Consider the following 57,671-nt stretch of genomic DNA (forward strand, 5'->3'; position numbering starts at 1 on the left):
TTTATCAGCGCTTGATTCGATTGTTGGTGCAACCAGGGCCACGATCGAAAAACGCTATCGGAATCGGATTTTTATCTCGGGATTAATTGGCAACACTGTGTTGGCGGTTGTGCTGGCGTTTCTTGGCGAACGCTTAGGCATTGACCTCTATTTGGCGGCAGTGGTGGCCTTTGGTGTCCGTTTGTTTGAAAATGCCAGTCGCATTCGCCAACATCTGGTTGGCTAGGCGCAAAGAGCGAAAACCAAGGCGAAGCTACGCTTGATGGATGCATTTTTTTGCAATGTCGCGCTCTCATCATTCGTTATTTCGAGCAACCCGACATTGATCATTGTTCCAGCCTTGATGAACCAGCTTCTTCTGCGACCTAGTGTAGGTTGTTGACGCAATGCAGCGTGGTTGCAAAGCGATCTGCTATCTCGTATAATCGCCAGCAACCCTGCTTGACAGGCAACATTTTAGCCTAACACAAGGGGTTTTCCATGAATCGCACCATTGTCGGTATTGATGTCGGTACAACCAAAATCTGTACTTTGGTTGCTGAAGTTCACGATACAGGCAAAGTCAATATTTTAGGAGTTGGCCTCACGCCTTCCAAAGGGCTTGATCGCGGGGTTGTCGTCAATATCGATGAAGCTGTGAGCGCGATTGCGACCTCGGTCGAAAAGGCCGAGCGGCTTTCTGGCTACCGCATTGGCACAGCCTTTGTGGGGATTGCAGGGCGCCATATTTCCTCGGTCAACAGTCGCGGTGTTGTGGCGATTTCACGACCTGACCATGAAATTTCGCGCACCGATGTGGCGCGGGCAGTCGAAGCAGCCCAAGCAATTGCTATCCCCACCCAACGCGAAGTTATTCACGTTATTCCACGGGCCTATATTGTCGATGGCCACGAAGGTATTCGCGATCCAGTTGGGATGGCTGGCTATCGGCTTGAAGTTGAAACGCATATTGTCACTGGCGAAGTGATGGCGATTCAAAACTTAATCAAGAGCGTTGAACGAGCTGGGGTTGGCATCGACGACCTTGTGTTGCAACCCTTGGCTTCTGGCGAGGCCGTGCTCAGCGAAGAAGATAAAAGCCGTGGGGTTGTGCTGGTCGATATTGGCGGCGGCACGACCGACATTGCAATATTTATCGGTGGTGGCATCTGGCACACCGTTGTGTTGCCAATTGGTGGCGCGCATTTCACCAACGATTTGGTGTATGTCTTACACACCCCGCATAACACCGCTGAATATCTTAAACTGCGCTATGGTAAAGTGAGCGATATTGAAAGCCATGATCCTGAAGAGGATTTGATTGATACTGATGGCTTCTCACCAGGTGAACATCAACAAGTTTCGCGGCTTGAACTTAACGAAATTCTGCAAGCACGCGCCGAACAACTGATCGACATGATTGGCAATGAAATCCGTCGTTCTGGCTATGAAGGCCTGCTGCCTGCGGGAATTGTTCTGACAGGTGGCTCGGCTCAATTGCCTGGCTTAGATGAGATGGCACGCCAACTTTTAGGAATGCCAGTGCGAATTGGCGTACCAACGAATTTGACTGGATTAGCTGAAGCAATTGATGCACCACCCTATGCCACGGCTGTGGGGCTTGTCCGTTGGGGCTTGCGTCATGGAATGGGCAGCGTTGGCGGCCACACTGCAAGCCAACCAGCAACAACCAACTGGAAACAAACCTACGACCGCTTCAAAATGTGGTTACGGGAGTTTTTACCCTAAACCGGCATCTGGCTACAGTCGATCCACGCCATTGCTGAGCTTTGGTGCTGATCTGGAGGCAACTTAACTATGGATTTCAATAACAACTTAATTGAAAATTTCGCCCAAATCAAAGTGATTGGGGTTGGTGGCGGCGGCTCGAATGCAGTTGATCGCATGGTCGAATCGGGCCTGCAAGGGGTTGAATTTATTACGGTCAACACCGATGCGCAAGCCTTGATCCACTCGCCGGCGACGATTCGGGTGCGGATTGGCGATAAGCTGACCCGTGGACTTGGCTCTGGCGGCAACCCAGTGATTGGCCAAAAAGCTGCTGAAGAAACCCACGACGAATTGCACGATGTGTTGCGTGGCTCGGATATGGTGTTCATTACCGCTGGCATGGGCGGCGGCACTGGCACTGGCGCTTCGCCAGTGATTGCAGCAATTGCCCAAGAAATTGGGGCCTTGACGGTTGGGGTTGTAACCCGACCCTTCTTGTTTGAAGGCAACCATCGCCGTAAAGTCGCCGAATCGGGGATTGACCAACTAAAGCCGACCGTTGATGCCTTGATTGTGGTGCCAAACGATCGCTTGCTGCAAATTGCTTCGAAAAACACCAAAATGAACGAAGCCTTCCGTATGGCCGACGATGTGCTGCGCCAAGGTATTCAAGGGATCTCCGATTTGATTACCAGCCGTGGTTTGATTAACCTCGACTTTGCCGACGTAAAAACGATTATGTCGCAACAAGGCACCGCCTTGATGGCAATTGGTCATGGCATTGGCGATAATCGCATGGTCGATGCAGCGAATATGGCGATCTCATCACCGTTGCTCGAAATTTCGATCGACGGGGCCAAGGGCGTGTTGTTCAATGTGACTGGTGGCGAAGATTTGGGCTTGTTAGAAGTCAACGAAGCTGCTGAGATTATTTCTAAAGCTGCTGATCCTGATGCCAACATCATCTTCGGAGCGCGGATTGACCCCAACTTGCCAGCTGATGAAGTGAAAATTACGATTATTGCGACCGGCTTTGACCAAACACGGCCTCAAGGCAACAATCGTTCGCGCTCATATCCATCGGCTCAAAGCCAACCAAGCAGCCAACCACAATCAAACTATCAGCCAGCACCCCAACAACAGCCGGCACGGCCAGCGGCGCAACCGCAACAACCACAACGGCCAACGCCGCCAACCTCGTTTGGTAGCAACGACGATTTAGATATTCCACCATTCTTGCGCAACCGCGAACGCCGCAAGTAACCAAGCTTGCTCGCTCCAGCGCGGTGGTACTACCCCGTGTGGAGCGAGCAAACTGCCCAAATTGAGCGTAAATATTTTTAGCTAACTACTTAGGTCGTTGGGCAAACTGCCCAAAGCTTAGGCAAAAAGTACTACAAATTTTGACATCAGCTTTTTAATCGTTATAATGAAGCTCTGAATACCGATCACATCCGTGTTACCTAGAGGATACCCCAAAATCCATAGATGGATGTGATTGTGTACCAACCTTGTTGGCCCTGTGTCCCTCTGATGCAGGAATGTTCGATTCTACGAATCGGGTTTTTAACTCATTTAGGAGGCAAGAATGATTCGATCAAAGCGCCAATTGATGAGCTTTGCGCTCATGTTGGTCCTTGTTGTTCCGATCTTGGCTGCTTGTGGTGGCGATGCAACTCCAACCACAGCTCCAGCAACGACAGTCCCTGCAACCGCAACTACAGATAGCGCAGCAGCAGCTACGGCTGAACCAACCGCTGCCGCAACCGAAACGGATGCAACTGTTGAACCAACTGCTGAAGCTGAAGCAACCGCAGAACCAACCGCTGGTACCACCACGGGCGAAGGCCCTGGCACCGACCCAGAAAAAACCATCATCATTGGTATGACCCAATCGCCAGACACCTTGTTCGGCATTGAATCACAATCAAGCGCCACCACCCAAGTGTTGTCAGCGATTCAACCAGCCTGTTTCACCACCTTGGACTATGAATACCAACCAGTTTGTTTCACCAAATTGCCAAGCTTCGAAGATGGCGATGCAGTGACCCAAACCGTTTCGGTTGATAGCAGCTACGAAGGCAACATCGTCATCAACGACGAGTTGATCACCGATACTGCTAGCTTGACCGAAGCTATGGACATGGAACAAGTTGTTGTAACTTGGACCTTGATCGATGGCTTGACCTGGGAAGATGGTACCCCAATTACCGCTGCTGACTTCGTGTTTGCTGCTGAATTGTACCAAGATCCAGGTATCAAGAACGCTAGCCGCTTTGTACTTGATCGTACCCAAAAATACGAAGCCAAGGACGAAAAGACCTTGGTATGGTACGCAGCTCCTGGTTACACCGATGCAACCTACTTCTTGAACACCTTTGGTCCTGAACCAAAGCACGTTTTGGAAGGTGAAGACCCAGCAACCATTGGTGGTAGCGACTACGCTAGCAAGCCATTGGCATATGGCCCATACAAGATTGCTGAAAACACCCCTCAAGAAAGCACCAAGTTGGTTGCTAACGAAACCTACTGGAAAAAAGGCTACCCAATCATTGGTAATGTTACCTTCAAGTATCTGACCAGTGAAGATCAAGTCTTGCAACAATTGGAAAGCGGCGAAATTGACGTCGTTGGTTCAATTGGTTTGACCTTGGCTAACGCTCCTAAGCTCGACGAACTCGAAGCTGCTGGCACGCTCAAAGGTCAATATGTTCCAGCAACCGTGTGGGAACACATGGACTTCGGTGTCGAACGCAATGATGGTCAACCATCAATCTTCGCCGATGTTAAATTGCGCCAAGCTGTTGCTTATGCAGTCAACCGCAAGCAAATCATCGATAACGTCTTGTTCGGCAAGACCGTTGTGATGAACACCTTCTTGCCAGCCGATCACTGGGCTTATCCACCAAACGGCGAAGGCTTGGAAGCATACGAATACGATGTTGAAAAAGCTAAGGCGCTCTTGGCCGAAGCTGGTTGGACTGCTGGTGCTGATGGCATCCTTGAAAAAGATGGTTCTAAGCTCACGATCCAATTCTTCACCACCGAAAACAACCAAACCCGCGAAGCCGTTGCTCAATTGATCCAAGAAGACTTGAAAGCTGTCGGTATCGATGTTCAATTGAACTTCGTGCCAGCAACCGATGTCTTGTTCAAGAACGGCGCAGAAGGTATCTTGGCTGGCCGCCGCTTCGACTTGGGCTTGTACGCTTGGGTCAGTGGCCCAGAGCCATCGACCGCTCTGTACCTCTGTGATCAAATTCCAACCGAAGAAAACAGCTACGGCGGCCAGAACAACACTGGCTGGTGTAACCCTGAATACGATGCAGCTGCGTTGGCTTCACAAGCTGAAACCGACCGCGCCAAGCGTATTCCTTTGGTCATCGAAGCTCAAAAAGTATTCAATGCCGAATTGCCAACCTTCCCATTGTACCAACGCGTCAATGTTGGTGCTTACAACGTCAAGGTTAGCGGCTTGGACTTGAACCCAACCAGCCAAGTTGACTTCTGGAACATCGAAACCTGGGATGTTACCAAGTAATTGGTAAGCTCCTCTCTACGGAGCTGCGTGCTTGCACGTAGCTCCGTAGTTGTATCCCTCGCCTTCCCACAGCTTTTTGTGAGCACCATAAATAGTTAAATCAAGACAATGTTGTCACGCCCGGATATTAACCACCAGACAGTGATTGTCGTGCTTGTGTGGTTTTTTTTGTAATGCGAGATAAATGGTACAATAGGCCAGTTTTCCAAACCGATAAAATTCAATGCTCTTTTTTTGAACGTAATTTGCCGTAACCGAGTGTACTAGTTAAGAACCATTTATCTTATCGGCAATTAACCATTTCAAGCATCTTTAGAGGTACCGCATGACTGTATATCTCATTCGGCGCTTGTTTCAAGCGATTCTCGTTCTCCTGTTCTCATCGGCAGTGATCTACTCGCTGTTTGCTTTGGCTCCTGGTGGCCCCCTTGATGAGTTACGCCAAAATACTGACCCTAAGAGCCGTCCGAGTGAGGCGGATATTCAGCGTCAAGCAAAATTGCTGGGGGCTGATAAACCGTGGTACTTGTGGTATCCCACGTGGCTTGCTGGTGATACCTGGCTCGATAAAGTTGGGCTTGAACAATATGTTGGCGAACGTAAAGGGATTTTACGCTGGGATTGGGGTACCTCATGGAAGTTCCAGCGCAATGCTCCGGTCTTAGACATTATTAAAGATAAGCTGCCTGATACACTGTGGCTGATGATCAGCTCAACGATTATTTCGTTGGTCTTGGGGATTCCGCTCGGCGTCTTTTCAGCAGTGCGCCAATATTCGTTCTTCGATTATATTTTGACCACATTTAGTTTTATCGGCTTATCATTGCCCTCCTTCTGGTTTGGGCTTTTGATTATTGCGGTATCGCTGTGGTTTAAACGCAACGGCTGGTTCTATTTCCCTGCTGGCGATATTTTGGCCCTGCGCAATTACGAAGTGCCAGTCCTCGGTACGGTTGTCGCTGGCTCGTTCCTCGATCGGGTGATGCACTTGGTGATGCCAGTTACCGTACTTTCGATGCTCAACTTGGCCAACTGGAGCCGCTTTATGCGCGCTAGTATGCTCGAAGTGCTCAGCCAAGATTATGTGCGGACTGCCCGCGCTAAAGGGGTCAAGGAACGGGTCGTGATCTACAAGCACGCCTTCCGCAATGCGTTGATTCCCTTGATTACGATCATCGTATTTGCGATTCCTGGGGTTTTTGGTGGTGCGTTGTTTACCGAAACGGTGTTCAACTACAAGGCGCTTGGTTTTACCTTTATTAGCGCCCTTAACCTCAAAGATTATCCCTTGGCAATGGCCTTCTTGCTGATCTCATCGATCTTGCTGGTGTTTGCTACCTTGCTGGCTGATGTGCTCTATACCATTGTTGACCCACGAATTCGACTTGACTAGTTGAGGCTCGTAGTTTTCGATTGGTTTAGCGACCCGTGTGAAAGGAAAATCCATGGCTGTTTCAACAACTCAAGTCGAGGCCCGTGAGGCGAAAAAAGAAGAATATGAGCGCCCTTGGCTTGAGATTCTCAAACGCTTTTCGCGTCACCGCTTTGCGGTTGCAAGCGTAGTGGTTTTGTTTGTGATGATTGTGGCAGTTACCTTTGGGCCATTATTTATGCCCTTTGGTGAAACTGATACCGCTGTTACCAAAAAAGATCAACCACCAGGCACCGAATATGTAGTGCCAAAAAATCTTTACTATAACAGTATTGGTGGCGATGTGCGGACTGCCGCAGGCACGACTCTGACCTTCTGGCTTGGCTCAGATGGAATTGGCCGCGATTTGCTGACCCGTTTGCTGTATGCAGGCCGCGTGTCGCTGTATATTGCGGTTGCAGTTACCTTGCTCAGTGAATTAATCGGGATTATCATTGGTGTGATCAGTGGCTACTTTGGCGGGATTGTCGATGCCTTTGCAATGCGCTTTGTCGACTTCCTCAACACCTTGCCGTTGCTGCCAATTCTGCTGATTATCTCGACAATTCTTGAGCCAACGGTCAATCTGCTAATTTTGATCTTGGTGTTCTTTAGTTGGACTGGCGGCGCCCGCTTGATGCGTGGCCAAATCTTGAGCTTACGCGAGCAAGAATACGTTTCTGCTTCGCGGGCCTTGGGTGCTTCCAACTTGCGGATTATGTTCCGCCACCTGGTGCCAAACGCCTTGGCTCCCAACATCGTTAATGCCTCATTGGCCTTGAGCGGTGTGATGATTACCGAAGCAGCCTTGAGCTTCTTGGGCTTCGGGGTCAAGTTGCCAGCTGCTTCGTGGGGCAATATGCTCAAAGGTGTCAACACCACGATTCTAGAAAAATATACGTGGCAAGCCTTCTTCCCGGGGCTGGCAATCTTTATTTGTTCATTGTGCTTCAATTTTATTGGCGATGGCTTGCGCGACGCTCTTGACCCACGCGCCAAACGCTAACCTGTAATTCTTGCTAGATAGGGGCATGCTTGTGGCTCAATCCGATGTTTTGTTGAAACTCAAGGGTGTCAAAACCTACTTTTTCACCGATGAAGGCACTGTTCATGCCGTCGATGGCCTCGATTTTCAGGTGCGTCGTGGCGAAACCTTAGGGATTGTCGGTGAATCAGGCTGTGGCAAAAGCGTAACGTCCATGTCGATTCTACGCTTGCTGGGCAAAACTGGTAAAGTCATCGAAGGCGAAATCATGTTCGATGGCGAAAATTTGCTCGACTTGAGTGAAGAAGAAATGCGCAAAATCCGTGGTAATCGGATTTCAATGATTTTTCAACAGCCAACGACCTGTCTGAATCCTGTTTTCCGGATTGGCGAACAGATTATCGAGGCCTTGCAAATTCACCAAGGGCTTTCGGGCGAGGAAGCCAATAAACGCACGATTGAGCTTTTGACCTTAGTCGGTTTGCCCGACCCCGTGCGTCGGATGCGCTCGTTCCCTCACGAAATTTCCGGCGGTCAGGCCCAACGGGTGATGATCGCAATGGCGTTGGCATGTAACCCAGAATTGTTGATTGCTGACGAACCAACGACTGCACTTGACGTAACGATTCAAGCCCAAATCTTGGATCTGATGCGCGAGTTGCGCGAAAAAGTTAATACTGCAATTATTTTGATTACCCACGACTTAGGGGTTGTGGCCGAAATGGCCGAAAATGTGATGGTTATGTATGCAGGCAGGGCGGTCGAATATGCCCCTGTCCATGCGCTGTTTGAGGCACCCAAACACCCCTATACCCAAGGCTTGATCGCTTCAACTCCGGTTTTGGGCAATGTGCGTGATGAACTAGAAACAATTCCTGGTCAGGTTCCAAGCTTGTTGAACCCGCCTGCTGGTTGTCGTTTTGCTTCACGCTGCGCCCATCGGATGGATCAATGTACCCAAGAAGAACCCCCGTTGATCAAGCTCGAAGGTGATCGACTGGTACGTTGCTGGTTGTACTAGAAGAGGTTTTACATGACTGTTTCCAACAGTACCAGTGAGCATTTGCTTGAGGTACGCAATCTCAAGAAATATTTCCCAATTAAAGGTGGCTTGATGCGCCGCACTGTCGCCGAGGTTAAGGCACTTGATGGCGTTAGTTTTAGCATCAAGAAGGGCGAAACGCTTGGTTTAGTCGGTGAATCTGGCTGTGGCAAAACGACCACTGGCCGCACAGTTCTGCGCTTGATTCCACCTTCTGGTGGTCAAGTGCTGTTTGAAGGCCAAGATGTGCTCAAGGCAAGCGCTGGCCAGATGCGCGTCCTGCGGCGCAATATGCAAATTGTGTTTCAAGACCCTTATGCCTCGCTCAACCCACGGATTCCCGTAGGCCAAAGTATTGCCGAGGGCTTGAAAATTCACAATATTGGTACGCCCAGGGAGCGGCTTGACCAGGTTGCCCAGGTGCTGGAACGGGTCGGCTTGAATTCAAGCCACATGCGCCGCTTCCCGCACGAGTTTTCTGGCGGCCAACGCCAACGGATCGGGATTGCCCGCGCCTTGGTGATGCAACCAAAATTGATTGTCTGCGATGAGCCAGTTTCGGCCTTGGACGTGTCGATTCAAGCCCAAGTGCTTAACTTGTTGAATGACTTGCAAAAAGATTTGGGCCTGACTTATCTGTTTATTGCCCATAACTTAAGCGTTGTTGAGCATATTAGCAATCGGGTGGGTGTGATGTATTTGGGGCGTATGGTCGAGCTTTCAAGCCGCGACCAATTGTTCCGCAAGCCAATGCACCCGTATACCAAAGCCTTGATGTCGGCAATTCCCTTGCCCGACCCAACCATCAAGCGCGACCGGATTATCTTGGAAGGCGATGTGCCAAGCCCGGTTAATCCACCAAGCGGCTGTCGCTTCCACCCACGCTGCTGGCTGGCGCAAGATATTTGTAAACACGACGACCCCGCCTTTGAGGAAAAAGAGCCAGGCCACTTTGTTGCTTGTCACTTTGCTCAGGGGTAAACAGCGTGTTGGGATAACGCATCAGAACCGAGGCGGCTTTGCTACCTCGGTTCGTTGTTTAACCAGCTAAAGATCTGATGAGAAACCCCATTTGTGGCCTAAATATGGCTTGGCTGCATTCGACAAAAATGCGGGGCTGCGCTACACTACCTGTTGCTTAAAAGTGATCGAACGTTGCGGTTTGAATAAATTAGAGCGTCAACGATCGGCAAGTTTTTTGGCTTGCACGATGGTTGGCCTTGGATTGATGCTGATGAAATTGCGTTTTAGCCTTGCGCTTCTGCTGTGTTTGAGTTTGGTTGGGTGTAGTGTTGAGGGTGGTGCGCCAGTTGGTCAGCCAACGGTGCAAGTTCAAACTCCACTGCCAACAACCAATCCCGCCACAAGCAATCTATGGACATTGGGTCTGACTGAAGAACCAGTCGATCTGTATCCCTATAGTTATGCGTTTCGGGGCGCTGCACCTTTGATTGAATTACTCTACCCAGCTCCGTTGACGGTGGTGAACGAAGCCTATACCACAACGGGCGTTTTGGAGCGCGTGCCATCGTTTGAAAATGGCGATGTGCAATATATTACAACTACCGTTAATCTTGATTCCAATGGCGTGATTACCACGACCCAAACCGAGACGATTACCAGCGTGCGCCAGTTGACGGTTACTTATCGCTGGAATAAAAATCTGCAATGGGAGGACGGCCAGCCATTAACCGCTGCTGATTCGGTTTTTGCCTACAAGTTGCTGCGTGGCAGTGCCTCGACCGCCCAATTGGCAACCCAAAGCGACCTAACCGCTGATTATGTGGCGCTTGATGAATATACGACGCGGGCTTATTTGCCACCAGAGCGCGATGATCCAAACTATTTGATTACGGTTTGGACGCCGTTGCCAGCTCATCTGTTTGAAGGCGAGCCAAGTGCCAAACAAGTGAGCGATCGTTTAGGTCAATCGCCGCTTAGCTATGGCCCGTATAAGCTCAAAGCTTGGACTGCTGGCACGCAATTGGAGTTTGTGCGCCGCGAAGGCCAAGCTGAACAATTGCCAAGCACGATTGTTGCCCGCCTCTACCCTGATATTGCCATGATGCGCGATGACGTGCTGAGTGGGCGGGTTGATGTAGCCTGGACTGAAGGCTCGTTGGAACAATTAGCACCTGAGCTTAAAACCGACGTGCAATCCAAAACCTTGCAACTCTTGCAAGCGCCCAACCCAATTTGGGAACATATTGATATGAACTTGGCAGTTGTGGCTTTGCAAGATATTCGGATGCGCCAAGCGATTGCCCATGGCTTTGATCGTGAAGCAATTAGCACCAGTTTGTATGGCTCGCCCAAGGCCGTTTTGCATAGCTGGTTGGCTGCCGAATCGTGGGCCTTTGATCCGACTACAGCGGTCAGCTATACCTTTGATCCTGATTACTCGCGCGAATTGCTTGATCAGATGAATTATCTTGATACCAATAGCGATGGTTTGCGCGAGCGTCCTGATGGCTCGCCGTTCCAATTAACCTTGACGACGTCGGCTCAAACCCCAATTCGCCAACGGCTTAGCGAACAATTTGTGAGCGATATGCGAGTGATTGGGATTGATATTAAAATTGAGGCCTTGTCAACGACCGATCTCTATAGCCAGCAAGGGCCATTGTTTGGTCGGCGCTTTGAGTTGGCTTTGTTTGGCTGGTTGCGCAGCGTTGACCCCGATGGGGCAGTGCTGTGGAGTTGCGCCGCGATTCCCAACCAAATTAATGGCTACTCTGGTGATAACTTTACTGGCTGGTGTATGGATACTGCTGATCGGGCTATTCGCACCGCCACCAGTTCGCTTGATCCTGAAGTGCGCAAAGCAGCCTATAGCCAACAGCAGGAAATTTTTACCCGCGAGTTGCCAGTCTTGCCAGTGATTACGCGCCAAACCACAGTGCTGCTTGCGCCACGTATTCGCGGCGTTCAGCCCCAACCGTTGGCGCCAATTACTTGGAACTTGAGTGCTTGGCAACGCTAACGGCCTGAATTATGCTTAATCAAGCGAACTGAACAACTGACAATCAACGTGGATTAAGCTAAATCTATGCGCTTATTAATTGGCATTGTGCTGTTAAACTTAGTCTGGTGTAGCTTCCGCCCCCAAGAACGCCAAATTCTCTGGGGGTGGTTTTTGCGTATTTGGCCCCGTTTGCGGCCAATTTTGGGCTGGTTTTTTATTTTGATTGGCATTTTGGGTGTCATTTTGCCCATTCTGCAAGGCTTGATTTTCTTGGTGCTTGGTTCGGCGCTAATTGGCCCACGCCATCGGCTGATTCGGCTGACGCGGGTGCTGTATAAACGCTTTTTACGCTGGCTGGCAACGCGGCCCAATCGGCTGCTGGCTTGGCTCGGACGCTTTGGCATCAGTTCGTTGCGCACCCTGAATCAGCAAATTCAACGCCTGAAGGATTATCGTGCGCGCTATTATCGCAAGCATCGATTAATTCGCTTGGCGATTGTGCCACCAGCAGCGGTTATTAGCGAGCTTAATCACTATCGGCTACGCTATGATCCAAGTTATCGCCATGGCTTGCCGCCACATATTGTGTTGGTGCCAAGTAGCCTACCGCTTGATCGCGATGCATTTGAAGCGCAGATTGTGACAGCACTTCAGGAGTATCCCGCGTTTGAATTGACGCTGGATCAGGTGCAAATTGCGCCAATGCAGCATCGCTTGGTGGTTACGCCGAGCCAAGGCCAAGCAGCAATTGAACAGCTTCACGCCATGTTGCCCACAACCAGGCCAATTAAACGCCGCCCATGGCCAGCGCTGACGCTTGGCAAATTATTGCAATATAGTAGTTTGGAAAGTGCCCAAGCATGGGTAGCTGAAAGCTGGCAACCCCAAAGCTGGCAGGTTACTGAGGTGGTGTTGTTTGAAGAACGTTTTGGCCATATGTGGCACGAAGTGCGGCGTTTTCGCTTAGCCCAAGCGCCCATGAAGCAGACGGAGTATGTTAAGATAGATGATATTAACTATTCTGGCTAAAGCAATGCTGCTTACACTCACTGCCGAGGAGTTTTACGATGATTGAAACCACAATGGCAACCGCCCAGCGTCAATTTGATATTGCCGCTGAATTGCTGGACTTGGAACCGGAAGTTCGGGATTTGTTGCGCTCGCCGCGGCGTGAGTTGATCGTCCATTTTCCGGTTAAATTGGATAATGGTCGGGTGCGCAATTTGACTGGCTATCGTGTGCACCACAATATTACTCGTGGCCCAACCCTTGGTGGTTTGCGCTTGCAATCGGCAGCCACGCTCGAAGAAATGCAAGCCCTCGCCATGTGGATGACCTGGAGCTGTGCAATTGTCCAAATTCCCTATGGTGGCGCCAAAGGGGCGATTGTCTGTGACCATCGCGAGCTAAGCAACGGCGAATTAGAACGGATTATTCGGCGCTATGTGACCGAAATTACCCCCTTGATCGGTGCTGAACGCGATGTGATGATGCCTGATCTCAACACCAACGAGCAAACCATGGCTTGGGTGATGGATACCTATTCGATGCATCATGGCTATACCATGCCCTCGGTGGCAACGGGCAAACCAGTGCAAGTTGGCGGCTCGCAGGGCCATGGCCAAGGAACTGCGCGTGGTTTGTGCTATAGCGTGCGCCAAGCGGCCAGCAAGATTGGCCTCGATTTGGCGGGAGCGCGGGTTGTGATGCAAGGTTCTGGCACAACTGGGCGCTTGGTTTTGCAATTTTTGGCCGAAATGGGCTGCCAGATTATCGCTGCTAGCGACGATAACACCGGCGTGGTTGCTGAAACTGAGGCTGGAATTGATGTCGCTTCGTTGATTGAGCATCGAATCACAACCGACGGCGTTGCCAATTTGGCGGGCACAAAGCCAATTAGCCACAACGAATTGCTCGAATTGCCATGCGATATTTTGGTCTTAGCAGCAGGCCAAAATGATATTAGCGGAGCCAATGCAGGGCGGGTGCAAGCCAAAATTGTGGTCGAGCTGGCCAATGGCCCAATCACGCCAACAGGCGACTCGATTCTGGCCAACAAAAATATTATGGTTGTGCCCGATATTCTAGCCAACGCTGGCGGGATTGTCGTCTCCTACTTCGAATGGGTCCAAGGCTTGCAAGAGTTTTTCTGGACTGAGCGCGAGGTGCATGGCGAATTATCGACAACCATGGAACGAGCCTTTAACGAGGTCTACACGGTCGCCCAAGAGCGCTTTGTGCCCTTGCGCACTGCTGCCTACTTGCTCGCCGTTGATCGAGTGGTTCGGGCGATGGCGATGCGCGGGATTTATCCATAATTTTTAGGGGTCAGGAGTTAGGGGTCAGGGGCTAGAATCATGGGGCATATAAAGATTGGTTTGATATCGATGTGGGTGATTATTTGCCGATATCGATTGACTGAATCCTAGTCCCTGAAACCTGGCCCCTCTATTCAATATTTTCTATCATGAGCGATACGTAATGAATTCATCCTTCATCCCTCATCGCTCATCCTTACAACGATGCCATTAGCAAGCCACCATCCTTATACATTGCAACTACCCGAATTTGCTGGTCCGTTGGATCTATTGTTGCGCCTGATTGAGCGCGAAGAATTGGCGATCACAGCGATTTCGTTGGCGACGGTAGCCGACCAATATTTGGCTCATGTGCGGGCAATGAGCGACCCCGACCCGCTAACGGTTGCCGATTTTTTGGCCTTGGCTGCCCAATTATTGTTGATTAAATCGCGGGCTTTGTTGCCCCGGCGTGAGCCACCGCCAGCCCCACCAGAAGAAGATGTAGCTGAACAATTGGCCCAACGCTTGCGCGAATATCAGCAATTTAAGCAAGCTGCAAGCAAATTGCGCGAGTGGGAAAGCGCTGGTTTGCGGGTCTGGGAACGAGTAGCTCTCCCGCCTCAGCCCGATTTGCCAGCGCCCCAGCTGGCAGCACATAAATTAAGTGCCTTGGTCAATGCTTTATCGCGACGTTTAAGCTTGATCGAGCGCGAAACGCCACCAATTCCCATTCCCAAGGCCAAAGTTATTACAATTGCCGAAATGGCCGAATTGATTGGCGAGCGTTTGCAACGCCAACAATATGTAGCGTTTGATGATTTGCTGAGCCTGGCAACCACCCGCAGCGAAGTGATTGTTGCCCTGTGGACTGTTTTGGAGCTTGCCAAGCGCGAAATTATCAATGTTGAACAAGATGAACTGTTCGATTTGATCAATCTCTCGCGCGGTGAACGCTTTGGCGAACGCTTAACCGAAAGTATGCAGGACGAAACCGAAAGTATGAAGGATGAGGGATGAAATGCAAAAGTCAGAAATCAGAAGTCAAAAACCAAAAACAGAACAGAGCATTTGGGGATTAGGGGTCGGGGGCTGGGGATCAGGGTATGGGCTATGGGACGATAATCAAAAAAATCTGTGCCAATCTGTGGTAAAAAAACAATCATTCGGGCAATTCGGGCAATTCGTGGCGCAAATGATATTTGCGATCTTCGTGCGCTTCGCGGTTTCGTTTTTTAACGCAGCGGCGCAGAGAAACTATGGCTCTTGGTTGAGAGTTATGGTCTATGGAAATAATTAATCTGAGCAAATATGTGTGAATCTGTGGCTAAAAAACTTGACCTTCGTGTCCCTTCGTGGCCTTCGCGGTTTCAGCGCTCGGTGATCAATTCCTGATCCCTACATTAATGATCATTCGTGCAATTCGTGGAATTCGTGGCTAAAAAACTTGATCTTCGTGTCCCTCCGTGGCCTTCGCGGTTTCAGCGCTCGGTGATCAATTCCTGATCCCTACATTCTGACAACTGACCCCTCGCAATACCGCCTGCTTGCAAGCATCGTGTATAATAGGCCGCAGTACTTGTTAATGGTTTTTTGAGCCTTGCTGCTGGCTTGCGGCTTAACTGCATGGGAGGCCAACGATGAGCCGGTTATCGCCCTCTGTCCTCGTGATTATCCTGCTAGTAAGCTGTTTATTTATTTATATCGGGCCAGCTCAATCGCAAGCAAATCAAGGTCTGGTTGGGATTATTCTGCTTTTGATTGTCCTAATTGGGCTTTTTTTGGCGTTTAGTCGTGGCTCGGTCGCCCAACGCGAATCGGCGCGCAATATGCTAGGTACATTAACTGGCATTACGGCGGTTTCGTGTGCTGCCTTGCTTGGCCAACAAGCCTTAAATGGCAATTTGTTGGGTTTGATGTGTGCTCCGGTGCTGCTTGCTGGCGTGTATATGATCTTTTTGGCCATGACTGCGCGGATTGGCCAGCATGTTGAAGAAGGCGAAGTGCTGCTAATTCAACGCCGGATGGATCATCAACATATTATTCGCCCGCCTGGCTTGCATTCGCCAATTGTGCCCGCCCTCGAAGTTGGGGTTGCGGTGATGCCAACCTACAATATTCAGACTGATGTTGAAGTTGATATGGTTGATACTGCGTCGCTGCATAAAGTCGATAAAATTATCGTCGATACCCAATCGCGCATTATTCAGCGCTTTCCCGATGAGGGCGAAACGATGCCCGTGGAAATGCGCTATGAAGGCTTTTTGAAACTGCCTTACAACTATCCCAATCGTGACCATATTTTTAAAGAAATTGCCGACCGCCGTAATATTGATGTGATGCAAGTGCGTATGAGTGCCGATTTTTGGATCGAAGCAATTCAATCGCAATTGCGCCGCGACGTTGAGGAAGATTTACGAGCAATTATTCACGATAACACCTTTTATAACCCAGAAAAACGCAGTTATGGCAAACTTGGGCCTGCTGATATTTCTGCGCGGCGAGCTGAAATCGCTGCCCAATTAAAAAATCGCTTGCAAGAAAAAGTGCAGCAATGGGGCATCGAAGTGCTCGATATTGGGATTACCCAAGTTATCTTGAATGCTGATCGAATTAAGGCCTTTTATCGCACTATTACCGCTGATCTCGAAATTCAAGCTGCTAATCGTTTGGCTGAACAAGAAATTAAGCGCACCATGGCCTTGGCTGATGCAGAAGCCTATCAACGCAAGAAAATGGCCGAAACCGAGCTGGAAATTCAACGCCAACGCAACGAAATTGAAAATGCCGCCAGCTTGCAAATGCTGCAAGATTGGATGAATACAATCATCGCCGATAACCCAGATATGAAGCCAGATGATTTGAAACATTTGCTCACCTTGGCGCTCGATGAGCACGAAAAACGCAAGGTCTACCGCGAACACAATCTGATTGACCAAGAATAATGCTATAACAGGGAGTTGGCTGGCATGGAACATTTTGATGCAGATTGGCGCGTGGTAGTTATTGGCGGGGCAGGGCTGGATATTAAAGGGCGCTTGCTTGAGCCAATGCTCGAAAAAACTTCAAATCCAGGGCGGTTGACGATTAGTGTTGGGGGTGTGGCCCGCAATATTGCCGAAAATATTGCTCGGTTAGGGGCGCACAGTACGCTAATCGCCGCTGTGGGCAACGATGAATTTGGGCGCTTGATCATTCAGCAAACTGAAGATGCTGGGGTCGATACCGATGCCATGATGATTTTGGAAGATCAGCATTCGGCGGCCTATTTGGCGCTACTTGATCGCAATGGCTTGTTGTATACGGCCCTTGATGACAGTCATTGCGCGCGCGCGCTTACGCCAGAGTATATTCAAGATAATATTCAGCTTTTGCGTTCTGCCGATGCAGTCTTTATTGATGCCAATTTGTCACGGGCTACCGCCGATGTGATTCTGCAAATCTGTGCTGAGGAAGATATTCCAGTTTGCTTCGAGCCAGTTGCTTATGGCTTGGCGGGCCGCTACCGCGATCGCTTGCGCGGGATGTATCTGATTACGCCCAACGAGCGTGAGGCCGAAGCCTTAACTGGCTTGCCAGTAACCTCGCCAGCAGAGGCGACTGCGGCGGCCAAAGAGTTGGTGCGGCTTGGCGTGGAAATTGCGATCATCACCTTGGCGCGGGAAGGCTTAGTCTATGCAACTGTCGATGGCCATGGGCATATTCCGACCTTGGTGCGCGATGTGGTCGATGCAACCGGAGCAGGCGATGCCTTGGCGGCAGCGGTATTGTTTGGCCTAATGAATGAATTGCCCTTGGATGAGGCTGTGCGCTTGGGAGCAAGCGCCGCAGCGCTGACCGTTGCCTCGCCCGATACCGTGCGCCGCGACCTGAGCCTAGAGAGCTTGTACGCCCAGTTGTTAATCTGAGCCTAGCATTTTTGCTAGGTGCTGCCTTGGGAACAGTATGCCTGAACGTATTCTCGTTGCTGACGATAATGAAGCGCTAAGCCAATTGCTCGAACTTATTTTAGTTGAGCATGGCTATGAGGTTACTCTGGCCAACGATGGTAGCGACCTGTTAGCCAAGGCCCAACTGCATATTCCCGATTTGATGATCGTTGATATTTTGATGCCCCGGATCGATGGCTACGAGGCGATTCGCCAATTGCGCAACGATACGCGGCTGGCGCATATTCCGATTATTGTCTTGACGGCGCGCACGGCAATTGAGGATGTAGTGACGGGCTTTGAATTGGGCGCTGATGATTATATCGTCAAGCCGTTTCAAATGCCCGAATTGCTGGCGCGGGTGCGTGCCCAATTGTTGCGGGCTACGCGGCGGCCAGTGCTCAATCCACTGACAGGCTTGCCAGGCAATATTTTAATCGAAGAAGAAGTTAATCATCGTTTGCGCCAAGGCCAAGCTTTTGCCCTGTTGTACCTCGATTTGGATAATTTCAAGGCCTATAACGATAGCTATGGCTTTGCCCGTGGCGATTTGGTGATTAAACTGCTGGCCACTCTTTTGAGCGAAATCAAGGCCGAACACAACGATGAAGGCTTGTTTATTGGCCATATTGGTGGCGATGATTTTGCAATTATCACCCTTGCAGAGAAGGTTAATGCCCTCTGCGAAGATGTAATTCGGCGCTTTGATCAACGGATTTTGACCTTGTACGACCCGAGTAATAGCAATAAACCGGTGCCAATTCAGACCCTTTCAGTTGGGGTAGTTTTGCATCGTGGCGATGTCCAACAAAGCTATCACGATCTGAGTCGGATTGCTGCCGAAATGAAACGGGTCGCCAAACAACAAACTGGCAGCGTGTATGTGGTTGATCGGCGCTCAAACTCACAAAGCATCGAGCAAGATCGGCGTAAACGCGGCCCAACAATTGGCTTACTTGTGCAAGATGCGAGCTTGATTGCTATGCTGAGCGATCTGCTTCAGCAACAATCGTTATTTGTGGTTACCGCCGAAAGCGAGCTTAAGCCCGATGCAATCGTCCTTGGCTATCGTGATCGTTTGCCGAAAGTTCCCAAACAATGGCAAGGCTTACCACAAATTAGCCTCAAAATAGATCAATCACATGATGAGCAACGCTTTGCCCAGCTTCAAATTCAGACCAATTTGAAGCCGACCATTCCTATTCACGAGTATCTTTCGTTGGCTTTGCACTTGGTGCGGCTGGAGGCTCGATGATCGGATGGATTTTTGTTCTGTTGTTATGCGGGCTTCTTGGCTATAACCTCTATCGAACTGGCCATGTGCAGCGCTTGATTGCGATTCGCCAACGCCGCCAAACGCCGCGGCCTAGTGCTGCCATGGCGTCAACTCTGCGCGCCCGCGATTTGCGCACCCAACGCTCGTGGGCGGTGCGCGTTCGCGATGAAGTCCAAGCTCGTGGCAGTATGGGCGTTGTTATTTTCTTCCTGATTCTTTTAGTTGCTTTTTTTGTTAGCTTAAATCTGTTGGGCTTTTTTGGTAGCCAGCCAGTGGCGAGCAGTCGCGCACGGGTGATTCTCTCGCCATTTACCAATAATACTGGCCAGCCCGCCCAAGAAGGCTTTGCAGCCGCAACCACGATGGCCCAAGCATGGCAGGCGCGTTCAGCCAATTTGCAATTTGCGGTGCTCAAAACGCCAATTGCCGATGCTCAAAGCGCTTGGAGTTTGCCCGATCGTCCACAATACGATGTGGTGATTTGGGGATCGATTGTGGCTGGTGGCGATGCCAATAGTGCCAGCATCGAGCCGCAATTGCTCTGGACTCCGCGCCAACCCTTGCCTCACGATCGTGCCTTGGGCCTACGCGAACGCTTGGTTTTGCCACTCGTTTATAGTTTGGCTGATCAGCCGTTTAATGCCCAAGCCCTGCTTGGCGAAATTTTGGTGGTGCTCGATCTCTATCAAGTTGGCGATTACGATCAAACGCTGCAAGCGATTAACAGTTTGCTCGATCGCTATGCTGTCGATGGGCCGCTGCGGCCTGATTTGCTTTTAGGTATTCGTGGCTCGATTGCCGCCTTGCAAGAGCAATGGAGCCTTGCTGAGGGCGATTTTCGCCGCGCCTTGGAAACCGCCGATAAAGCAGAATACTGGAATAATCTTGGGGTTACGCTGCTTGAGCAAGGCCGTTTTTCCGAGGCTACCCAAGCCTTCAATACTGCGCAAGATCGGCTCAAAGGTACCAATAGCGACCTTAGCGCGCTGCATCTTAATCGTGGTCTTTTGGCCTTGCGTGGCGTTGATCCAGCGGTGGCGGTAGGCGAATTGGCTTTGGCAGTCAAGCTTAATCCCAATGGCATTAGTAATAAATTGGCCTTAGTTGAGGCCCAATTGCAAGCCAATCAACTGGCCGAGGCGATCGAAACCATCAATAATCTGAATGGCTATGCTAGCGAAGATCCGTTGGTGCAATTGATGACCGCACGCGTTCAGCTGGCCCAATTGGTCAACAATGGCGATCAGCCCTTGTGGGAATTGGAGATTGTGCCGCCTTTAGCGCGCGATACCTTAACGATTTTGCGCCAACGGCTCGATGCTGCGGTGGTTACGCTTGAAACGATTTCGACCCAACAACGCCAAATTGCTGCCCGCGATGATGCTGCTGGCTTGCCTGAATCGGGGCGGGTGCATGAGGCCCATTCGCGCCAAGCCTTTGAATTACTCAACCAAGTGCGCTATTGGCAGGCAGTGGCCATGACCGAGGAAGGCATTTCGGCTTCGGTTGAGCCAAAAGGCCGTTTGCGTGGCATGTGGGATGGCATGTTTGGCGATGATCCGCCACTTGAGCTAGCCCAAGCAGTGATTGATCCGCTCGCTAAAACCCAAGACCAGAATTATGCAATTTTGATTCAAGCAGGTCGAGTGCATCGGATTCTGGGCGAGCCGAAAACCGCCATGGATTATTACACCAAAGCCACGACCTTGAATGCCAATCTGCCTGAAGGTTGGTATGGCCTGGCGATTACACGTTTCAACACCGAAGGCCCAAGCCCTGAGCGCAATCAGGCGGTACGCGATTATTTGCAAAAAACCTTGGCTGCCGCGCCAAACTTTACGCCAGGCTATATTTTGGCTGCACGCTTGGAAACACGCGATAAACAGTGGGCCGCAGCCTTGCCCTATCTGCAATGGATTGTGGCTAATCGCCCAGATAATCTTGGCGCACGAATTACGCTTGGCTCAACCCAACGCGAGCTTGGGGCTTTGGCAGAAGCCGAAGTTACTTTATTGCCCTTGGCCAATGCTAACAATAGCACAGCCTTGGTTGAGTTAGGCAAGGTCTACGCCCAAGCTGGACAAGATCAAGCTGCCGAAGATATTTTTCTGCGGGCGCTCAATGTTGATGCCAGCAATGCCAGCGCTGCCTATGAGATTGGGCGGTTGCGCCAAAATCGTGGTGATTACCCTGGCGCCGAAAAAGCCTATAACGTTGCGATCGAAATTAATTCAGGCTATGTTGAAGCGCATTTGGCCTTGGGCCAGCTTTATGCTCGCTACCTCGACCAGCCAGACAATGCGGTCGCTGCTTATCAACGGGCGATTGACGCTGGCGGAGAAGATCCGCGTAACTTTGAAGATATGGGCCGCGAGTTTATGGAGATTGGGCGTTATAGCGAGGCCGCCGATGCCTTGGAGCAATCGGTGCGCTTGAATCCGAATGTGCCTGAATCGCACCATTATTTGGCCCAAGCTTACCTTGAGCAAGGCCGTTTCGAGGCTGCCCGTGAGCAAGAACGGGCGGCGATTGCCCGTGATGCCGATGGGGTGTATATCGAGGCCCAACTTGGAATTGCTGAGAGTTTTCGCCGCGAACGGCGCTTCGACGAGGCAATTAGCGCCTATAACGAAATTTTGGATAATGATTCGACGATTATTGCTGCTTATATTGGCTTAGGTCGCACCGCCGCTGATCGCGGTGAATGGCAAGGAGCGATTGGCTACTACAATCAAGCCCTCGCCCGCGAGCCAAATAGCACGAATGCCCATTTTTGGCTTGGCCAAGCCTTGGTTGAGCAAGGCTTCTACGAGCGGGCGCTTGATGAATTTAATCTTGTGCTGGCAACTGACCCGAATAATGTCGAAGCGTTGTTTGGGGCTGGGCGCGCCTATAGTAATATGGCGATTAATAATTATGCCTATGATCCAGATCAAGCTGCCAAATATGATGCTGAAGCACGACGCTTGCTTGATCGGGCCTTAAGCTATCGGCCTAACGATGGCCGCGCCTTGTTTGAGCGTGGTAAGCTCAACGAGCGCCAAAATCAACTAGCGGCGGCGATTAGCGACTATGGGCGGGCGGCGCAAATCGATACCCAAAATAGCGAAGCGCTGTATTTGCAAGGCAAGCTCTATTTGAGCCAAAACAACCTGCAAGCAGCAGAAGAGGCGCTTGATCAATCGGTGCGACGCAATCAAAATGACCCGATGGCCTTGTATTGGCTTGGTCGAACGTATCGCGCTCAAAATCGCACCAACGATGCGATTAAGGCCTTTGAGCGAGCTTTAGCTGCTAATGGTAATTTCCACGAAGCCCGTTATTATCAAGGCTTGACCGCCGAAGAATCCAACCAGCTTGATCTAGCGCGCGAGGCCTATAAGCTGATTAGCCAACAAGCCAGCCCCGATGATCGTTGGCGCTTGCAAGCAGAGGAACGCCTGCGCGATTTGGGTCAGTAGGCCGATCCACGAAGCGCACGAAGGGTTCGATTTTTAGCCACGAATTGCCCGAATTGCACGAAGCACGGAACCGCGAAGGACGCGAAGAGCGCGAAGGCTGTTTTTAGCCACAGATTCCACAGATTTTCTTGATGGTGTTCTGCTAGCCGAGAGCCAATAGCCCATAGCCATATAGGCTCTGCGCCTCTGCGTTAAAGCCTTTCTTCGTGCTATTTGTGTCCTTCGTGGTTAAAACAGCTTTTGACTTTTGAATTCTGCCTTTTGATTTTTCCTTCATCCCTCATAATTCATCCTTCATCCTTCTCAAAACTGTGGTATAGTAATAACGCAGTGCGTCATCCTCGATCCGACGCAAAATCATAGAAGGAGATCCATCAATGACGATGCAAGAGCATACCAACGATCCCGCCTTGGACTTCTACCAATTTGATTTGCTGTTAACGCCTGAAGAGCGCGAAGTCCGTGATCGGGTGCGCAGCTTTATGCAGCGCGAAGTTAAGCCAATCATCAACGAATATTGGGAGAAGGGCGAATTTCCGTTCGAATTGATTCCCAAATTGGCTGAACTCAAGGTGTGTGGCGGCACGATTCAGGGCTATGGCTGCCCAGGCTTATCCAGCGTGGCAACCGGCTTGGTTGCTGCCGAAATGGCCAAGGTCGATGGCTCGGTCTGTACCTTTTTTGGCGTAACCAGTGGCTTGGCAATGTCGAGCATCTACTACTGCGGCTCGGAAGCCCAAAAAGAATATTGGTTGCCCAAATTGGCCTCGATGGAAAAAATTGGCGCATTTGCCCTCACCGAGCCACATAACGGCTCAGATGCTTCGCATATTCAAACCACGGCGCGGCTTGATGGCGACCACTATGTGCTCAACGGCGAAAAACGCTGGATTGGTAATGCCTCGTTTGCAGATGTGATTATTGTTTGGGCACGCGATGAAGCAACCAACCAAGTCAGCGGCTTTTTGGTCGAAAAAGATACGCCTGGCTTTGAAGCAACGGTGATGCACGGCAAAATTGCCAAGCGCGCACTTTGGAACGCCGAAATCAAACTCGACAACTGCCGCATTCATGCTATCAATCGGCTTGAAAAAGCCCGCTCTTTCAAAGATACTGCGGTTGTGCTGGCCAACACCCGCTTTGGCGTAGCCTGGGAAGGCGTTGGCCATGCCCAAGCTGCCTACGAAATGGCCTTACGCTACAGCCAAGAACGCAAACAATTTGGCAAGCCAATCGCTGGCTATCAATTAATTCAAGAAAAATTGGTCAAGATGTTGGCCGAAGTTGTGGCAATGGAATTAACCACCTGGCGCTTGAGTGTGCTACGCGACCAAGGTTTGATGACCGATGGTCAATCGTCGCTGGCCAAGATGAACAATTCGGCCAAAGCTCGTCAAATTGTGGCGCTAGGACGCGAAATCTTTGGCGGCAACGGCTTGTTGCTCGAAAACCATATTGCCCGTCATTTTGCCGATATGGAAGCGGTGTATACCTACGAGGGTAGCAACGAGATCAATACGCTCGTGGTTGGCCGCGAAATTACTGGCGTGGCTGCCTTCGTCTAAATCGCAATTAATTTGGGTTTTCAATCGCAGGCCGCTTGGTCTGCGATTGAGCGTTAAAGTGCATCAAATGGCCGATGTTGGCTTGGCTGTTGCTGGTTATGATCAAGGCTTGATAGCCTACAGGAGCAAAGCAATGTCAATTCAACAAGCCTATAACCAATGGGCGAGCAGCTACGATAGCGATCGCAACCGCACGCGCGACCTTGATCAGCAGCTGATGCGTGAGCTTTTGCAAGGCCAAACGTATCAATCAATTTTGGAGTTGGGCTGTGGGACTGGCAAAAATACCCAGTTTTTTAGCACGCTTGGGGCCGAAGTTGTGGCCCTCGATTTTTCAGCAGGCATGCTTGCACAAGCACGGAGCAAAATCAATGCAGCCCATGTGCACTTTCAGCAGGCCGATTTAACCCAAGCATGGCCAGTTGCCAGCGGGCATTTCGATTTGGTGGTGACGAATTTGGTGCTTGAGCATTTGGCCGATCTCGATCATTTTTTTGCTCAAGCCAGCCAAGCTATGAGTGCCAACGGGCAACTTTTGGTTTCTGAATTACACCCATTTCGCCAGTATCAAGGCTCGCAGGCTCGTTTCCAAGGCCAAGACGGCATCATTCAGGTGCCGGCTTTTACCCATCATATTAGCGATTTTTTGCTGGCGGCGGCCAAGGCTGGCTTGCAGTTGCGCCAATTGCACGAACATTGGCATAACGATGATCTGAATCAACCGCCGCGCCTGCTTAGCCTGCGCTGGCACAAATAGGCGAACGCTGGCAGAGATTGTGCTAACAATCACCATTAATTGCAGCGCTTGAAACACCACTACGGCCAAGGACGTAGAAGCGCCAACATACTCTCAGCAGAATCTCAGCTTACGCGCCCCGTCAACTATTCACAAAAGCCCTGAGATCGTCTAGACTGAGCCGACACAATGAATTATTGTGAGGTCTTTTTATATGCAAGATCCCCAGTTGATTGGGCGCATGCTCAATCATTTCAAAATTGTTGATAAACTTGGTCAGGGTGGGATGGCGATGGTCTATCGTGCCTACCAAGAAAACCTCAATCGCACGGTAGCGCTCAAATTATTGCCCCCAGAGATGACCTTTGACCAAAGCTATATTGCGCGCTTCCAGCAAGAGGCGCGGGCAGCTGCTGGGCTTGAACATAGCCATATTGTGCCTATCTACGAAACTGGTCAAGCTGAAGGCTTTCACTATATTGTGATGAAATACATTGAGGGCAACACGCTTAAGGAAAATATTGAGCAAGAAGCCCCAATGTCGGTCAATCGCGTGTTGGAATTGCTTGAGCCAATTGGCAAGGCGCTCGATTATGCGCATAAAAAGGGTGTGATTCACCGTGACATCAAGCCCTCGAATGTGATGCTCACGCCAGAAGGTTGGGTTTATTTGACCGACTTTGGCTTGGCGCGTGGCGGCAGCAGCGATTCTGGGCTAACCCAAATTGGCACGGTGATGGGCACGCCTGAATATATGTCACCGGAGCAGGCTCAAGGCTTGGCAGTAGGCGCGGCCAGCGATTTGTATTCGTTGGCAATTATGGCCTACGAAATGCTGACCAAGCAAATGCCATTTGTGGCCAATAATCCTCAAGCAGTGCTGTTGGCGAGGGTTATTCGGGCGCCACGAGCGCCAAGCGATTTGGTGCCAACGATGCGTTCGGCGGTTGAAGATGTGCTAATGAAAGCCTTGGCGCGCACGCCCGAGGCCCGTTATGCAACCGCTGCTGACTTTTTTGAGGCCTTGCGCCAAGCTAATAATGGTGCTCAGCCAAGCGTTCCTGCAACGCCAGCCTTTGTGCCAAACCAACCACCGTATGCGCCAACGCCAAATTACTCAGCAACTCCGATGAGTAACCAACAGGCGGCTGTGCCACCATATCAACCAACACCGCTGAGCAATCAGCAGGTTATGCCCAACTATCCAAGCAACCAACATGTGCCAATGCACAATCAATCGCCCTATGATGGCTATGTGGCAACCAATACTCAGGCTACCAAGCCAGCGATTATGCCTGTCACTGGACAAACCGTGCAGTATCATCAGCAGCCAATGCCAATTAGCCAACCAAGCCCTGCGGCGTATGCCCCAACAGTACCTGTACAACGCAATAAACAAAAAATGGCAATCTGGATTGGCGCAGGCGTTTTGTTATTAATTGCGGCAGTTGTAGGCATTATTTTGGCCAATAGCAGCGATGCTGAAGCGATAATTGCCCAAGGCGATGCAGCGTTTGAACGGCGTGGTGGCTTGATCGAAGCGATCAATCTCTACAAAGAAGCAACCGCTGCCGATGATGAGAGCTTTGAGGCCCACGAAAAATTAGCAATTGCCTACCTGATGCGGGGCCAAACGCCCGATGCAGATGCAGCTATTCGCAAAGCGATTGCGCTTGATGCGAATCAGGCGAGTGGCCATGCTTGGCTCAGCCAAGTCTATTCAGATAATCGCCAACATAACGAGGCTTTAGCCGAGGCCGAAGAAGCAGTGCGCTTGGATGGCAACAATCCGTTGGCATATGTGGCGCGGGCTACCGCTCGCTCTGATGTTGGCAACGAACTTGGCGATAGCGATTTGCTCAAGCAAGCCTTGGACGATGCAAATAAGTCGATTGAGCTAGCGGCCAATCGGTCGCGCTTTGAACAAGCTATGGCCTACAGTGCCAAGGGCTATGTGCAGTGGGTCGTCTATCAAGATGAAACCAGTCGCGACGCCGGAGCTGGCAAAGAATATGTCGTTGATGGGATTGATAATTTCAATCGGGCGATTGGTTTGCAAGAACAATTGCCGTTGCTCCGCAATAATATTGGCTATTTTTATGCTGAACAAGGGCGGGTTGCGCTCTACTTAGGCGAATCGGATACCGCTGAGCAGCGTTTTGCCAAAGCCTATCAATCATTCGACGATGCGTTAGCGCTCGATCCTAATTATGGCTTGGCTTTTGCGGGCAAGGGCTGGACCCAAATTTACGAACGCAAATATGAAGAAGCCCAGCAATTTTTCGATTTGGCGCTTGAGCGCAACCCCAAAGATGCCAATGCCTTAAATGGTCGGGCGCTGACCAACTGGTGGCTTGGCCGCAATAATTCGAGCGATCCGCAGAGCGATTATGAAGCTGCAATTCGCGATTATGAGGCTGCTTTGGAAGGCGCACCATCGTGGCTTTCGGTCTATGTTGATTTGGGCTATGTCTATCTCTACGATACCAAAGATACTGATAAAGCACTTGCAACCTTCAAAAAGGCCTTAGAGCGCGATCCCGATTACCCAAATGCGCTTGCTGGGTTGGCTGATACCTACTACGAAACGCGTTATTATGACGAGGCGTTGAAGCTTTATGAGCAAACAATTGACCTCAAGCCCGATTTTGCGACTGCCTACCTTGGCAAAGCCAATGTCTTGTACAATAAGAAAGACTACGATGCGGCAATTGATCAATATAGTACCGCACTCGAATACGATTCCTCGCTCAAAAACGCCTATATCGGCAAGGCCTATTGCTATCAAGGCAAAGGCAATATCGAAGAGGCGCGCAAAGTGCTCGAAGATGGAATCGATTTGGTGTCGTATAATGATCAATCCGAATTAAAAGCTATATTGGATAAACTAAAATAATGCGAGCATTGATTCTCACACTTCCAGCAGTTATCATGTGCTGCGGCATCATTTGGATGGCCGCAGCAACCACGTTTTTCGCCAATCGTTCTGGTCGAGTAGCCGATCTGCGCAAATTATTCAGTCAGATGAGCCTCGGGATTGGGGCGGCATTCTTAATTTGGGCAGGGGTCGTGATCATGCTCGATATTGTTAAAGTTGCCTATCCAACGGTTTTTGCAATTGTTGGCGCGATTTTTCTGTTCCAAGGCTGGGCATTTAGCCGTTTCAAGCTATTCTAAACCTATCAAGGAGCCTGCTATGGCGGTTGTATCATTGATCGAGCTTGGAAACCCATTGTTACGCCAGCCAGCAACTCCCTTCGCAGACCCAACCAGCCCTGAAGTAGCGCGAATTTTGAATGATATGCGCGATACCTTGGCCGATATGCGCCAACGCATTGGCTATGGCCGAGGTATTGCCGCCCCGCAAATTGGTGTGCTCAAACGCCTGATTTTGATCGATACCCCTGAAGCAAATTTGGTTTTGGTCAACCCCCGTTTTGAGCGCTGGAGCCGCGAGGAAGACGAGCGCTATGAATCGTGTTTTAGTTTTCCTGGCATCTGGGGGCTGGTGCAACGCCCTCTTGGCGTAACCGTCGTCGCTTATACCTTGGCTGGTGAAGAGCAACGCATCGAAGCGAGTGGCAGCCTCTCGCGGATTATCCAGCACGAAATGGATCATCTTGATGGCTTTGTCTGGCTCGATCGCAACCCCGATTTGCATAGCCTCTGCACCACCCAAGAATATGAAAAACGCTACGTTAGCCGCGAATCACATTAATTGCTTGAGCATGGTTTGGGCTGCTTGAGCCGCAAGCTGCGCATGACGATCATCAATCCCATACACCGCAATGTAGATTGTAATCTCGGCCTTGGTTGCAGCACCCAATGGCTTGGGTATATTGCTCCATGAATTATGGCCATTAGCTTCGGTGCGCGAAACATAACCCACCTGATCGCCTGTATCCACCATTAATTTACAATGGCCAAGCCACTCAGGCGCGGCGGTGCAAATGCACTCGTCGGCGGCTTGCAAGGCTGCTTCAAACAGCGCTTGCAGCTGGTTGGTTGCTGCAAGTTCGAGTTGCTCAACAATCGTTGCTGCGCCAATTTCTAGCATGTGGTTGCTCCTTTAGCGCAATGGCTCACTAAATGCCCGTAGCATTAGGGTGGTTGCCGCTGGATCGTCGGCAGTAAACGGTATCACTGGTACATCGGGGCGCAAACTGCGAATTTCGGCGGCGACATGCTCCAATACGCTTGGCTCAACTAAATCGCTTTTGGGCAGCACAATCACATCGGCGAGATTAATTTGGCCGCGCAATAATTGACCTAAGCCATAGCTATCGTGCCACATTTTGCCAAAGCGCACCGGATCGACCAAGGCAATAAAGCGCCAATTGATTTGGCTAATCATTGGGTGTTGTAAGCTGGCTTTGAGCAATTCAGGCTTGGCGATGCCGCTGGCTTCGAGCAGTAGCCAATCTGGCTCATAATGCTCGCTCAAGCGCTGCACCGTAATTTGCAAAGGCAAGGCCAAATCGCAACACACACAGCCAGCCCGTAATTCGCGCACGGTCATGCCTTGCGATTGCAGATAGCGGCCATCGATGCCAACGCTCCCGCGCTCGTTTTCGATAATCGCCACATACTCGCCCCGATCAGCTAAGGCATTGGCGACCGCCAAGAGCAAGGTTGTTTTGCCTGTTCCCAAAAAGCCAGTTAATACCGCCGCGCGCATGGCCGTGCCCTCCGTTGAATCACCTTGATATTATAGACCATGTGCTTGGCGAAATGCCGCCGATTAATGCAATAAACCTTCATCGCGGGCGATTGCCACTGCTTCGGTGCGGCTGCGCGCATTCAACTTGCCAAGCAAATTATTGACATGGCGTTTAACTGTACCGATCGCAATGATTAAACGTTCGGCAATTTCGGCGTTGCTATGGCCCAACGCCAATAATTTCAATACTTCGATTTCGCGTTCGCTCAGCGGCTCGTTAAGGCGTTGGGCGGCGCTGGCGGTGCTGCTGTGTTGCAACATTGCGGCCACAATCGCCGCTCGTTGAGCAGCATAGCTCGTGCCTTCGCGCAGCAATTGGGCCAGCACTGGGCCTGTATCAAGAAAGCATCGCAACGCGCCTTCATGCGCGCTGATTGCTAAGGCTTGTTCGAGCTGGGTTTGGGCTGGCTTGGGGTTATTTTGGGCAGCATAGGCCAAGGCTAAGCTCAACAGCCATTCCAACCGATTTCCGCCATATTTGAGCGTTTGTTGGAGCAATGGTTGCACCAACTGAATCGCTTGGGCTGGCTCGTTATTTGCAATCAGCCAGCGGGCATAGGTGTTGGCCGCGCTGACCTGCTGCCATTGCCATGCTGTTTGCTGCACGCTTTGCGCCCAGCGCCGCACCGTAGCCAGATCGCCGAGAATCAAGGCCATGCGGGCTTGAGTGGCTTGTACTTCGTTGACAAAGCGCCCAACATTATTGCGTTGGGCAAAATGCAGCGCTTGCTCGATTGAGGCTTGGCTATTGCGCCGCTCGTTGTTGGCATGCTCCACTCGCGCCCGCAAACGATAGCCATCGGTGGCAATATCCAAATAGCCATTAATTTGGGCAATTGCAATTGCTTGCTCGGCGTGTGTTTGGGCTTGCTCAAGCTGGTTCCATTCGTAACAGACTTCGCCTAAGCCAACGTGAATTAAGCCCAAGGCTGGTACTTGATGCCAACCACGTTCGCTGGCTAGCTCGATGCCACGGCGATAGGTTGCGGCAGCTTTGCGCAAATCGCCTTGTTGTGCTTGAATCTGGCCAAGATCGGCAATTGCCAAGAGCATGGCAAAGGTATTGCCACTGCGTTGATTGATCGTCACTGCATCGCTGGCCGCCGCCACAGCAATGGTTAGATTGCCAGTTAAGCGCGCCGAAACGGTTAGGTTGCCCAACAAAATGCCGCGTAGCACCAAATCGTCGTGTTCGACGAGTTCAAGCGCTGCTTGCGAATGGCGCATTGAATGCTCGATATTATCGCCAAAGCGCAACAACACTGCTTCAATCGTGGCAATTTCGGCTTTGGCGCGGGCTTGCTCGGCTTGGGGCAAAGCTGCAAGCAGGGAGCTGGCTTGGTTCAGATGTTCTTCAATGCCCAAAATATCGACGGTCAGCAATTGCGACCATGCCGCAATTAAGGCCAAATGGCTGGATTGGCTGAGTTGGCTGGCTGGCAAGCGCGCCAACCAATTGCGCACGCTCAAGGCTTCGCCACGCATCAAGGCATCGCGGCCAAATTGGGCAATCAAATTGGTAGCTTGTTGATGATCGTTGGCTGCTAAACTGTAGCTAATCGCCGTGTTCAAATCGTTGTTGGCTGCATGCCAGGCGCTGGCCCGTTGCAAATACTCGGTTGGTGCTTGCGGATCGAGCTGCTGGAGCCGAAACCGTAAAAATTCTGCAAACAAATGATGATAGCGATACCAGCGTCGTTCATCATCGAGCGCGACCAAAAAGAGTTGAGCCGCTTCTAATTGCACTAGCATTTGTGCGCCTGTACCTGGCTGCCAATCCAAAAGCTGGTCGCATAAAGCTCCGGTCAAGCGTTCGGCTACACTGGTGGCAAGCAAAAATTCAACCGTGGCTGGGTCAAGCCGATCAAGCACTTCTTCGGCCAAGTAATCGAAAATATAGCGATGACTGCCGCTAAAACCACTTAATAACTGTTGAACATTGGCCCGATCTTTGGCCGAAAGTGCTGCCAATTGTAGCCCAGCAACCCAGCCTTCAGTGCGCTCGGTCAGCCAATCGATCGTTGCTTGATCGGGTAAATCGCTGAGGGTTTGGCGCAGCAATTGGGCAGTTTCAGCAGAATTAAATCGCAGCATGTTGGCATCGATTTCGCTGAGGTAACCGCGCCCGCGCCAACGCCCCAAGGGCAAGGGCGGCACAGTACGGCTGGCGATAATCAGGTGCAATTGGGTTGGGAGTTGATCGATGAACCAAGCCAGCGCCGTATGCACCACTGGTGTATCGATCCAATGATAATCATCGAGCACCAGCACGATTGGCGCGAGCTGAGCGACGCTAATTTCATTGATCAACAAGGTTAAGACTGCTTCGATTGCTGGTTGCTGCAAGCCATTCAACAAGGCCATGGCATTGCGGCCTAAGGCTGGCTCAAGCGTTTGCAGGGCAGCAATCAGATAGCGTGCGAAGCGAATTGCATCATTATCGTTACTATCTAAGGTGAGCCAAGCAACGCGCTGGTGTTCAGCAGCCATTGCACTCAGCAAGGTGGTTTTGCCGCTGCCTGCGCTCGCCGTAATCAGGGTTACGCGCCCGCGAACAGCTAGGCGCTCAAGCACATGCTGGCGCTCAACCAGCGTACTTGGGGTTTGCGGAGCTGCCAATTTGGTCAACAAAACTAATTGATGCAAATCGCTCATAGTGCTCATTTGGCAACATAGACCACCATGATTTGGTGGTCTATGCTCCTGCTAGAATGGGTTTATTCGGTCAAACAGTTATTCCCATTCGATGGTGGCTGGTGGTTTTGAGGAAATATCATAGACCACCCGATTGACCCCAGTGACTTCGTTAACGATCCGACTGGAGACTTTCGCTAACAGTTCGTAGGGCAAGCGCGCCCAATCGGCAGTCATAAAGTCCTCGGTGCTGACGGCGCGAATCGCAATCGTATCTGCATAGGTGCGATAATCGCCCATCACGCCAACGCTCTGAACTGGCAAGAGTACCGCAAAGGCTTGTTGCGTTGCCCGATACAAGCCAGCAGCGCGTAGTTCTTCTAGGAAAATCGCATCTGCATGGCGCAAGGTTTCCAAGCGCTCAAAGCTAATTGCGCCCAGCAAACGCACGGCCAAACCAGGGCCAGGGAAGGGATGGCGCCAAACCCAATCTTCGGGCAAGCCCAACGCCAAGCCTGCTGCCCGCACTTCATCCTTGAACAACATGCGCAACGGCTCGATCACCTTCAATTTCATATCAGCAGGCAAACCGCCAACGTTATGATGGGTTTTGATTTTAACCGCTACGTTGCGATCGGGCGCTGTCGATTCGATCACGTCGGGATAGAGCGTGCCTTGCACCAAGTAGGCTGCATCGTCGAGGTTGCGGGCTTCGCGCTCGAAAATTCGAATAAACTTCTCGCCGATGATTTTGCGCTTTTGCTCTGGGTCGGTCACGCCAGCTAGCGCAGCCAAAAATTCTTCGGCAGCATCAACCGTAATCAATTCAATTTGGAAATGATCGCGGAAGGTGCGCGAAACTTGCTCGGCCTCGCCGCGCCGCAACAAGCCGTTATCCACAAAAATACAGGTCAAGCGCTCGCCGATGGCTTGATGGGCCAACAAGGCGGCTACTGCTGAATCGACTCCACCGCTGAGCGCACAAATCACTTGGCCGCTTGGCGCTTGCTGCTGAATGCGCTCAACTGCTTCTTGGATAAACTGGCTTGGCTGCCAGCTCCCAGCGCATTCGCAAATGCGGTAGATAAAATTGTGCAGCACTTGCTTGCCATACGGCGAATGCACGACTTCGGGGTGAAATTGCAGCCCATACCAGCGCCGTGCTTCATCTGCCGCCGCTGCATAAGGCGAATTGGGGCTAACCGCAATCGGATGCCAGCCAGCAGGCAGGGTTTCCAAGCGATCGCCGTGGCTCATCCAAACCGAATGTTCGCTGGGAATATCGGCTAAGAGCGGCGATTCAGCAGTAATAGTGATCACAGCATGGCCAAATTCGCGATCGTTGGATGGCGCGACTTTGCCGCCCAAATGATGAGCCTGCAACTGCAACCCATAGCAAATGCCCAAAACTGGCAAATTGCTGGCCAAAACCCAGTCTGGCAGTTGCGGTGCGCCTTCAGCATAGACGCTATTTGGCCCGCCCGAAAGAATCACGCCCTTGGGCTTGAGCGCGGCAATCGTCGCCTCATCTGCATCGAAGCGTACTAATTCGCTATACACGCCCGCCTCACGAACCCGCCGCACAATCAACTGACTATATTGTGAGCCATAATCAAGCACCACAATTGCTTCATTCTGTGTCATTGTTTCCTCAGTTTGGCACAACAACGGCGTTGTTATTTTGGTTGAGCATACGATGCGGCTAGTTTAACATAGGAATGCAGAAGGTAGAACATAGAACATAGAGCAAAGAACATAGGGGAGAAGGAATGAAGAAAAGTAAAAAGGCAGAAGGCAAAAATCAAAAACGCGCTGAGATTCCAGTGATCAGGGGTCAGGATTTAACGCAGCGGCGTAGAGAACGAGAGGCTATCGGCTTTTGGCTATGGGAACATAATTCAACAAATCTGTGAAATCTGTGGCGAAAAACGAAACCTTCGTGCCCTTCGTGTTCTTCGTGGATCAATTCATTAACGTAGCAGTGCAGAGAAATAAAGGCTGAGGGATGAAACGCAAAAGGCAGAACGTGAAAATCAACAAATCAGCATGATAATCCTACAAATCTGTGCCAATCTGTAGCTAAAAACTTGGTGCGCTTCGCAGTTTCATCCCTGCATAAATTACCAATACTTATTCAACTAAGCGGCCAGCAATGCTGTATTCTTGCTGGCTGAAGGCTGCTTGCACTTCCTCGCTGGCGGTCGGAATTAACTCGGTATCGAGCTGAAGCCGTAGCTGATCGGTTTGATCACGATACGGCTTGATGACGATTGTGCGTTGCCATAATGGATCAGTTGCTGGAAAATCGCTACGTTGGTGTGCGCCACGGCTCTCGGGCCGCATCAAGGCTGCCAAAATCGTGGCTTCTGCGGTCAACAACATCGATTGTAAATCTAATGTTGCGGCCAAATCGGCTGGGCCGACCGAGCGTTGTTGGGCTTGCAAGCGCAGCGTATGTAGTTGATCAAGGCTGGCTTCGAGCGTTTGTTCGTTGCGGACTACGCCTGCGCCGTGCCAAACCACCTGTTGCAATTGCTCAATTAAGCTGCGCTGGACATCGCCTGCCTGCTGGCTAGCCCATGCCAAGCGTTCAGCTGCTTGCTCAATTTGTGCTGCTTGAATTGGCTGCTCGCTCTGTTGGCGCACATATTCGCCAGCATGCTGAGCTGCAATCCGCCCAAAAACCAAAATTTCGGCCAAACTATTGCCACCTAAACGATTGGCTCCATGCACGCCAGCAGTTACCTCGCCAGCAGCATACAAGCCAGCAATATTGGTCGCATGGCTAAATGGATCGACCTTCAATCCACCCATGGAATAATGGGCGGTTGGCGCAATTTGCATGGCCTCGCGAGTAATATCAACGCCCACAGCTTGAAATTGTTCAACCATCCGTGGCAAGCGTTCGCGAATTAAGCTTGCTGGCATATGGCTAATATCGAGCCAAACCCCGCCATACTCGCTGCCGCGACCCTCAATAATTTCCGTGTAATTAGCCAAGGCCACGCGGTCGCGGGTCGATAATTCCATGCGTTCGGCATCGTAGCGCTGCATAAACCGCTCGCCATGGCGATTGTAAAGCCTCCCGCCTTCGCCGCGCACTGCTTCAGTTACCAAGGTTCCTGCCAATTCATGGGGGAAAATCATGCCCGATGGATGGAATTGCACTAATTCCATATCGGCCAAGTGAGCGCCAACTTGCAAACCCAAGGCCATGCCATCGCCAGTATTTTCGCGTCGCCGCGACGAGGAACGTTGGTAAATATGAATATGACCGCCCGTTGCCAAAATAACAGCGTTGCTTTCAATCATAAATTGGCGCTGATCCGCTAGCCAAAAGCCATATGCACCATTGACCCGATTGCCAGTGTGCAGTAAATCGCTGATATACGCTCGTTCGAGAATTGGAATTTGGCGGCGCTCAACTTCGCGCATCAAGGCATTAATAATCTCAAGCCCAGTGTAATCGCCAACAAAGCAGGTACGCCGATAGCGATGCGCGCCAAAATAGCGCTGATCGATCAGGCCAGTGCTGGTGCGCGCAAATGGCATGCCCCAAGCTTCCAATTCAGCAATTGCTTGCGGCGCTTGTTGACAGAGCAATTCGACCATACGTGGGTCGCCGAGCATGCGACCCTCTTGCAAGGTATCGGCGGCATGAATCGCCCACGTATCTTCAGGATCGACCGTCGCCAAGGCTGCATTAATGCCGCCAGCAGCCAAAACCGTGTGGGCATCGGCTTTTGGCCGCTTGCCAACCAACAAAACCTTCAAGCCTTGATCGTGCACCTCAATTGCTGCCCGTAAACCAGCCCCGCCCGTGCCAATCACCAAAACATCGCTTGTGTAACGCTGCCGCATAACATACCTCGTTGTGTAGCATGAAGCCTCAGCGCAATCAATCAACGATTGCCCCGTATTGCGCCAAGGCATTTTGTTGTTGTTGTTTACTCTACCGTTAACAAATCGCTACGTCTAAGATATGATTGCTCTATAAATCATAGTCTGAGGCTATCAATTATTAACTAAGGAGTAGCGATGGAATTTAGCCAATTACGTTATTTTGAAGCGGTGGCGCGGTTGGGCAACGTGACCAAAGCTGCCCACGAACAGCATATTGCCCAACCTTCGATGAGCAAAGCACTGCAAGCTTTGGAGCAAGAAGTTGGGGTGCAATTGTTTGATCGAGTTGGGCGTGGGGTCGAGTTGAGCGATGCTGGCGCATTATTGTTGCCTTATGCGCGGCGGGTCTTGGCCGAAATTCAGGCAGCGCGCCAAGCCTTGCAAGCCCGCGCCGATCTGACGGTTGGCCATGTTTCGTTGGGGGTTACGCCAACGGTCGGTACGCGGCTAATTCCGCAGGCCTTGGCGACTTTCAATCGGCGCTACCAGGGCATACAACTCGAATTGCACGAGGCTGGAGCCAGCGAGTTGGTCGAATTGCTCAATGCAGGCGTGGTTGATCTGGCGATTGTTTCAGCGCTGGTGCATGGCGTAGAATCGACCACCTTGTTGAGCGAGCCGCTGGTCGTGGTGGTTAGTCAGCAGCATCGGTTTGCTCAGCGCCAGAGTGTGCTTGCTAGCGAGTTACGTGATGAAGGCTTTATCGTGTTTCCGCAGGGCTACGAGCTGCGCAATTATACCTTGCAACTCTGCGAGCAGGCTGGCTTTGCGCCGCGGATTGTGCTTGATGGCGGCGAGATGGATACAGTGGTCAGTTTGGTGGCAGCAGGTTTGGGTGTAGCAGTCGTCCCGCAATTAGCTATCGATCAACGCATAGGCTTGCATGCCTTGGCGATTGCTGATGGCGGATTGCAACGCACCTTGCGGTTGATTCGTCATAGTCAACGCCAACCTTCACCTGCGGCGGCGGCCTTGTATCGGGTTTTGCACGAATGGGTAAGCCAGCATTATGCCCAAGCATCAATTGGATAGTTGCTCACTCCACGCCCATAGAGTGAGCAACTATTATTTAATCAAATTGGCGTGAAAGCGCTTTAGCTCCTTGGCTCATCCATGGCTTAACCGGCGTGAATTTGAGCACCTCCAGCGGCGCAGGAATATAGCCGCCACACAGGCGGTTGATAATCGCTTCGGCGATAATCCGGGTTGGAAATTGCTTGGCATCCGATGGACGTTGCCACAGCACGCCTAAAGTTTGCTCGCACAAAAAGGCGGCGAATGTATTCAAAACCAACAATTGATAATGTGGATCAGGACCATAACGACTTGGCCGCTTGAACCATGTTTCAAAGTCAGCATAATCGGTTTCGAGGCCACCAAAGCGTTGCAGGCAAATTTCAGTAATTCCAGCCTTCGGGCGCAGCCATGCAGGCGTGCTCGTGTTGGCAAACCATTGCTCAAGGCTTGGTACTATGCCCGCAAAATCCTCTTGAATATGTTGGATGGCGATTAACTCGGTTGGCACGGTTTGTTGATCGGAAGGTCGTTGCCAAACCTCGCCAAAGATTGCTAGACATAATTCGATGCCATAGGGTTGATGCAACAACATACGATGGCGTGGATCGATACAATAGCTTTTACTACTATCAAACCAATGTTCAATTGGCCAATAATCTTGCCAAATGCCGCCCCAGCGCTGGGCCGCACTGCGAGCGTGATAATAGGGATGCGACATCAATAGCCTCGCTGTTCGCCATGCCAAAAGGCCACATCAACTCCTTGGTGTTGATCCTCAGGCAGATACATCACATACAATTCTGGGTTTGCAGGGTGGACTGTTACCGGATAGAGCAAAGAGTTACTTTCGTAGGCTTGCTCTTCTGCATAATCGTATTCATTCCAGATCATGCCCACATAATTGACCATGGCATTGGCAATATCAAGCTGATACACTCCATGGGGTTGGTATTCTGGCAATGCTCCTGCCCAATCAAAATTCATGAAATCCCATACCAAGCGCTCTAATTCTTGGTTGATAAAGCCTTCACTGAGTGGTTTGCTGGTTCCATCGGATAAACGATAGAGACGATAGCCAACTTCGGCCTCGTCGTGATTGTTGTAAATTGCCCATTCGAGGCTGATAATTTGTTCTGCTTGCAACAGGGCGAGTAAGCGTTCGGCAGGGTGCGCCAAATCGATAAGTTTGTCGCTATCAAGCGGATCATCACTGACCAGCGGTTGGTCAATGTTGAGCGGGGGATTGAGCAAGCCACAGCAAATTTCGTACAAATCCCAATATATTGCCCAATAATCCCAAGGTTCAAATCGTTCGGCGCGGATTTCGCGCGCACAGCGCCGCGCTATTTCTAAGGCCAGTTGCTGGTTATTGGTTAAGCGCGCTTCAGCAATTTGGGCGATCCAGCCATTGATTGACCATTCTTGCAGGTTTGAATCTTGTTGATAGAGCCGGATACATTCACGATCGTTACCAAGCCAAAAGTGGGCTTCGAAGATTTGCACTTGATATCTAACATAATCCGAATTGTCGGCCTTGGTTGCTTTGTATAATAATTGCAGATAGAGCCTTTGCATTGTGGCCTGATCGCCTGCTAGCCGATACCAATTGATCCGCTCTGCTTCATAATCGATCATTGCTGTTTTATACTCGATGCTTGGCGCTTGTTTCTGCGCTGCTTGGCGCAAATAGTCAGCGGCTTGCGGATCACGCAAATAATACAGACAGCGGGCTAACTCGGGGAGTTGATAGAACGAACCCTGCGGTTGAGTTTCGTTATTTTTGTAAATTTGTTGCATCATTTCGTGCAAGCGTTGTTGATTCAAGCGCAGGGTCGGGTATTCTAAGTCCATCGCTTCTCCGCTCACAGCTAATAACTTCGTTGCTCGCCATTCCAGCGAGCCAAATCGAGCATCCGCTCTTCTGGATTGGGCAACAATACAACCAACAAATCGGGATTCAGCGCATGTTCGCTGGTGGGATAGGTTGGTAAATCGCCCAACCATTCGCTCTTGCTCTCAACCATTGCTGCATATTCGTATTGGCTCCAAAGCTGGCCTACACAATGAACCTTGGCGCTTGCTACCTCCAGCCGATAGAGGCCATAGGGCTGCCAACCAGGCAATGACCAATCGAAATTCGTCATATCCCATACCAAGCGCTCTAATTCTTGGTTGGCGATGCCTTGATTAAACAGCCGGGTTGTGCCATCGGCTAAAAGGTAGCAACAGTAGCCTTCCTCGGCCTCGTCGTTATTGTTGTAGATTGACCATTCGAGCGCCACAATCTGGTGGGCTTGCAACAGCTCAATTAATCGCTGAGCCGGATTTGGGGTAATTTCAAGCACGGGGCCATCGATGCTGAGTGGTGGGTTGAGCAACTGGCAACTAAGCTCATACAAATCCCACAGATTCAGTGGCAGATTGCTCCATGGCTCGATTCGCTCCTCGCGAATTGTCGTTGCCAGCCGTTGGGCAACAGTCAAGGCTTGCAGGGAATTGCGCTTGAGTCGGGCTTCGGCCAATTGCGTCATCATGCCTGCCAATTGAATCGCTTGCAAGGCAGCCTCATGGTGGTAGTACTCAATCAATTTGTGATCATCGCCCAGCCAAAATAAGGCTTGAAAAAAGGCCCATCGATAGGTTGCTTGTTGCCATTGGTTGGCGCTAGCAGGCTTGGCTGGCAAGTTACCAAAGCATGTGTGTAGCACTGCCCAATCGCCCGCCATGCGATAGAAATTGAGGCTAGCAAACTGCTGATTGATCGTAGTTGATTGTTGTTGGGCTGCTTGGTGCAAATAGCTCGCTGCCTGCGGATCACGCAAATAGTAGGCACAGCGTGCGAGTTTCACCCATTCATTGGCTCGTAGCGAGTCAGGTTCTTTGGCTTGCAGCTGCCGCATGGTGTTGAGCAAACTTTGCTGATTCAATCGTAGGGTCGGATATGCTAATTGCATAGGTTCTCCACTCACAGCTAATAACTCCGCTTTGTACCATTCCAATGCGCAAGATCGACCGCTTGGCGCAGTTCTGCGGGCAAATACATCACATACAAATCTTGGTTAACAGGGTGTTGGATGACGGGATGCGGGATTGCACTTGGCTCATATTCAGCAAAAGCCCGTAAATCTTCATACTCGTAGCTGCTCCAAAGCATGCCTAAATAGCTGATTTGGGCGGTTTGCACATCAAGCCGATAAACTCCATATGGCTGTTGATCGGGAAACTCGTTCGACCAATCCTCATTGACTACATCCCATACCAAGCGCTCTAATTCGTGGTTGGCGAGGCCTTGATGAAACGGTGCGCTGCTGCCATCGGCAAAGTGATAATTACAAAAACCCTCGTCGGCCTCATCGTTGTTGTTGTAGATTGACCATTCGATCGCGACAATCTGGTGGGCTTGCAACAGCTCAATTAATCGCTGAGCGGGATTTGGGCTAATTTCAAGCACGGGGCCATCGATGCTCATAGGTTGTTTGCTCCCAATGACTTACATTGCTGGGCTTAGTTGGCAGCGTTTGAAAGCATGTTCGCCTTTCGCAAATAGTACGCGCTTCGGGCAAGGCCAACGAGCTTATATGCTGCAAGTTGATGCGTGATTTTCGCTGAGATTTGCTGAAAATGATTGCCTAAACTTTGTTGGTTTAAGCGCAGAGTGGGATATTCAGGATTCATCAAACTCCTCTCGATTAATTAGAGAAAACGATACTCATCACGTTGGGTTTGGGCCCATTCTTCAAGCAGCACCTTGGGCCGGTGTTGATACGGAAAGTAGTAGTAGGCATAGACATCGGGATTGTCGGGATGCGGAGTTGCTTCAAAATCTAGTTCACCCCAGGTCTGAATCTCCACATAATCGTAGTAGCTCCACAGATCGCCAACATGATAGACAGCCGCCTCTGCTACCTCAAGCCGATAAATTCCATAGACAGAAAGATGTTGCGGTGGCATAACAGCTGGCCAATTATCATTGAATAAATCCCAAACAAGCCTTTCCAGTTCAGGATTATCAATGCCTTGGGCAAAACGCCGACGACTGCCATCAGCCAAGATATAGCTACAAAACCCTTCGTCAGTCTGATCTTGGTTGTTGTAGATTGACCATTCGAGCGCAATAATCTGTTGTTCGTTAAGCAATGCCAGCAAACGTAAATCGGGGTCATCCGAGGAGGTTATGATTGGGCCATCGATTGCTAAGGGCGGATCAAGTAATTGACAGGCAATTTCGTACAAATCCCAGTGATTAAATGCTAAATCGCTCCATGGCTCAAGCCGTTCAGCACGAATTGTGCTGGCCAAACCTTGTGCGATAGCCAAAGCCTGTTGCGAATTGCCAGTTAGCCGTGCTTCCGCCAATTGGCTGATAAGCTCAGCGAGCGGTATATTCTGCACCGCATCCTGCTGTTGATAGGCGTTGCTACATTCGCGATCCTTGCCGAGCCAAAACAAGGCTTCGAACATTTCCCGCTGATAGCGATCATGCTGGGTGTGCTCAGCAGTTGCTGCTTGCTGAAGCAATTGTTGATAGATCGTTTGCATGGTCACCCGATCGCCAGCCATCCGATAGTGATTTACACTGCTAGCATGCAATACATTAGTTGTTTCTTGTTCTGCTGCTTTTTGCAAATAGTACGGCGCTTTGGGGTCGCGCAGAAAGTAGGCGATGCGGGCCAACTCTCCATAACGTGATTTGACCGATTGGTGTTTGGCTTGCTGACGAATCGCTGCAAATCGATTGCGTAAACTAATCGCATCAATGCGCAGAGTGGGATATTCAGGCATAGGCCGTTGCTCTCACTAAATCAATCGGCCTAGCTATACCCCATGCTTGTGTCAAGCGCTGTCACACTGTATGATAGATGCCTAGTTGATGAGAATAGAGGGAGGACTATGCAATGCAACGAATTTTAGTTATTTTCGGCTGTTGGCTCTTGTTAAGTGCGTGTGGTAGTAGCCAGCCAACCGAAGTGCTGGCAAATGCGACCCATCAAACTGCCCAACAAGCACCAGAGAGCGTGGTGCAATTGTTGGGCGAGTTGAGTATTACTCAGCGCTATGCTGAAATTGAGCCATTGTATATGCCCAAAGCACGGACTGGCTTTACGATCAATAATCAACAATCTTTTGCTGCTGGCTATGGCGGGCCATTTCGAGTGCATGGGCCAATTTATTCAATGACTCATGAAGCACCTCGCTATATACAGGCCGATTATGCCGCGATCGAAGTTCACTATTTTTTTGATCTTAGTAACACTGTCTCGCAGACGAGCCAGTTGCTGCTGCAAAAAATCGATGGGCTTTGGTATATTTGCCAGCGGATTGAGCGTGATCAGCCGATTCCTGGGCGTTGTGAGTAGCAGCGCGGCACTGTTCGATTACGTGCCGCGCTGAAAGTACTATTGGATACTGATGCTTGGCAAATACAGGCGGTTTGGCGTACAGCTATCGCTGGCTAAAAAGGCGATTGCCGATGAGCCTAAAACCGTGCCTTGGCTATTTCGCGCCCGCACTTGGACAAAGCAGTGAGCATTATTAACCACACTCGTGCTGGTTTCAAAGCTGGTTTTGGGTGTGGTGTTTTGCAAACTCAAGCTTGCACTGGTTGGCCCAGTATAAACCTGATAATCGGCAACCTCGGTCGCGCCATTCCAGCTGTAGTACAAGGTTGTGCTGTTGCCCTGGCTTTCGGGCACGAGGGTCGGTGGCCAAGTTGGCTGGCCCTGCCATTCGTAGCGTTTGGCCCGATAGCTGACGATTGGCTCGACCGTGGTTAACTCGAAAACTGGCTGGCCAAGCGGATTAAACTCGGTATAGAGCGTGCTTGTGCTGCCCCAACCAACGCCTGTATTGCCGTTATCAAGCCGTTGAGCGCTGCCCATGGCTACGCCATATTGATCAGGATTGGTGCGAAAACTCTTGACTAAACGGGCAGTTTTGTTGATTTCATCGAGCTTGTATTCCATAGCCATTGAGAAGGCATTGGCGCTTGGTGGCAAGCTATTCCAATTGTTATACAACAGAAGATTGCCATTGGCTAAGCGCCGAATATCGTGCTGATGAAAGAAGCTTGGGCTATTATCGAGAAATTGAAATTGATTGCCCTCGCCCCCAAAACGCCAAATAACCGCCCCCGTTTGGCGATTGATTTTGGTAATTTCATCAGTGTGGCGACTGGAGATCAACCAATGACCATCGGTGTCAACCTCAATCGCATTGCCATGAATATAATCAACCGGCGCGCTGCCAGTCAGACTATGGCTACTATCCCCAACCGGAATATGCTCAGATGAGCGCCACTGAAAAACTACATTGCCCGCTGTATCCAACTCCTGAAGAACTAATTCAGTTAGGATGGCATTTTGCTCGCCGCCATACGGGCTTAAATCATAGGGAATGTTGGCGTAAATCATAAAAATCGCATGCCCATTGGGCTGAAGCAAAAATTCATGGTAATCGATTTGATAGCCATTGCCAGCTTGATAACGCCCAACTTCTTGGTAGTGTTCGTCTAACACGTGGTAATTGAGGGTTGAACTATCGTAATAAGTTAGGCGATTCTCAGCAACTTTGCGAAAATCGAGCAAGAAATTGCCTGGCCCACCGCCTTGATGAAAGATCGGCGTTCCAGTGTTATCAACCATCAGAATATAGCGATTTGGTGTGTAATTACTTTGCCATCGAAATGGGCTAACAAAGATATAGCCTGGCGTGTTACTGATTGCTAAAGTAACGGTTAATGGTGGCAGATTGAATGGCAATGTGCGCAGCGTTTGCAGATCGCCTGTTGGTTGCTCCGCTTGTGGTTGATTGGCGCGATTGCTAGCAAGCTCGGCTTGAAGTCGCTTGACCTGTTCAGTTTGTTCGACCAAACGCTCAACCACTTCAAATGACCAGCTTTGTTGATCAAGTTCAGCAATCTCGTTGCTTTTGATTGATACTCGCACAGTTTCGCCAAACGCAAAAGCTGTGGTTGGTTGAAAAATGATTGTGCGTTGATCTTCGGCGAGTACGACTTTGCCCTGATGCAAGCCGCTCTGCGAGCCGAACACCTGAAAATCAAGGGTTGCTGCTACGGCGTTGGTTAAGCGCGGCCCTAGCCGAATGGCAATTGTATTGCTCGGGTTTACCGCCTTGGCAAATGGTGCAGGATCGCGATACTCGATCATGGGTGCTGCTTGGGCGGGTTGGCGCGGGGAAAAACTGAAACTCAGCAGCACGATTAGGATGCAGGCGCATCCAAAAAATTGGCGCATTGCTAGCTTCCTCCTTAGGCTAAGCAACCCACAATTGGGTTGCCGTAAGGCTTAAGCGAGCATCAAAGGGGCGATGCTCATAAAAAACAGGGCAGGTTGGACTGCCCTGTTTAGGTTTATTTATGTTGGGGAAGGTAGACGTTGAAGGTTGTGCCTTGGCCAATCGCGCTTTGCACCTCGATTGTGCCACCATGCTCATCGACAATGCTTTTGGTAATTGCTAGTCCAAGGCCCGTGCCCTCAACTGGTGAATCAATATCGCGCTTGACGCGATAGAAGCGCTCGAAAATATGCGGCAATGAATCCTCGGGAATCCCCAAGCCGCTATCTTGAATTTGCACATGCACTTTGGTATCGCCATTACTTGCTTTGACCACTACCTTGCCACCTGCTGGGGTGTATTTGATCGCATTCGAGAGAATGTTGGTAAAAACTTGGCGCATACGCGATGGATCGGCCAGTAACGGTAAGCTTGGCGGGATTTCTGGCTGGACGCTGATTTGGCCTTGCTTGGCGCGCAGTTTCAATTCATCGATTACTTCGCGCAGCACGACCGACAAATCAGTTTCTTGGGGCGAAATGCCGATCCCTGCTTCGATTTTGCCCAAATCGAGCAAATCGCTAATCAAGGCGGTCATTGCGCCAGTGTTGCGCACCACTGCTTGCAAGGCATCGCGCTGCATCTCGTTGACTGTGCCCATGTGGCCATCGGCGACCAATTGGGCGTAGCCTTGAATTGCAGTCAATGGCGATTTAAGGTCGTGCGAAACCATCGAGACAAAGCGGCTCTTGATTTGGTCTAGCTCTTTGAAATGGGTAATATCTTGCAGCACAATCACTTGGCCGCCCAACGAGCTGTTTTGCAAGGGCGCGGTGTTGACTGCATAGTAGCGATTGTTGATCGCAATTTCTTTACTTTCATGATCTTCGCGGCGAGCCAAAATTGCCAACATTGGGAAGAAGGTAAGCAATGGCTGGTTGACCAAGCGACTATTAGAAACCCCAGCAATTGCGCCAGCGGCAGGGTTAGCAACCACAATTTGACCTTCATCAGTGAGCAAAATGCCGTCGCTGACCGATTCAATCACTGCTGCCAAGAGCGTGCGCTCCTCGGAAGCCGTCACATACAAGCGGGCACTTTCCATAGCAACTGCTGCTTGGCCCGCCAGAGCAGTCAAGAGTTGGCGTTCATAGGCATCGAAGGCATCGCGGCGCTCATCGGCGGCAATCAACAAGCCGTTAATCCCATCGCCAAGCATCAGCGGCACGCCGATCCAGCTTTCGCCCAATGGCTCTTCGTTATTGACCAAAAGCTCAATTTGGCTGCCTGCCGAGGTCAAAAGCACTGGCTCTTGATCGTTGAGGGCAGCACTAATTGGCCCCAATTTCAGCAGCGGTTGCTCTTGACCATTAATCAACGAAACCAAGGGCAAGGTTCCGCCTTTATCATCAACATGCAGCAGGGCAACCATTGGCGCGGCCAGCATTTCTGCACAGCGATAGGCCACTTTGCGCGCTACTTCAAGCGGATCGAGCGAGCTAGCCAATTCGCGGCTGGTCGAATTCAAGCCCTCTAAATCAAATACCCGTTGCTCAAGCTCGGCAAACAAATTGGCATTTTCAATTGCCACTGCTGCCTGAGCCGAAACCGAGCGTACCAATTCCAAATCGGCAGCACTGAAATGATCGATCCGTGGGTGGGTCAAGGTCATCACGCCGAGCACTTGATCTTCGCGCAACAGCGGAACCGCCAAGGCCGAACGCACACGGCCACGAGTTGAGGGCAATTCAACCCAGCGTTTATCAACCCGCACATCGGCGATGCGCGCGGCTTCGCGCTGGCGAAACACCCAGCCCGAAAGCCCAGCTTGCAACAAGGCTGCCGCCACCGATTCAGTCACCGATTGATCCATGCCATAACGCGCAACGATGCGCTGAGTAGTGCGGCCATCTTGCGATGAAATGATGATGCTGCCGCGCTCGGCGTTGACTGCGGCTACTGTATGTTGAATAATCCGCGAGAGCAATTGATCGGGGTCGAGCGAGCTAGCCAATTCGCGGCTAATGCCATACAGCAAGCGTAAGCGGTCGCGCTCTTCGCGCACTGCATTAAACAAGCGCGTATTGACCAAGGCCATGCTCAAAGCATTGCCCAAGGAGATTAAAAATGGTGGTGACCAGGCTTGAGTTTTGCGGCTTGAACCAACCAAGACCAGCGACATCAGCGCTTGCGGGCCTGCATCGAGCGGCAATGCGCCCCAAGCAACCTTGCCACCGACGCTGCTACAAATGCCTTGCAATAATTCATAGGGCATCTCGGCTAGCCAAGGCGGGCGATCTTCCCACACAATCGTGGCTTTGCTCAGCGGGCTTGGCGGAAATAATTCGGCTAATTGTTGAATAAGTTGCTCATTGAGGCCAACATGGCGCCATAAATGCCAGCGCATACCATTTTCGGCAGCGGTGTAGAGCAAGGCCACTTGGGCGCCAGTTGATTCGGCAATTGCGCTGAGTGTGGCATCGGCCATCGCGACCGGCTCCAACGAGCGGCCCATTTGGCGGGCAATTGCAGCAATGGCGGAAAGCTCAGCGGTGCGCTGACCATCGGCGCGGCGTTTGGCAACTGCTGCCGAAGCGCGGTTTAAGGCAGCCTGCACAGTTGGCAACGAAAAGGGTTTTAAGATGTAATCATACGCCCCGAGGCGTAGCGCACGGGTGGCACTTTCCAGCGAACCATAGCCAGTCATGACGATAATCGGCATGTCTGGGCGATTTTCGCGCACCCATTGCAACACCGTATAGCCATCAACATCAGGCATGGTGACATCAGTCAGCACGACATCAACGTCGCTTGCTTGGAGCGTGGCAATTCCGGCAGCACCCCCAACCGCAGTGGTAACGCTATAGCCTTGCCCTTCCAATAACAACCGCAACTGGCCACTTAAACGTGGCTCGTCATCGACCACCAAGATCTGTAATGGCAACTCATTCATCGGATTAACCAATCAACAATTCATCGGAATCAAGATCGGGCGATTGGCTGCGCTGGGCGGCAACTGGAATGCGCAAGGTAAAGTTCGAGCCTTTATCCACGGTGCTTTCGACCGAAATTGCGCCGCCAACTTGTTGCAAAATCCCATACACCACTGAAAGCCCAAGCCCAGTTCCTGTCACACCTTTAGTGCTAAAGAAGGGCTCAAAAATACGTTCGCGATGCTCAGGCGGAATCCCAATGCCTGTATCTTCAACATTGATAAAAATTTGGCCCTTTTGATGCGCCGAGCGAATGGTCAATTTGCCGCCATCGGGCATCGCGTCAATCGCATTGCGCACCAAATTGATGAGCACTTGCTTGCAGGCATCGCTGCTAATATTGGGCGCTGGCAAATCGGTTGCCAACTCTTGATAGAGTTTAACATTGGCTTTATCAAGTTGCGGCTTGGTAATGTGCATCAATGAAATAATCAAATGATTGAGATCAGGCGGCACACCATCGTTATTGGGCTGATAAAAATTAACCAAGGTATAGAGCAAGCGGGCAATCCGCGCCACTTCTTCATCAAGCCCTTGCACCAAATCGCCAAGCGCGCTGCCAGGCGTATGTTGCTGCGCCACCAACTCCAAGCCCGAGCGAATAATCGCCAGCGGATTATTGATTTCGTGAGCGAGTGACGCAGCCATGCGGCCCATACCCGACAGCTTTTCGGCCTCGACCAAACGGCCTTGAGTTTCACGCAGCGTGCTATAGGTGCGGGCGTTGTGCAAGGCAATCGAGGCATAGTCAGCCAGCATTTGCATCAAACGCTCGTCGCCTTCGTCGAAGTTGCGCCGATGAGTCGTCGCGGCCACCGTCAGCACTCCCAAGGCCTCAGTCCCAACCAACAACGGCACCATTAGCACTGCTTGAGCCAAATAATTGGCTTGCACCCGAATCCCATCGCGTTCAGAATTGATTCGAATTGGCTTGTTGGTTTTGATGGTGCGGGTTGCCAATTCATAATCGGTATGCTTGCTCAGTTCGCGCAAATGCAATGGGTTAATATTGTGTGAGGCTCGCACAACCAACTGATTATCATCAATTAATTGCACAAAACCTTCGTCTGCATTCGAAAGAAAGACCGAGGCCTCAACAATTCGTTCCAACAAATTGCTAGCATCGAGTTGGGCGGTCACCGCTTTGCCCACGCGATGCAACACGGTTAATTGGCGCACTTGGCCTTGTAATTGGCCAAGCAAGATTTCTTTTTCACGTTGCAAACGCCACTCGCGCAGCGCCCGATCAATCGCCTGAGCAACATCTTGCGGCTCAAAAGGCTTGATCAAATAATCACGCACGCCCATTTTGAAGGCCGTTACGGCGATCCGTTCGGAGCCTTCGGCGGTCATCAGCAAAATTGGCACGGTATTGCCATCGGTGCGCAGCTTACGCAGCAAATCCAACCCAGTGGTATCAGGCAGCTGATAATCGAGCAAAATGAGGTGCGGATGATGTTGGGTAATCGCGTTTAGCCCATTTCGCCCAGTTTCAGCCAACACGACCTGATATCCCAGCGAACGCAATTGAGCCTGAAGTTTCACCCGAATTGCTTCACTATCGTCGATTACTAGAATCGTTTCTTGACCACTTGCCATAGGCTCGCCGTTCTACAATGCTCAACAAGGAGATTCTCGCCAAAATCATACGACAGAGAAGCGTAGAACGCAAGGACGGATTAGCCGAAGGATGAAGCCAAAGACAGAAGGCAAAAGTCAGACGATAGAAAGAACATAGAACATACAACAGAGAGCATATGAATATGATCAATCTATTCGCAGCAGAACATAATCCTCATAATCTGTGCTCATCTGTGGCGAAAAATCAGCCTTCGCGATCTTCGTGTTCTTCGCGGTTTCCAGCCTTCGTGTCCCTTCGTGCTCTTCGTGGATCAACGGTCCTACTCAAAATTGCGCGTGCCGCCAAAGACGCGCCCAACTGGCATTGTCACAATAAAGCCTGTATTCGGTTTATTCAGCGAGCCAGTGATTTGCTCGGTGATTGCAACCAAATGCTCAACTTGGCTGCTTTGCACCACGCTGAGCAGCGTAAAATGGTGCATCTCATCGTCCTCAAGCAATTCGCGCAACGAGGGAAACAAGGGCGCATCATCACGATACAGGGCATTGCCAATTCGTCCAAGCCCAGTGCTACGCAGCACCGTCACGCCGCGCACACCTTGCTCCTCCCACGCCCGCAACACCTCGTTTAACAGATCAACATCATTTAAAATAAAGATCAGCGTTTCTAATTGGCCTTGATTCATGGTAATTGCTCCTTTGGTAAAACACCTAATTCGATGGGCTAGATTTTAGTTTGGTTGCGGGCGTGGGGTTTCTGCTTTCGGCGTTTGATCATTGCCAAACGACCAGCGCAAGACCAATGGCGTAACCAAGGTGGTTACCAGCACCATCAGTACCGTCATGGCAAACACATCTTCGCCAATAATCCCTTGGCGAATACCGACGCTGGCGACAATTAAGCCAACTTCGCCACGCGAAATCATGCCCAAACCAACCTGCAACGATTCTTTATTATTCATGCCGCCAAGTTTCGCGCCCAAGCCACACCCAACAATTTTGGTAACGATTGCAATCAAGCAGAGCAAGGCTGCAAAGAGCACCAAATCGCTTGGTAAGGCAAAAATATTGGCGTGCAGGCCGATGCTGGCGAAGAAGATCGGCACAAAGAAGGCATAGGTCAAGGTTTGCATGCCATCCTCAATGCGATTGTGATAGGGCGTGCGACCAAGAAATACGCCAATCAGAAATGCCCCGGTAATGGCGGCCACCCCACCCAAAGCTTCAGCACTCCAGGCAGCAAGCAACACCAAAACAATTGCGCTGCTCACCAGCGGTTGGCTAATTGGTAATTTGGCAGCTTTGCGGATAAGCCAAGGCAACGCGCGTAGCCCAAAAATACTCATCACGACGAAATAAAGCAGCATAACGCCCACAATGCTCAGCACTGTCATAATGCCGCCGCCACTGCTGGCAGTCAAGGCCACAAAGGTCGAGAGCAGCACAATCACCAAAACATCATCGACGATTGCCGCGCCAAGCAGCGATAAACCAACGCGCGAACGCAATTTGCCAAGCTCCAGCAAGGTTTGCGCCGAAATTGAAACGCTGGTTGCAGTTAGCAAAATGCCAATAAACAGGCTTTTGGTAAACGAGTAGTTGTTGGGCCAGAACCACGCTAGTGCAAAACCACCAATCAGTGGGATGATTACGCCCAGCACGCCTGCGATCGTCGAAACTTTGCCCGCCGCCAAAAGATCGGGCAATTTGACCTCAAGCCCAGCCACAAACATCAAGAAAATCACCCCAATTTCGGCAATTTCAAAGACGGTTGTTTGCAAGTGAGGGCTGGTAAAAAAGCCTAGTTGCAAAAAATTGAGCACACTGGGTCCAAGCAAAATTCCCACTAAAAGCTCGCCTAAAACTGCTGGCTGTTTGAGCTTGGTGCTGATAAGCCCGCCAATTTTGGCAGCCGCAATCAATACCGCCAAAGCCAGCACTAGCTGTAAGAGCGGCGACATGCCCTCCCCAGTAGCAGCTGCTGGCACTGGGGCAGCATTCGTTTGAACGACGATCAGCGACATACGCATCTCCTTGTTGGCTGCTTTGTGGCCAGCAAATGCAACCAAAACTAAACTAAAAAAGCCGCATTCCTGCGACTGACTCCACCATAGTTGTCTCGGCTGCGAGACGTATTCACTTTGACTATAGGCCTCTAATCAAGCACTGTACCCGAAAAAATCGGCTTGGTCAAATCTATTTTTCATCATATAGGTCATACTTATTCGTTAATTACTTTGTGGTATGATATTCAATACTACACAAATTATATTTACATAAGAGACATATATGTATTCACAAGAATTTATTATTACCAATGTAGCACTTCAAACACAATGGATGGTCAAACAAAGATTAGAAAAACTCCGAGAAGGCTTACATGATACGATGTCGATCAGCCCTTTTTTAATACCCATTATCTTTGACCTTCATCATGCCAATAACTTTTCCGATCTAGCTCAGTTATTAATTTCTGGCCATTTAATGATTGGACATTTTACTAGTTTTGGTAAATTTATTGACGAGAAGATTCTTCCTAATGTCTTTGGAACATTCAAATTAAGTAGCAAATATAGAGCTGCTAATTATCCATTAAATATCCCTTGTTTCAATGAAATCGATCATATTGTCCAAAGGGCTAATACTACTTCATTATTATCTTTAAAAGCTAGTAAATGGACAATTAATTTATCAGTAGCAAAAGAATTAAATACAGCCTTCTCAATTATTCTTCGTGATTATAAAGAAAGCTATAACGAGATCATTGTGGGGATATTTAATGGTAATAATGAAGGATTAACAGATAAATATGATATTATAAAAGGTATAAATCGAGGTAAATTTCATGATGTTGCCGATATACGTGCAAATATTCGAGTATTAGCAGGCCAATCATTTTGGAGTTGGCTCAATTATGATGAAGCTCAAACTCAGAATTGGGTTTTAGCTGGTATTTTAGAAGGTTTAAACCAAGCAGATTGTAGAGATGAAGCTGAAGTTCTACTTCAAAGTTATGTAAATTTATTTAACCAAAAGTATAACAGATATATCCAAAATGATGGTATAGTCAATTGGCAGCAACTCCTTTTAGATATTAATGGGTAAATTAAGATCGTTCATATACATTATTTTCAAGCTCGAATAAATTTATCTGTTGATTATTTTCATAATACGATATATCCCCTGCAAGAGCTTTTCCATTTTTCCAATAGCTTCGAGTACGTACATGAGGACGTAAATGAATTATTCGATAACCTTCCACTGATTGGGTCGTATCGCGTTCGCCCTGATTTATTCTAAACAATAAATCTTTTACTGTTTTACCTGAAACGATGCCTAACCGAATTGGTACTGCGTTTCCAATTTGTCTAAATTTAGCTGTAGTATTACCTGAAAATTTCCATGTCTGAGGAAACTCTTGAATAGCTGCTGCTTCGCCAACAGATATCGCACGCAATTCTGACGGATGACACATACTTGTCCCTGCATGATTAGGCAGGGTTACAACTGTAGGTGAAGGAAATGCAAAAGAGAGCTTGCGCCAATAAGCACTCCTTCCACCCTTAAGATACCAGCTTTTCCCCATAGATTCTTGTTGTATTTCAAGCGGCAAACTTCGCCAATTTCCGCCTGGTGGAATCATTGCAAGATATTTTAGCTTTCTGGGACTAAAATTTAGAACTTCAGGGCAGTGATCTACAAAACCCTGACCAATAACCTCTCCCAAGGTTTTAAATGGAGGTAGGTTATCCTCGATCCTATTGCTAAATTCAGGCAGTGGAAAATTCGCATCTAAGCCAAATCTATTACCAATACAAATAATTCTTTCTCTAATTTGTGGTGCACCATAATTAACTGCATTTACAATAAAACAATCGATATGATATCCAATATCATTGAATTTATTAAATAAGAGTTTTAATAAAGAGCCTTTGGAATAATATTCACTATTAATATCTTGACCATTCTTATTATTTTTTTTCGGGATTACAGGCATTGATAATAAACCACGAACGTTTTCCATAATAAAAGTTTGAGGTCGAAGTTCGTCAATAATTCTAAAAAATTCAAATAATAATTTCCCATTGGTAGATTCAATACCATCACGTTTACCAAATACGCTAAATGACTGACATGGCGGCCCTCCTACAACCAGCGGAATATCACCTTCGATTAGTGAGATTGAGCGAAGTTGCTGGGCCGAAACAGTATAAATATCATTTAAGATCGGAAGATTAGGGCGATTCAGACGGATCGTATTGATCGCTTCTTCATTATTTTCAACACATATAGAGGGATTAAATCCCTCGATCTCTAAGCCTAAATCTAGGCCCATCGCACCTGAAAAAAGCGAAATAAATTTAATTGAATCCATAACCTTGCCTGTAACCACTTAAAATAAAACAAATATGAATAAGATTAAATTGTAACATAAAAGCACAGATGTATCAATCGCTTCAGGTATGTTAAATGATAAAATTCATCCAATGGTTAACCCACAGTATGATATGATCTAGCGGATACTGCAATTAGCTTGATTTTAGTAAGGATGTTGCCCTATGAGCGATGCACCTGAAATGCTGCCCGACGAGCAGCCAGATGCTGCGCCAGTGTTCGATAAAGAAGCTGCCCGCGCCCGCTATCGCGCCATGATGCGCAGTTGGCCCATGCGTTTGATGTTTGCCATGACTGGTTTGGTGATTGTTGCAACTTGGGTTTTTGCCTTTGGTGCAGCCTATGGCCCCGATGTCAAAGAATTGCCCGGCCACGACGTTACGGTGGCGGTTGCTGATTGTAAGACGTGTCATAATGCTGGCCTGCCAACCGCGCCCAGTTTTAACCATAGTTTTGCTCCAACTTGTGGCTTTTGCCATGTGCAGGGCATGCCACCAACCACGGCTTTGACCAGCACATCGAGGTTGCGCTAATGCTCTATGCAGATACGATTGCTGCCTTGGCTACGCCGCCCGGGGTTGGTGGGGTTGGGATTATTCGGGTCAGCGGCCCGCACAGTTTGGCAATCGCCCAAGCCGTGATCAAACCACGGCGCAAAGGCGTTTGGCGCTCCTACCAAATGCGCTATGGCCATGTGCTCGACGAGCAAGGCCATGTTGTCGATGAAGTGTTGGCGGTTTTTTTTAAAGGCCCACGCTCGTTCACTGGCGAGGATATTCTAGAAATCCACTGTCACGGCGGCCCGCTACCGTTGCGCCGAACCCTCAGCTTGGCTTTGGCCCATGGCGCGCGCTTGGCGAACCCAGGCGAATTTAGTCTACGCGCCTTTGCCAATGGTCGCATTGATTTGGCTCAAGCAGAAGCAACCCTCGACGTGATCGAAGCTCAAACTAATTTGGGCCTGAGTTTAGCGCTCGATCAGCTTGGCGGTGGGCTTTCACGTGATTTGCGCAGCCTGCGCGAGCAGTTGATGTATCCATTAGCCTATGTCACTGCACTAACCGATTTTCCCGAAGACGATGTGCCAAGCGAGGAATTGCTGCCGCCGTTGCAACAAGCCCACAGTCTACTCAGACAATTATTGGCCGGAGCCGATCAAGGCGTGGTTGTGCGCGAAGGGGCGCGGGCGGCGCTGGTTGGTCGGCCAAATGCTGGCAAATCAAGTTTGATGAATGCCTTGTTGCGTACTGAACGCGCGATCGTCACCGCGATTCCTGGCACAACCCGCGACACTTTGGAAGAAACCGCCAATCTTGGCGGCATACCGGTGGTGCTGATTGACACAGCGGGCATTACTGAAACCGACGATGTGGTTGAGCGAATTGGTGTCGAACGCTCGCGAGCAGCCTTGAGCAAGGCCGATTTGGTTTTGCTGTTGATCGATGGCTCTCAGCCGTTGAGCGTCGAAGATCTGGCGATTGCTCAATTAACCCACGAACGGCCAACTATTTTGATTGCAACCAAGGCCGATTTGGGCCAACACGCCGATTTAACCCCGCTGAGCCAAGCGCATCCTGCGCTGCGCGGCAGCATCGCAATCTCGTCGCAGGCTGGCACGGGCTTGGATTATTTAGGTACAATGGTCGCTGAGCAATTGCTTGGTGGTTTGCCACTCAGCGATGCCCGTTTAGTGACCAATCCACGCCACCGTGATGCCCTGCGCCGCGCCAACGCCGCCCTTGAGCAAGCTATCCAAGGCTTTCAAGAAGGCCGCCCAGTTGATCTGATTGCCATCGATTTGCATGAGGCAATTGCCAGTTTGGGCGAAATTACTGGCGAAACTGTCGAGCATGATTTATTGAATCTGATCTTTAGTCGCTTCTGTATTGGCAAATAAGTGCGCACCCAGCAAGGAGCAAGCCCGTGCTAGATTCAAAGCAGCTACCCGTCGAACGCGCCAAACTTTACGCTCGAATTATGCTCGGCATTACAGCGCTGTTTTTGCCAATTCCCATTATCGGTTGGGAAAATGTGCATTCGCAGATTAATTTTTATGTGGCGATTGTGCATGGCTTGCTCATCGTTGGCTATATTTTTCTGGTTAAGCCCAATAATCTGTATCCATTAACCTTATTGTTGCACTTTGCCAGTTCGGTTACAGTCGCAATGATCAATCATAATGTTGGGGGATTTGTCTCATATCATTTTGCAACTATTTGCATTGAATTGGTTGGTGCTGGCTTTATTTTGGCGCGCGGGCGTTGGATTTTCGCAGCGGTAGGAATTAGTATTTTTACCCATCTGATTGCGATAAGTATCGAAATGAATCGCACATGGGGCTTTAACGATCCCGATTCGTTACTGATGATGAGTGTCAGTGATAATTACAAATATCTAGCCATGGTTTCGCAAACAATTTTACTGATTGGGACTGGGGTGATTATTGCTGCGCTGATGCACGTCATTAATCAGCGTGAACAAGCGTTGGAGCAATCGCGCCAAGCTATGCAGCAACGCTCCGATGAGCTAGCCAGCTTGGCAATTCGCTTAGAAACCTCAAATCAACAATTGGTTTCAACTGAAACAACCTTGCGCCAAACCGTTGCTGCGCTGACCGTAGCAGCCCTGCCAGTTGGCGACGATGTGGTGGTGCTGCCATTAGTTGGTGGCTTCGATGCCCAACGGGCCGAAGCGGTGGAAGCGTCCTTGCTTAGCTATTTGCACGAACAACGAGCCAACACCTTAATTCTTGATCTGACGAGTGTGCCAGCAGCCTCGGAAACCTTGCTGACCATGCTCGAACGGATTATCCAAGCTGCCCGTTTGTTGGGCGCACGCGTAATTTTGGCTGGATTGCAACCAGAAGTCGCGCCAATGATGGTAAAGTTAAAGCTCAACCGCCAAAATGTGCTTTCGGCACCAACCTTGGCGGCAGCCTTAGAACTTCGTTCAACCTAAGCATAAGGGGGATTGTGTGGAAACAACCCGCGCTCATGTGATTGTGACTGGAACCGTGCAGGGGGTGAATTTTCGGGCAAATTGCCGCGACCAAGCCCGTTTGGCCAAGGTTGGCGGTTGGGTCAAAAACCTGCCCGACGGCAGCGTCGAAGCAATCTTTGAGGGCAGCCAAGCAGGGGTGCAGCGCATGATCAGCTGGTGCTATAGCGGCCCAATTCATGCCAAAGTGCAGCATGTTGAAGTCACCTGGCAAGAGCCAACCCATCGCGAGCCAACTTTTGATATTGCGTGGTAATCAACAATGACAATTAAATCAATTGGCATCTTGCTGTTCAACGATGCAGAGGAATTGGATTTTATCGGGCCACTGGAAGTGTTTGGCATGGCCAGCAATTGGGTTGATCTGACGATCAATACGGTTGCCGAGCAAGCCCAAACTGTCAAAGCCCGCTATGGCCTAAAAATTCAGCCAGATTATGGCTTTGCCGATGCGCCAGCTTTTGATGTGGTGTTGGTGCCAGGTGGGCTTGGAGCCCGCACTCATGCCCGTCACAACAACCTAATTCTCGATTATTTACGCCACCAGCGCGATCGGGGCTGGGTGGTTTCGGTTTGCACTGGAGCCTTGGTGCTTTCGGCTGCTGGCTTGCTCGATGGCCAACGGGCCACAACCCACTACACTGCCTTTGATCTTTTGGCCGAAAATAGCCAGATTACGGTCGAGCGCGAACAGCGCTATATCATCGCGCCGCCAATTGCTAGCTCAGCGGGTGTTTCTGCAGGCATCGATTTGGCGCTCGCCTTGCTGGAAACCTGGTTTACCCCAGAACTGCGTGCCCAAGTTGCCGAGCGGATCGAATGGCGCTAGGATCGTTTCCCGCTTGCTAGCCGAGAAATAGCTATGTCACACAGCAACCAGCGGCGCATTCAATGGCTCTATTGGCTTTTGGCCTTGCCAGCGCTTGCTTTTTTTATGCTCTTTTTTGGCGTGCCACTGTGGGCAATTATGCAACGTGCCTTTGCAGAAAAGGGCTTGTTGGTTGCCATCCAAATAGTCGTGAGCAACCGTAGCTTGCTGCATGTCGTGGCCTGGAGTGCTTGGCAAGCCAGCCTTTCGACCCTGTTTACCTTGCTACTTGGTGTACCAACCGCCTATCTTCTGGCGCACTATCACTTTCCCGGGCGGGCATTAATTCGCTCGTTGATTGCAGTGCCATTTGTGTTGCCAACGGTGGTTGTCGCCTTGGCTTTTCGGGCTT

At 50.3% G+C, this 57,671-nt stretch carries 47 protein-coding genes (2 of these 47 cut by a window edge); 31 read left to right on the forward strand and 16 right to left on the reverse strand.

Annotation, left to right across the window (positions count from 1 at the left end):
• From SE18_RS13115 to SE18_RS13220, 22 genes are all read left to right on the forward strand, one after another.
• Positions 1 to 226: the 3' portion of a small basic family protein gene (locus tag SE18_RS13115; RefSeq protein WP_201783493.1), read on the forward strand. 119 nt of this gene lie to the left of the window's left edge; the window shows 226 of its 345 coding nt (coding positions 120-345); the start codon falls outside the window, past its left edge; the stop codon is at positions 224 to 226.
• 254 nt (positions 227 to 480) lie between these two features.
• Positions 481 to 1,728, forward strand: a complete 1,248-nt coding sequence (gene ftsA / locus SE18_RS13120) for a cell division protein FtsA (RefSeq protein WP_054534921.1) — start codon at positions 481 to 483, stop codon at positions 1,726 to 1,728.
• Positions 1,729 to 1,797: 69 nt separating this feature from the next.
• Positions 1,798 to 2,973, forward strand: coding sequence for a cell division protein FtsZ (gene ftsZ, locus SE18_RS13125; RefSeq protein WP_054534922.1), 1,176 nt, complete (start codon positions 1,798 to 1,800; stop codon positions 2,971 to 2,973).
• A gap of 325 nt (positions 2,974 to 3,298) precedes the next feature.
• The gene (locus tag SE18_RS13130) at positions 3,299 to 5,251 is read left to right on the forward strand and encodes a peptide ABC transporter substrate-binding protein (RefSeq protein ID WP_054534923.1); all 1,953 of its coding nucleotides are present in this window, start codon (positions 3,299 to 3,301) and stop codon (positions 5,249 to 5,251) included.
• A 325-nt stretch (positions 5,252 to 5,576) separates the two neighbouring features.
• Positions 5,577 to 6,644, forward strand: coding sequence for an ABC transporter permease (locus SE18_RS13135; RefSeq protein ID WP_054534924.1), 1,068 nt, complete (start codon positions 5,577 to 5,579; stop codon positions 6,642 to 6,644).
• A gap of 52 nt (positions 6,645 to 6,696) precedes the next feature.
• Positions 6,697 to 7,668, forward strand: a complete 972-nt coding sequence (locus SE18_RS13140) for an ABC transporter permease (protein ID WP_054534925.1) — start codon at positions 6,697 to 6,699, stop codon at positions 7,666 to 7,668.
• A 25-nt stretch (positions 7,669 to 7,693) separates the two neighbouring features.
• Entirely contained in the window at positions 7,694 to 8,668 is a 975-nt protein-coding gene (locus SE18_RS13145; protein ID WP_054534926.1) for an ABC transporter ATP-binding protein, read from the forward strand.
• A 12-nt stretch (positions 8,669 to 8,680) separates the two neighbouring features.
• On the forward strand, positions 8,681 to 9,670 hold the full coding sequence (locus SE18_RS13150) for an ABC transporter ATP-binding protein (protein WP_054534927.1): 990 nt from the start codon (positions 8,681 to 8,683) through the stop codon (positions 9,668 to 9,670).
• Positions 9,671 to 9,923: 253 nt separating this feature from the next.
• Positions 9,924 to 11,672 (forward strand): peptide ABC transporter substrate-binding protein, encoded by a 1,749-nt coding sequence (locus tag SE18_RS13155; RefSeq protein WP_160319509.1) that lies wholly within the window; start codon positions 9,924 to 9,926, stop codon positions 11,670 to 11,672.
• 66 nt (positions 11,673 to 11,738) lie between these two features.
• Positions 11,739 to 12,683, forward strand: coding sequence for a 2'-5' RNA ligase family protein (locus SE18_RS13160; RefSeq protein WP_054534928.1), 945 nt, complete (start codon positions 11,739 to 11,741; stop codon positions 12,681 to 12,683).
• A 38-nt stretch (positions 12,684 to 12,721) separates the two neighbouring features.
• The gene (locus SE18_RS13165; RefSeq protein WP_054534929.1) at positions 12,722 to 13,972 is read left to right on the forward strand and encodes a Glu/Leu/Phe/Val family dehydrogenase; all 1,251 of its coding nucleotides are present in this window, start codon (positions 12,722 to 12,724) and stop codon (positions 13,970 to 13,972) included.
• 273 nt (positions 13,973 to 14,245) lie between these two features.
• A complete protein-coding gene (locus SE18_RS13170) occupies positions 14,246 to 14,971 on the forward strand; it encodes a segregation and condensation protein A (RefSeq protein WP_201783494.1) in 726 nt (241 codons plus the stop codon).
• 1 nt (position 14,972) lies between these two features.
• Positions 14,973 to 15,251 carry a hypothetical protein gene (locus SE18_RS13175; protein WP_054534930.1) on the forward strand — a complete coding sequence of 93 codons (279 nt, stop codon included), beginning with the start codon at positions 14,973 to 14,975 and terminating at the stop codon, positions 15,249 to 15,251.
• Positions 15,252 to 15,591: 340 nt separating this feature from the next.
• Positions 15,592 to 16,896, forward strand: a complete 1,305-nt coding sequence (locus tag SE18_RS13180; RefSeq protein WP_054534931.1) for an SPFH domain-containing protein — start codon at positions 15,592 to 15,594, stop codon at positions 16,894 to 16,896.
• 24 nt (positions 16,897 to 16,920) lie between these two features.
• Positions 16,921 to 17,859, forward strand: coding sequence for a carbohydrate kinase family protein (locus SE18_RS13185; protein WP_054534932.1), 939 nt, complete (start codon positions 16,921 to 16,923; stop codon positions 17,857 to 17,859).
• 37 nt (positions 17,860 to 17,896) lie between these two features.
• Positions 17,897 to 19,135 carry a GGDEF domain-containing response regulator gene (locus SE18_RS13190; RefSeq protein ID WP_054534933.1) on the forward strand — a complete coding sequence of 413 codons (1,239 nt, stop codon included), beginning with the start codon at positions 17,897 to 17,899 and terminating at the stop codon, positions 19,133 to 19,135.
• Positions 19,132 to 22,617, forward strand: a complete 3,486-nt coding sequence (locus SE18_RS13195) for a tetratricopeptide repeat protein (protein WP_054534934.1) — start codon at positions 19,132 to 19,134, stop codon at positions 22,615 to 22,617. The genes SE18_RS13190 and SE18_RS13195 overlap by 4 nt, the downstream gene beginning before the upstream one ends.
• 377 nt (positions 22,618 to 22,994) lie before the next feature.
• The gene (locus SE18_RS13200; RefSeq protein WP_054534935.1) at positions 22,995 to 24,182 is read left to right on the forward strand and encodes an acyl-CoA dehydrogenase family protein; all 1,188 of its coding nucleotides are present in this window, start codon (positions 22,995 to 22,997) and stop codon (positions 24,180 to 24,182) included.
• A gap of 133 nt (positions 24,183 to 24,315) precedes the next feature.
• The gene (locus SE18_RS13205) at positions 24,316 to 24,939 is read left to right on the forward strand and encodes a class I SAM-dependent methyltransferase (RefSeq protein WP_160319510.1); all 624 of its coding nucleotides are present in this window, start codon (positions 24,316 to 24,318) and stop codon (positions 24,937 to 24,939) included.
• Between the two features lie 193 nt (positions 24,940 to 25,132).
• Positions 25,133 to 27,814: a protein kinase domain-containing protein gene (locus tag SE18_RS13210; protein ID WP_054534937.1), complete on the forward strand. Its 2,682-nt coding sequence runs from the start codon at positions 25,133 to 25,135 to the stop codon at positions 27,812 to 27,814.
• Positions 27,814 to 28,095, forward strand: coding sequence for a hypothetical protein (locus SE18_RS13215; protein WP_054534938.1), 282 nt, complete (start codon positions 27,814 to 27,816; stop codon positions 28,093 to 28,095). Before SE18_RS13210 ends, SE18_RS13215 begins: the two co-directional genes overlap by 1 nt.
• 19 nt (positions 28,096 to 28,114) lie before the next feature.
• A complete protein-coding gene (locus SE18_RS13220; protein ID WP_054534939.1) occupies positions 28,115 to 28,636 on the forward strand; it encodes a peptide deformylase in 522 nt (173 codons plus the stop codon).
• Here SE18_RS13220 and SE18_RS13225 read toward each other — a convergent pair.
• The 5 genes from SE18_RS13225 to SE18_RS13245 form a co-directional block, all read right to left on the reverse strand.
• Entirely contained in the window at positions 28,628 to 28,975 is a 348-nt protein-coding gene (locus SE18_RS13225; protein WP_054534940.1) for a hypothetical protein, read from the reverse strand. The two genes, SE18_RS13220 and SE18_RS13225, sit on opposite strands and share 9 nt — an antisense overlap.
• A 12-nt stretch (positions 28,976 to 28,987) precedes the next feature.
• Complete coding sequence (locus SE18_RS13230; RefSeq protein WP_054534941.1) at positions 28,988 to 29,596, reverse strand: CobW family GTP-binding protein; 609 nt, start codon at positions 29,594 to 29,596, stop codon at positions 28,988 to 28,990.
• Between the two features lie 63 nt (positions 29,597 to 29,659).
• On the reverse strand, positions 29,660 to 32,293 hold the full coding sequence (locus SE18_RS13235) for a LuxR C-terminal-related transcriptional regulator (protein ID WP_054534942.1): 2,634 nt from the start codon (positions 32,291 to 32,293) through the stop codon (positions 29,660 to 29,662).
• Between the two features lie 78 nt (positions 32,294 to 32,371).
• Positions 32,372 to 33,916, reverse strand: a complete 1,545-nt coding sequence (gene guaA / locus SE18_RS13240) for a glutamine-hydrolyzing GMP synthase (protein WP_054534943.1) — start codon at positions 33,914 to 33,916, stop codon at positions 32,372 to 32,374.
• Between the two features lie 486 nt (positions 33,917 to 34,402).
• Positions 34,403 to 36,133 carry an FAD-binding protein gene (locus SE18_RS13245; RefSeq protein ID WP_054534944.1) on the reverse strand — a complete coding sequence of 577 codons (1,731 nt, stop codon included), beginning with the start codon at positions 36,131 to 36,133 and terminating at the stop codon, positions 34,403 to 34,405.
• Positions 36,134 to 36,310: 177 nt separating this feature from the next.
• On the opposite strand from SE18_RS13245, the gene SE18_RS13250 reads away from it, so the two are divergent.
• Positions 36,311 to 37,207, forward strand: coding sequence for a LysR family transcriptional regulator (locus SE18_RS13250; RefSeq protein ID WP_054534945.1), 897 nt, complete (start codon positions 36,311 to 36,313; stop codon positions 37,205 to 37,207).
• Positions 37,208 to 37,244: 37 nt separating this feature from the next.
• Here the strand turns inward: SE18_RS13250 and SE18_RS13255 are convergent, their stop codons facing one another.
• The 5 genes from SE18_RS13255 to SE18_RS13275 form a co-directional block, all read right to left on the reverse strand.
• Positions 37,245 to 37,910, reverse strand: a complete 666-nt coding sequence (locus SE18_RS13255; RefSeq protein WP_054534946.1) for a DUF6915 family protein — start codon at positions 37,908 to 37,910, stop codon at positions 37,245 to 37,247.
• Positions 37,910 to 39,043 (reverse strand): hypothetical protein, encoded by a 1,134-nt coding sequence (locus SE18_RS13260; RefSeq protein WP_054534947.1) that lies wholly within the window; start codon positions 39,041 to 39,043, stop codon positions 37,910 to 37,912. The genes SE18_RS13255 and SE18_RS13260 overlap by 1 nt, the downstream gene beginning before the upstream one ends.
• Positions 39,044 to 39,060: 17 nt before the next feature.
• Positions 39,061 to 40,146, reverse strand: coding sequence for a hypothetical protein (locus SE18_RS13265; RefSeq protein WP_054534948.1), 1,086 nt, complete (start codon positions 40,144 to 40,146; stop codon positions 39,061 to 39,063).
• Positions 40,147 to 40,163: 17 nt separating this feature from the next.
• Positions 40,164 to 40,661: a hypothetical protein gene (locus SE18_RS13270; protein WP_054534949.1), complete on the reverse strand. Its 498-nt coding sequence runs from the start codon at positions 40,659 to 40,661 to the stop codon at positions 40,164 to 40,166.
• 224 nt (positions 40,662 to 40,885) lie between these two features.
• Complete coding sequence (locus SE18_RS13275) at positions 40,886 to 41,974, reverse strand: hypothetical protein (protein ID WP_054534950.1); 1,089 nt, start codon at positions 41,972 to 41,974, stop codon at positions 40,886 to 40,888.
• A gap of 113 nt (positions 41,975 to 42,087) precedes the next feature.
• Here SE18_RS13275 and SE18_RS13280 point away from each other — a divergent pair, with 113 nt between their 5' ends.
• Positions 42,088 to 42,549, forward strand: coding sequence for a hypothetical protein (locus tag SE18_RS13280; protein ID WP_054534951.1), 462 nt, complete (start codon positions 42,088 to 42,090; stop codon positions 42,547 to 42,549).
• Positions 42,550 to 42,588: 39 nt separating this feature from the next.
• On the opposite strand, the gene SE18_RS13285 is transcribed toward SE18_RS13280, so the two are convergent.
• From SE18_RS13285 to SE18_RS13305, 5 genes are all read right to left on the reverse strand, one after another.
• Positions 42,589 to 44,445 (reverse strand): arylsulfotransferase family protein, encoded by a 1,857-nt coding sequence (locus SE18_RS13285; protein ID WP_054534952.1) that lies wholly within the window; start codon positions 44,443 to 44,445, stop codon positions 42,589 to 42,591.
• A 116-nt stretch (positions 44,446 to 44,561) separates the two neighbouring features.
• Positions 44,562 to 47,438: a GAF domain-containing protein gene (locus SE18_RS13290; protein WP_054534953.1), complete on the reverse strand. Its 2,877-nt coding sequence runs from the start codon at positions 47,436 to 47,438 to the stop codon at positions 44,562 to 44,564.
• A 4-nt stretch (positions 47,439 to 47,442) separates the two neighbouring features.
• Positions 47,443 to 49,077 carry a hybrid sensor histidine kinase/response regulator gene (locus SE18_RS13295; protein WP_054534954.1) on the reverse strand — a complete coding sequence of 545 codons (1,635 nt, stop codon included), beginning with the start codon at positions 49,075 to 49,077 and terminating at the stop codon, positions 47,443 to 47,445.
• Between the two features lie 302 nt (positions 49,078 to 49,379).
• Positions 49,380 to 49,745, reverse strand: a complete 366-nt coding sequence (locus SE18_RS13300; protein ID WP_054534955.1) for a hypothetical protein — start codon at positions 49,743 to 49,745, stop codon at positions 49,380 to 49,382.
• Between the two features lie 45 nt (positions 49,746 to 49,790).
• Positions 49,791 to 51,083: a cation:proton antiporter gene (locus SE18_RS13305; RefSeq protein WP_054534956.1), complete on the reverse strand. Its 1,293-nt coding sequence runs from the start codon at positions 51,081 to 51,083 to the stop codon at positions 49,791 to 49,793.
• A gap of 265 nt (positions 51,084 to 51,348) precedes the next feature.
• Between SE18_RS13305 and SE18_RS13310 the strand changes: the two genes are divergently transcribed.
• Positions 51,349 to 52,164 carry a PDDEXK family nuclease gene (locus SE18_RS13310; protein WP_201783495.1) on the forward strand — a complete coding sequence of 272 codons (816 nt, stop codon included), beginning with the start codon at positions 51,349 to 51,351 and terminating at the stop codon, positions 52,162 to 52,164.
• A gap of 1 nt (position 52,165) precedes the next feature.
• Here SE18_RS13310 and SE18_RS13315 read toward each other — a convergent pair whose 3' ends face one another.
• Positions 52,166 to 53,434 (reverse strand): DNA cytosine methyltransferase, encoded by a 1,269-nt coding sequence (locus SE18_RS13315; protein WP_054534957.1) that lies wholly within the window; start codon positions 53,432 to 53,434, stop codon positions 52,166 to 52,168.
• A 184-nt stretch (positions 53,435 to 53,618) separates the two neighbouring features.
• Between SE18_RS13315 and SE18_RS13320 the strand changes: the two genes are divergently transcribed.
• The 6 genes in view from SE18_RS13320 to SE18_RS13345 are tightly spaced (at most 33 nt apart) and all read left to right on the forward strand, a layout consistent with a single transcriptional unit that may run on beyond the window.
• Positions 53,619 to 53,987: a hypothetical protein gene (locus SE18_RS13320; protein WP_054534958.1), complete on the forward strand. Its 369-nt coding sequence runs from the start codon at positions 53,619 to 53,621 to the stop codon at positions 53,985 to 53,987.
• Positions 53,987 to 55,351, forward strand: a complete 1,365-nt coding sequence (gene mnmE / locus SE18_RS13325; protein ID WP_054534959.1) for a tRNA uridine-5-carboxymethylaminomethyl(34) synthesis GTPase MnmE — start codon at positions 53,987 to 53,989, stop codon at positions 55,349 to 55,351. Before SE18_RS13320 ends, mnmE begins: the two co-directional genes overlap by 1 nt.
• Positions 55,352 to 55,377: 26 nt before the next feature.
• Entirely contained in the window at positions 55,378 to 56,412 is a 1,035-nt protein-coding gene (locus tag SE18_RS13330; protein ID WP_054534960.1) for an STAS domain-containing protein, read from the forward strand.
• 16 nt (positions 56,413 to 56,428) lie between these two features.
• Positions 56,429 to 56,707, forward strand: coding sequence for an acylphosphatase (locus tag SE18_RS13335; RefSeq protein WP_054534961.1), 279 nt, complete (start codon positions 56,429 to 56,431; stop codon positions 56,705 to 56,707).
• Between the two features lie 6 nt (positions 56,708 to 56,713).
• Positions 56,714 to 57,280: a DJ-1/PfpI family protein gene (locus tag SE18_RS13340; protein WP_054534962.1), complete on the forward strand. Its 567-nt coding sequence runs from the start codon at positions 56,714 to 56,716 to the stop codon at positions 57,278 to 57,280.
• 33 nt (positions 57,281 to 57,313) lie between these two features.
• Positions 57,314 to 57,671: the start of an ABC transporter permease gene (locus tag SE18_RS13345; protein ID WP_054534963.1), read on the forward strand. 1,337 nt of this gene lie beyond the right edge of the window; 358 of the gene's 1,695 nt are visible here — the first part of the coding sequence; its start codon is at positions 57,314 to 57,316; its stop codon lies off the right edge, out of view.

This window comes from Herpetosiphon geysericola, from assembly GCF_001306135.1.
GTDB classification, from domain to species: Bacteria; Chloroflexota; Chloroflexia; order Chloroflexales; family Herpetosiphonaceae; genus Herpetosiphon; species Herpetosiphon geysericola.

Coding starts and splice junctions, on each gene's coding strand:
- SE18_RS13185 (WP_054534932.1), top strand. CDS start 16,921: ATGGAACATTTTGATGCAGATTGGCGCGTGGTAGTTATTGGCGGGGCA.
- SE18_RS13320 (WP_054534958.1), top strand. CDS start 53,619: ATGAGCGATGCACCTGAAATGCTGCCCGACGAGCAGCCAGATGCTGCG.
- SE18_RS13285 (WP_054534952.1), bottom strand. CDS start 44,445: ATGCGCCAATTTTTTGGATGCGCCTGCATCCTAATCGTGCTGCTGAGT.
- SE18_RS13190 (WP_054534933.1), top strand. CDS start 17,897: ATGCCTGAACGTATTCTCGTTGCTGACGATAATGAAGCGCTAAGCCAA.
- SE18_RS13195 (WP_054534934.1), top strand. CDS start 19,132: ATGATCGGATGGATTTTTGTTCTGTTGTTATGCGGGCTTCTTGGCTAT.
- SE18_RS13155 (WP_160319509.1), top strand. CDS start 9,924: ATGAAATTGCGTTTTAGCCTTGCGCTTCTGCTGTGTTTGAGTTTGGTT.
- SE18_RS13220 (WP_054534939.1), top strand. CDS start 28,115: ATGGCGGTTGTATCATTGATCGAGCTTGGAAACCCATTGTTACGCCAG.
- SE18_RS13270 (WP_054534949.1), bottom strand. CDS start 40,661: ATGAGCATCGATGGCCCCGTGCTTGAAATTAGCCCAAATCCCGCTCAG.
- SE18_RS13275 (WP_054534950.1), bottom strand. CDS start 41,974: ATGCCTGAATATCCCACTCTGCGCATTGATGCGATTAGTTTACGCAAT.
- SE18_RS13235 (WP_054534942.1), bottom strand. CDS start 32,293: ATGAGCGATTTGCATCAATTAGTTTTGTTGACCAAATTGGCAGCTCCG.
- SE18_RS13280 (WP_054534951.1), top strand. CDS start 42,088: ATGCAACGAATTTTAGTTATTTTCGGCTGTTGGCTCTTGTTAAGTGCG.
- SE18_RS13210 (WP_054534937.1), top strand. CDS start 25,133: ATGCAAGATCCCCAGTTGATTGGGCGCATGCTCAATCATTTCAAAATT.
- SE18_RS13245 (WP_054534944.1), bottom strand. CDS start 36,133: ATGCGGCAGCGTTACACAAGCGATGTTTTGGTGATTGGCACGGGCGGG.
- SE18_RS13260 (WP_054534947.1), bottom strand. CDS start 39,043: ATGGACTTAGAATACCCGACCCTGCGCTTGAATCAACAACGCTTGCAC.
- mnmE (WP_054534959.1), top strand. CDS start 53,987: ATGCTCTATGCAGATACGATTGCTGCCTTGGCTACGCCGCCCGGGGTT.
- SE18_RS13205 (WP_160319510.1), top strand. CDS start 24,316: ATGTCAATTCAACAAGCCTATAACCAATGGGCGAGCAGCTACGATAGC.
- SE18_RS13160 (WP_054534928.1), top strand. CDS start 11,739: ATGCGCTTATTAATTGGCATTGTGCTGTTAAACTTAGTCTGGTGTAGC.
- SE18_RS13230 (WP_054534941.1), bottom strand. CDS start 29,596: ATGCGCGCGGCGGTATTAACTGGCTTTTTGGGAACAGGCAAAACAACC.
- SE18_RS13305 (WP_054534956.1), bottom strand. CDS start 51,083: ATGTCGCTGATCGTCGTTCAAACGAATGCTGCCCCAGTGCCAGCAGCT.
- SE18_RS13165 (WP_054534929.1), top strand. CDS start 12,722: ATGATTGAAACCACAATGGCAACCGCCCAGCGTCAATTTGATATTGCC.
- SE18_RS13290 (WP_054534953.1), bottom strand. CDS start 47,438: ATGAATGAGTTGCCATTACAGATCTTGGTGGTCGATGACGAGCCACGT.
- SE18_RS13225 (WP_054534940.1), bottom strand. CDS start 28,975: ATGCTAGAAATTGGCGCAGCAACGATTGTTGAGCAACTCGAACTTGCA.
- SE18_RS13250 (WP_054534945.1), top strand. CDS start 36,311: ATGGAATTTAGCCAATTACGTTATTTTGAAGCGGTGGCGCGGTTGGGC.
- SE18_RS13175 (WP_054534930.1), top strand. CDS start 14,973: ATGCAAAAGTCAGAAATCAGAAGTCAAAAACCAAAAACAGAACAGAGC.
- ftsA (WP_054534921.1), top strand. CDS start 481: ATGAATCGCACCATTGTCGGTATTGATGTCGGTACAACCAAAATCTGT.
- SE18_RS13135 (WP_054534924.1), top strand. CDS start 5,577: ATGACTGTATATCTCATTCGGCGCTTGTTTCAAGCGATTCTCGTTCTC.
- SE18_RS13215 (WP_054534938.1), top strand. CDS start 27,814: ATGCGAGCATTGATTCTCACACTTCCAGCAGTTATCATGTGCTGCGGC.
- ftsZ (WP_054534922.1), top strand. CDS start 1,798: ATGGATTTCAATAACAACTTAATTGAAAATTTCGCCCAAATCAAAGTG.
- guaA (WP_054534943.1), bottom strand. CDS start 33,916: ATGACACAGAATGAAGCAATTGTGGTGCTTGATTATGGCTCACAATAT.
- SE18_RS13140 (WP_054534925.1), top strand. CDS start 6,697: ATGGCTGTTTCAACAACTCAAGTCGAGGCCCGTGAGGCGAAAAAAGAA.
- SE18_RS13340 (WP_054534962.1), top strand. CDS start 56,714: ATGACAATTAAATCAATTGGCATCTTGCTGTTCAACGATGCAGAGGAA.
- SE18_RS13150 (WP_054534927.1), top strand. CDS start 8,681: ATGACTGTTTCCAACAGTACCAGTGAGCATTTGCTTGAGGTACGCAAT.
- SE18_RS13255 (WP_054534946.1), bottom strand. CDS start 37,910: ATGTCGCATCCCTATTATCACGCTCGCAGTGCGGCCCAGCGCTGGGGC.
- SE18_RS13310 (WP_201783495.1), top strand. CDS start 51,349: ATGTATTCACAAGAATTTATTATTACCAATGTAGCACTTCAAACACAA.
- SE18_RS13180 (WP_054534931.1), top strand. CDS start 15,592: ATGAGCCGGTTATCGCCCTCTGTCCTCGTGATTATCCTGCTAGTAAGC.
- SE18_RS13315 (WP_054534957.1), bottom strand. CDS start 53,434: ATGGATTCAATTAAATTTATTTCGCTTTTTTCAGGTGCGATGGGCCTA.
- SE18_RS13200 (WP_054534935.1), top strand. CDS start 22,995: ATGACGATGCAAGAGCATACCAACGATCCCGCCTTGGACTTCTACCAA.
- SE18_RS13295 (WP_054534954.1), bottom strand. CDS start 49,077: ATGGCAAGTGGTCAAGAAACGATTCTAGTAATCGACGATAGTGAAGCA.
- SE18_RS13265 (WP_054534948.1), bottom strand. CDS start 40,146: ATGCAATTAGCATATCCGACCCTACGATTGAATCAGCAAAGTTTGCTC.
- SE18_RS13130 (WP_054534923.1), top strand. CDS start 3,299: ATGATTCGATCAAAGCGCCAATTGATGAGCTTTGCGCTCATGTTGGTC.
- SE18_RS13145 (WP_054534926.1), top strand. CDS start 7,694: ATGCTTGTGGCTCAATCCGATGTTTTGTTGAAACTCAAGGGTGTCAAA.
- SE18_RS13300 (WP_054534955.1), bottom strand. CDS start 49,745: ATGAATCAAGGCCAATTAGAAACGCTGATCTTTATTTTAAATGATGTT.